We start from the raw sequence: 55364 nt of genomic DNA on the forward strand, positions 1-55364 counted from the left end.
CGGCACGCGGGAGATCGCCGCGGCGGAGTTCTTCGTCGACTACTTCACCACCGCGTTGGCGCCCGACGAGCTGCTCACCCACGTCAAGGTGCCCAAGCTGACCGACTGGGGCGCGCACTACGAGAAGTTCAACCGGGTCGCCCAGGCCTGGGCGATCGTGGCGGTCGCGGCCGCGGTGCGCGTCTCCGACGGCCGCATCACCGACGCCCGGGTCGCCCTGACCAACATGGGACCCACGCCGGTGCGGGCGCGCGGCGTGGAGGAGGCGCTGGTCGGGCAACCCGCGACGGCCGAGGCGATCACCACCGCGGCCACCCGTGCCGCGGAGGGCACCGACCCGCCGACGGACGGCAACGCCGACGTCGAGTACCGGTCACACCTGGCCCGCGTGCTCACCGAGCGCGCGGTGACGGCCGCGGTGCGCGCATGAAGCTGGAACACCGGTTCACCGTGCCCGCGCCCGCGCCGGACGTGTGGGCGGCGCTGCTCGACCCGCGGCAGGTGGCGCCCTGCATGCCGGGCGCCACCCTCACCGGGGTCGAGGGGCGGAAGTTCACCGGCACGGTCAAGGTCAAGCTCGGCCCCGTCACGCTGCTCTACAAGGGCAGCGGCGAGTTCACGTCCGTGGACGAACGGGTGCACGCGGCCGTGCTCAAGGCGTCGGGCAAGGACGCCAGGGGCAACGGCACCGCCTCCGCGACCGTGTCGGTGGCCCTGACCGCCGCGGCCGACGACGCCGCGGCAGGCGGCCCGGCCGGCACCGAGGTGTCCGTGGTCACCGACCTGGCCGTCACCGGCCGTCCCGCCCAGTTCGGCCGGGGGTTGATCGCCGAGGTCGGCGGCCGGGTGGTCGGCGAGTTCGCGGAATGCCTGGCGACGCGGCTCGCGCCGGCGGAAGCTGAGGAGGTGACTTCCACGGAGACCACCGCCAGGCCGCACCTGCGCGCCGTGCCGGACGAGCCGATCGACCTGATCGACACCGCGGGCGTGCCCGTGCTCAAGCGGGTGCTGCCGGTCGTCGCCGGGCTGCTGGCGGTGGCGCTGCTGGTGCGCGGGCTCCGCGGGCGGCACCGCTGAACGCGCGCGGCGGGCGGCCGGTCCTCGGGCTGGCCGCCTGCCTCTGCCTGCTGGTGGCGTGCACCGGGTCGCCGGTGGTGATCACCAGCTCCCGGCAGCCGGCCACCACGACCACGTCGGCGGCGCCCGAGCCGCCGTCGTTCACGTTGGCCGCGGGCGGCGACATCCTGATCCACCCGGCGTTGACCGAGCAGGCCGACGCCGACGGCGCGCGCAACTTCGTGCCGCTGCTGGAAGGCCTGCGCGAGGCGATCGCCGCCGACGTGTCGATCTGCCACCTGGAGACGCCGCTGTCCGCGCCCGGCGCACCGACCTACGGCTACCCGGCGTTCAGCGCGCCGCCCGAGGTCGCGTCGGCGTTGCGGGAGATCGGCTACGACAGCTGCTCCACCTCGTCCAACCACACCCTCGACCGGGGCGCGCCGGCGATCAGGACGACGCTGGACGTGCTGGACGCGGCCGGGCTGAAGCACACCGGCTCGTTCCGCTCGCCCGAGGAGTCCGCCACACCGCTGCTGCTGGACGTGCGCGGGGTGAAGGTCGGGCACATCGCGTTCACCTACGGGTTCAACGGCATCCCGCTGCCGCAGCCGTGGATGGCGAACCAGCTGACCACCGAGGGCGTGCTGGCGGCGGCGCGCGCGGCGAAGGCGGCCGGCGCCGAGGTCGTGGTGGCCAGCCTGCACTGGGGCAACGAGTACCAGCACGAGGCCACGCCGCAGCAGCGCGAGATGGCGCGCGCCGTGCTGGCCGACCCGGCGGTCGACCTGATCATCGGCACGCACGTGCACGCCGTGCAGCCGATCGAGCAGGTCGGCGGCAAGTGGGTCGTCTACGGCATGGGCAACGAGGTGGCCCGCCACTCCGAGCCGCGCGGCATCACCGAGGAGGGCATCGTCACCCGGTTCAAGTTCGTGAAGGGACCGTCCGGGTGGGCCGTGCAGGAGGCGTCCTACGTGCCGACCCTGGTCGAGCTCGGCCCGCCGATCCGCGTGGTCGACCTGACCCGGGTGCCCGCCAACCCCCGCCGCACCGAAGCCCTCAACCGCACCGACGGCATCGTGCGCAGCCTCGGCGCGACCATCGCGCACCCCTGAGCGATTCCTTTCCGGTCGAGCACCGGTCTGAACTCCCGACACCACTGATCGAGGAGGCAGGGCGATGGCGAGCGAGCAGTCGGCGGCGGTGCGCGCGATGTACGAGCGGTGGACGGCGGACCGGCTCAACGGGCGGCCGGGGGACCCCGAGAGCTGGGGCGACCTGACCGCCGAACCGCGCGACGTCGACTACGTCGAGACCACCGAGCCGGGCACGCCCGCGATGTGGCTGCTGCCGCACGGCGCCGCGCCCGACCGCGTGCTGCTGTGCATGCACGGCGGCGGGTTCGTGGCCGGGTCGACCTACACGCACCGCAAGCTGTACGGGCACCTGGCCAAGGCCGTGGGCGCGCGGGCGCTGCTGTTCCGGTACCCGTTCGCGCCCGAGCACACCCACCCGGCGCAGGTCGACGCGGCCACCGCCGTGCACCGGTGGCTGCTGGGGTCGTTCGCGCCGGAGCACATCGCGTTCGCCGGCGACTCGGCCGGCGGCGGCCTCACCATCACCACGCAGCTCAACGCCCGCGCGGCCGGCCTGCCGCTGCCGGCGGCGGTGATGGCGCTCTCGCCGTGGGTCGACATGGAGGTGACCGGTGAGTCGTTCCGCACCAACGCGCTGACCGACGGCTTCTTCTACCGGGACTTCGTCGACGGGCTCGCGGCCGGCTTCCTCGGGCCGGACGGCTCCCGCCGCGACCCGCTGGCCAACCCCCTGCACGCCGACCTGACCGGTCTCGCGCCGCTGTTCGTGCAGGTCGGAGCCCACGAGACGCTGCTGGACGAGGGTCGGGCGCTGGCCGAGCGGGCGAAGGAGGCAGGGGTCGACGTGCGGTTGGACGTGTTCGACGAGCAGGTGCACACGTTCCAGATGGCCGCCGGGAGGTCACCGGAGGCCGACGACGCCATCGCCCGGTTCGGTGCGTGGGCACGACCGCTGCTGGGGCTGGCGTGATCGACTTCACCTGGACCGCCGAGCCGTTCCGGCAGGAGCTGCTGGCGCACTGCTACCGGATGCTCGGGTCGCGGCACGACGCCGAGGACCTCGTGCAGGAGACGTACCTGCGGGCGTGGCGGTCGTTCGACCGCTTCGAGGGACGCTCGTCGGTGCGCGTGTGGCTGTACCGGATCGCCACCAACGCCTGCCTGAACGCCCTGGAGGGCCGCCGTCGCCGCGCCCTGCCGTCCACGCCGCTGGACCCCGAACTGCCGGGCGAGGCGTGGCTGGAGCCGATGCCCGACGCGCTGGTCACCGCGGAGTCCGCGGACCCGGCGTCCGTGGTCGCCTCCCGCCACGACCTGCGCCTGGCGTTGATCGCGGGCCTGCAACACCTGCCGCCGCGGCAGCGGGCCGTGCTGATCCTGCGCGAGGTGCTGGACATCCCGGCCGCCGAGGTCGCGCACATGCTCGACACCACGGTGGCGTCGGTGAAGAGCGCCCTGCAACGCGCGCGAGCCCGCCTGGCCGAGGTCGCGCCGACCGCGGACGACGTGGTCGAGCCGACCTCACCGCAGGCGCGAGCGCTGCTGTCGGAGTACATCGCGGGGTTCGAGAACTCGGACCTCGCCGCGCTGGAACGGGCGTTGCGCGCCGACGCGGCCCTGGAGGTGGCCGGCTCACCGACGTGGTTCGACGGCCGCGAGACGTGCCTGGCGTTCCTGGCCACCGTCATCGGCTCACCGGGGGACTGGCGGATGACACCCATCGTCGCCAACAACCAACCGGCCGTCCTCGCCCACCACTACGGCGCTCCGTTCGGCGTGGCCGTGCTGACCGCGACCACCACCGGCGTCTCGCGCCTGACCGTGTTCCCCGAGCCGTGACGCTCCGGAACCGTTGTGGCAGAAGAAAAGCCGCTTGTCACCCACACAGTTGTTACCGGCCGGGAACGACATCCGGGGCCGGACGGACGCGTTCCGGCTGTGCTGCACTCGAAGGGTGAACACCCAGGCGGCCACCACGACGAACGTCGTGACGCCCGCAGCGAAGGGAGGCCCCGATGTCCGTTCACATCCTGGCCCGGCCGGTCGCCGCACCGGCGGACCTGGAGCAGCTCGGCACCCTGGTGGCGGAGCCGGAGTCCGCGGTGGCGGACCCGCCGCTGCCCGTGCCGCCCGCCTCACTCGTCCTGCTCGTGGTCCTCTCGCCGTCGACGCCGAAGGAGCCCGGGAAGTAGGCCCGCCCGCCCGGACGACATGTCGGTGGGAAGGAGGATCCGTGGACGTGTCGTCCTGTGCGCGTGACGCCGCGGACCTGGCCGGTCGGGTGCTCGCCGCCCTGCGGGGAAGCGGTGGTGTCGGCCTGGCCGACTTCCTCGACTCGTGCGCCGACCCGACCGCGGCCCTGGGCGCGGTCCTGGGCGCGGTCCGGCTGGTGGGCGCGGACGTCCTCCTGCCGCACGTGGTGCTGGACAGCCCGCTGGCCGCCCGTGACGCCGAGGTGGTCGTCCCGTCCTTCGACGCCTTCCCGCCGGTCACCGAGCCGGTCTCGGCGCGACAGCGGGTGATGGCCTGGCACGACTGGTCCACCGCCCGGCTGCCGGCCCGCCTCACCGGCGAACCGCCGGTCACCACGCCGGCCGACCCGGACGCCGTGCTCGGCCCGGCGCGGGAGTGGTCGCGCTGGTCGGTCGCGGTGGCCCAGCTGTCGTCGGCGGCGCACCCCGGCGCGACCGGCCCGGTGGTGGACGCGGTCACGGCGCAGCCGTTGGCGCTGTGCCGCGGCACCGTCCGGACCGTGCTGCGCCGCGACTTCGGCACCGCGAGCCGCCTGGCCCGCTGGGTGGCCTTCGCGCACGCCACCGGCGTCCGGCTGCCGCTCGACCCGGTGCCGCTGGTCGAGCACGTCGGCGCGCGGGTCGGCGCGGAACCCCGCCGGCTGCTGGACCTGGCCGTGGCCCGCCATCTGGTGGGTGTGGCGTGAACACCGTGGTCCGCCTGGCCCACGACGTCACCGCGGGAGCCCTGGGCTGGTTGCACGCCCATCGTGAGCTGGGCGGGTTCGAGGACGACGCCACCGCCGACCTGTCCGACCCGGACAGCGCGTACAAGCCGTTGGTCGAGTCGGCGCTGGCAGCGTCGCTGGTGTTGCGCGAGGGCGTGGCCGGCACGGCGGAGTTGAGCGCGGCGCGGGACCTGCTGGACTTCTCCTGGCGGCAGTTGCGCGGGGGCGACCTGCTCTACGAGCGCCAACTGCGGCACGCCGTGTTCACCGACCCGCTGGAGACCTACGCGCCCTTCTGCCGCGGCGGCTTGCGCCACGAGGCGCTGGAGCAGCTCATCGACCAGTGCTCGGCGGCGGACGCGCTGACCGAGGTGCTGCCCAACCGGCGGCTCGCCGTGGCCAACGCCCACCGCGTCGTGGGCGTCCGCCGGGACGACGACCGCCGGCCATGCTCCGGCAGACGTGGCTGGGCCGCACACCGCAGCCGTGGGCGCTGGACTGGATGACGGCCTACTGCCTGACCCACACCGCCTTCCACGCCACCGACTGGGCCGCGGCGCCGGCGGAGCTGCCACCCGACGTGGCCGAGTACCTGGGGAACTGGTTGCCCGCGTGGGCGGACGTGTGGGCGGACGTGTGGGCGGAGGCCGGCCAGTGGGACCTGCTCGGTGAGCTGCTGATCGTGGGCGCCTGCCTGCCCGAGCCGTGGTGCGACCGGGCGGCGTGGGAGCCGTTCGCGCAGGCCCAGCACGCCGACGGGCTCGTGCCCCGCGACGCCGATCCCGTCGCCGACGACCCGTGGCAGCGCTTCCACGACCACCAGCACACCGCCGTGGTGGCCACCACGGCGGGACGCTGGCCGTGTCCCGACTGCTCGGCTCGTAGCAGAGCAGCCCTCTCGATCTTCAGAGCAATCGTGGAGAAGCGCGGGCCCTCCGTTTGCTGAAGCCTGCGGGTGAGTCCGAAGCGGTAGGGGAGAGACGTGCCCGCAGCGGCGGTGGTTCCGCCGGAGGAAAACCGGTACGGGGGTGCCGGGAAACCGCGCTGTGGTTCGGGCCGACATCGCGCGAAAGGACGGCTCTGCCCCGGATCTCCGCCTCGGTCCGCGAAATCCACTCCCGGTTGAGCTGTGCGGCGTCGTGGACGCCGGCCGGGTTCCTCTGAGACGGAGCTGATGACGGATGACGGACCTGACGAACGGCGCCCCGACCAGACGCACGATCCTGAAGCAGATCACGGTCGGCGCCGCGGTGGTCGGCTGGAGCGCCGCGAGCGGGTCGTGGGCGCCCGCCGGCGCCGACACCGCCGGGGTGGCCGCGCTGCCCCGGCTGGACGGCACGATCACGATCGCGCCGGAGGTGCTGGCCAAGTTCGGCAAGGACTGGGGCAACCTGAAGTCCGGCGCGCCCAAGGCCGTGCTGCGCCCCGGTTCCGTGCGCGACATCGTCGCGATGGTCCGGTACGCGCGGGCCAACAAGTTGAAGATAGCCATGAACGGCCACGGGGGCAGCGGCCCCGCGGCCGACCACGAGTCGCACTCGAACTACGGCCAGGCCCTGGTGCCGGGCGGTATCGCGATCGACTCGAAGGGACTGTCCACGATCCACAGCATCGGCACGACCAGCGCGTGGGTCGACGCCGGCGTGACGTGGGCGCAGCTGGTCGACGCGACGCTGGCCAGGGGCAGGACACCCGCGGCGCACACCGGCTACCAGCACCTGTCGGTCGGCGGCACGGCCAGCATCGGCGGCATCGGCGGCATGGTGCAGAAGCAGGGCCTGCAGATCGACACGATCACCGAGATCGAGATCGTCACCGGCGAGGGCTACGTGGTCCGCGCCTCGGCCACCGAGCGGCCCGACCTGTTCAACGCCGCGCTCGGCGGCGGCGGCCAGGTCGGCATCATCACCAAGGCCAGGGTGAAGCTGGTGCCGGCGCCCGCGCGGGTGGCCGTGTTCACCCTGGTCTACCAGGACCTGGCGACCTTCGTGGCCGACAGCGAGATGCTCATGCGCGACGGCCGGTTCGACGCCCAGGACAGCGGTCCGCGGCTCAAGGCCGACGGCACCGGGTGGTACTACCGCATCGACGGCGTGGCCTTCTACAACCCCGGCAGCCCGCCGGACCGGGCCGCGCTGCTCGCCGGGCTGCACGACGACCAGGCGTCGCGGGAGTTCGGCGACCTGCCGTTCCGCGACTGGTCGTTCCGCCTCGACGCGTTCGAGGTGTCGGCGAAGGAGGGCGGGTTCTGGTACCAGCCGCACCCGTGGCTGTCGCTGCTGATCCCCGGCTCGAAGATCGTCGAGTTCGCCCGGACGGTGCTCGGCCAGACCACCGCCGCCGACATGGGCATCGGGTTCTCGCTGATGTACCCGTTCTCGTCGGCGAAGCTGACCCGGCCGCTGTACAAGCTGCCGAACGAGCCGGTGGTGTACCTGTTCGACCTGCTGCGGATGCCGTTCCCGAACGACCCGAACGTGCCCTCGATGATGGCCCAGAACCGGAGGATCTACGACCTCGCCGTTTCCCTGGGCGGCAAGCGCTACATCATGGGCGCCATCCCGGGCATGACCGTGGAGGACTGGCGCCGCCACTTCGGCTCCGACTGGGACCGCCTGGTCGCGGCCAAGCGCCGCTACGACCCGGACAACGTGCTCACGCCCGGCCAGGGCTTCTTCGGCTAGGTCGCGCTCAGCGCCTTGAGCCGGACAGCTCCAGCACACCCCGGACCCGGTCGAGACGGGCGAGCCACCGGCTCGTCGTCGCCTCGTCGGCGGCGAAGTCGGCGAACCGACCGGGTACCGGGGCGTGCGCGAGCACGGGGAGCCTGCCGTCCACCGGGCGCAGGGAGTCGGCGGCCACGTCGCCGTCCAGCAGCGGCAGGGTGCCCAGCCCGCACGCGAAGTCCAGCTCGGGCAACGCGCCCGCCAACGCCAGCCCCGCGGCCATCCCGACGGACGTCTCCACCGCCGAGGACACCACGCACGGCAACCCGCACGCCTGCGCCACCGCCAACGCCCGCCGCACACCGCCCAGCGGCGCGACCTTGATCACCGCCACGTCCGCGGCGCCGGCCACGGCCACCTTCATCGGGTCCTCGGCCCGCCGGATCGACTCGTCCGCCGCGATCCGCACGTCGACCCGCCGCCGCACCGCCGCCAGCTCCTCGATCGACGGGCACGGCTGCTCCACGTACTCCAACCCGCCCGCCGCCCGCTCCAGCTCGCGGATCGCCTTGACCGCCGTGTCGACGTCCCACGCCATGTTCGCGTCGACCCGGATCGCCCCGGACGGCCCCAACGCGTCCCGCACCGCCTCGACCCGCGCCAGGTCGTCGGCCGCCGGCGTGCCCGGGTCGGCCACCTTCACCTTCGCCGTGGCGCAGCCGGACCGGGCGACGATGTCGTGCGCGCGTTCCGGCGACACCACGGGCACCGTGCAGTTGACCGGGATCGTGTCCCGGACCGGCGCGGGCCAACCCTGCTCGGCGGCCTCCAGCGCGCACGCCAACCAGGGCGCGCACTCGTCGTCGGAGTAGTCGAGGAACGCGCAGAACTCGCCCCACCCGGCGGGCCCTTCCAGCAGCACGCCCTCGCGCACCGTGATGCCGCGGAACCGGTTGCGCATCGGGATCGAGTAGACCAGCACCGGACGAGCTTAGAGCGGGTCCAGCGCGGCGACCCGGCGCAGTGCGGCGCCCGTGAACTCCGGGTCCAGCTCCTCCACGACGATCCGCAACGCCGACTCGAACTGGTCGAGCCGGCGATCCAGTTCGGCCAGCTCACGGGCCGGCTCGGCGATCGCGGCGGCCAGGCCCGGGCGGTTCTCGGTCCGCGTCAACGCCTCCCGCATGGGCTGGCTGTGCCGCAACGCCAGCAACGCCCGCCACAGCAGCCGTTCCACCTGCGCGACCCGCCGTGCGTCGAGGTCGCGCACGGCGTCGAAGTGCGCGCACAACCGCCCGGCGCGCCGCCGCTGCACGGGATCGGTGAACTGCCCGCCGTGCACGACGTCACGCTCGCCGGCCGCCGCCACCACGTCCCACTCCGCCAACCGCACCGGCAGCACCGCGATCAGCACCACCACCAGCAGCGGGACGCAGGCCAGGCCGGCCGACCACCACGGCGTCGGCGCCAGCACCGCCAACGCCGCCGCCAGGACCGCGGCCACCACCGCGACCGGCCGCAGCCGCTCCCGCCTGGCCCGCCCCACGGCGGCGCGCCGGACCGCGCCCACGTCGAACTCCGGACGCCACAGCCACCAGCGGGATAACGGCACCACCCGGTTCATGTCCACCCGATCGTCGACAACCGCAGAGGCCGCCAACCTATCGGCGCCCACCGACAGCCGCGCTCACCGACAGCCGCGCTCACCGACAGCCGCGCTCACCGACAGCCGCGCTCACCGACAGCCGCGCTCACCGACAGCACCCACCGATAGCAGCACCCACCCGCAGACGCGCCCGCCGGCAGCCGCGCCCATCCACAGACGCGTCCGCCGGCAGCGCACGGCGAGCGGCTCAGCCGACGTCGGGCAGCTTCGGGCCGAGCAGGTCGTCGGCGTCCACGATCTTGTACGCGTAACCCTGCTCCGCGAGGAAGCGCTGCCGGTGCGCCGCGTAGTCGGTGTCCAACGTGTCCCGCGACACGACCGAGTAGAAGTGCGCCTGCCGCCCGTCGCCCTTGGGCCGCAACAGCCTGCCCAGCCGCTGCGCCTCCTCCTGCCGCGACCCGAACGTGCCCGACACCTGCACGGCCACCGACGCCTCGGGCAGGTCGATGGAGAAGTTCGCCACCTTCGACACCACCAGCGTGCGCAGCTCACCGCGCCGGAACCGGTCGAACAGCTCCTCGCGCTCCCTGTTCTTCGTCGAACCCTGGATGATCGGCGCGTCCAGCGCCTCGCCCAGCGACTCCAGCTGGTCCAGGTACGCCCCGATCACCAACGTCGGCTCGTCCGGGTGCCGGTCCAGGATCGCCTTCACCACCGGCAGCTTCGTCCGCGCCGTGGAGCACAGCTTGTACCGCTCCTCCGGCTCGGCGGTCGCGTACTCCAGCCGCTCGTTGTCGGTCAGCGTCACCCGCACCTCGGTGCACTCGGCCGGCGCGATCCAGCCCTGCGCCTCGATGTCGCGCCACGGCACGTCGTACCGCTTCGGCCCGATCAGCGAGAACACGTCGCCCTCCTGGCCGTCCTCGCGCACCAGCGTGGCGGTCAGGCCGAGCCGACGCCGCGACTGCAGGTCCGCGGTCATCCGGAACACCGGCGCGGGCAGCAGGTGCACCTCGTCGTAGACGATCAGGCCCCAGTCGCGCGAGTCGAACAGCTCCAGGTGCTTGTACTCGCCCTTCGACTTGCGGGTGATCACCTGGTAGGTCGCGATCGTGACCGGCCTGATCTCCTTGCGCTCGCCGGAGTACTCGCCGATCTCGTCCTCGGTCAACGTGGTCCGCGCGACGAGCTCCCGCTTCCACTGCCTGCCCGCCACGGTGTTCGTGACCAGGATCAACGTGGTCGCGCCCGCCTCGGCCATCGCCGCCGCGCCGACCAGCGTCTTGCCCGCGCCGCACGGCAGCACCACCACGCCCGAGCCGCCCGCCCAGAACGCCCGCGCGGCCAGCCGCTGGTAGTCGCGCAGCTGCCAGCCGTCCTCGACCAGGTCGATCGGGTGCGCCTCGCCGTCGACGTACCCGGCCAGGTCCTCCGCCGGCCACCCGATCTTGAGCAGCATCTGCTTGAGCCGACCGCGCTCGCTCGGGTGCACGACCACGGTGTCGTCGTCGATCCGCGCGCCCATCATCGGCTTGATCTTCTTGTGCCGGAGGACCTCCTCCAGCACCGCGCGGTCCAGCGAGTTCAGCACCAGGCCGTGCACCGGGTGGTTGGCCAGCTGGAGCCGGCCGAACCGGCCCATCGTGTCCACCACGTCCACCAGCAGCGGCTGCGGCACGGGGTAGCGGGAGAACCGGACCAGCGCGTCGACCACCTGCTCGGCGTCGTGGCCCGCGGCACGCGCGTTCCACAGCGCCAGCGGCGTGATCCGGTAGGTGTGGACGTGCTCGGGGGCGCGTTCGAGCTCGGCGAACGGCGCGATGGCGGTGCGCGCGTCGTCCGACAGCGGGTGCTCGACCTCCAGCAGCAGGGTCTTGTCCGACTGGACGATCAAAGGGCCGTCGGTCACGGGTGCGCGCTCCTGTCGCTTGGTGTCCTTCAAGTGTGCACACCGCGGGCAAATCGGTCGCGGACGGTGCGCGGCGGCACACGCAACGCTTACGGACTCGGTTCGGTAAAGCCGCGTACGCCGGTGTTGCGCAGTCGATAGCGTCCCTGCGCCCCACCACGCGACCCTACGCGCGGACGTACAGGGGCTCCCCGGATGAAGAAGGTCCATGATGAGCACGGACATGCCCGCGTCCGCACCGCAGTACCAGAACGGCCCGCAGTACCAGGGTGCCCCGCAGTACCAGAACGCCCCGCAGCCCCAGCAGGTTCCGCCGGCGCCGAAGAAGAAGAGCGTGGTGGTGCGCATCCTCACCGCGATCGTCGGCATCGCGGTGGCGGGCGTCGTGATCTACGGCATCAACTACTTCACCAGTGACGCGGCCCAGTCCAAGGCCGGCGAGTGCGCCAGCCTGACCGGCACCACCACCAAGCCCGACTTCAAGACCGTCGACTGCGGCTCGACCGAGGCGAACTACACCATCGGCAAGGTGCTCGGCTCCACCAGCGAGTCCTGCGGCGGCTACTACGACGAGTACACCGAGACCGCCCGCCGCGGCCCGGACACGAAGGTCTGCCTGGTGCCCAACATGGTCGAGGGCAGCTGCTACGAGCTCGAAGGCAACCAGATGGGCTACCCGGTCGTGGACTGCGGCAAGTCCGGCGCCTTCAAGCTGGTCAAGCAGGTGAAGGGCAGCGAGGACGAGAGCGCCTGCACCGACGGTGCGCCGCTGACCTTCCCCGAGCCGAAGATGACCCTCTGCTTCGCGCCGGGCGAGAACGCCTGATCGGCCTCGCGGGTGCGCGTGGCGCTACCTTGCCCTGGCGCTACATTCCCAGGGCGGTCACGCGCACCCGTCCAGCGAGGATGATCATGAGCAACGAGCCGAGTCGACCCGGGGACGAGGCGCCGACCGGCGCCGCAGGCGATCCCGCCCGCCCCGTCGTGCCGCCCGCCGACGCCGACCGCATCGCGGCGGCCCGGGACGCCGCCGCGTCCGCCGGTGACCAGGACCTCTCCGCGCCGGCGTCGTCCGGCCTCGGCTCCGGCGCCACCGAGCCCGACGCCACCCCCGACCCCGGCGCGGGCGCCCGGGACCAACCGGTCGCGGGCAACGAGCCCACCACGCCCGCCGGCCCCACCGCCGTGCCCGGCGCCCGTCCGGTGCCCGCGGACGACCCCGCCGCCGCCGAACCGGCCTCCCAGGCGCCGGCCGAGGACGGGACGACCGCCGCGAGCCGCGGGAGCAGGTCGAGCGGCCGGCTGGTCCTCATCGTCGTGCTGGTGCTGCTGCTGGTCGGCGTCGTCGTCTACGGCCTCTGGCGGCTCGCCGGCGGTCCCGGCAACGCCGAGGTCGGCGACTGCGTCAGCGTCACCGCCGAGAACGACGACCCCGACCAGAACCGCGCGCAGGTCGACACCGTCGACTGCGACGCCGACCAGGCCTCGTACAAGGTCGGCAAGGTGCTCGACGCGAGCGACGCCACCTGCCCCGAGGAAGGCCTGTACACCGAGATCGCGCCCACGGTCGGCGACGGCTACAAGCTGTGCCTGCTGCCGAACATGGTCGAGGCCGCCTGCTACAAGCCCGACGAGGGCACCGGGTTCGTCAAGACCGAGTGCGCCGGCCCGGAGACCATCAAGGTCACCAAGGTCATCCAGAACTCCACCGACCTGGAGGCCTGCCCGGACGGCGCGGGCATGGCCTACCCGGAACCGCCCGTCACGTACTGCCTGGCGCCCGCCGAGATGTGAACCCGTGCGGGTGAACCCGCTCAACCCGGCGCGCGGCCGTGCCGATGCCCTGATCCATGCGGAAGATCGGGTTGGGCGTCGGTGCGGTCGCGGTCGTGGTGGCCGGCGCGTTCGCGTTCACGCTGATCGGCGGCGGTCCCACCAGCCCCGAGCCAGGTGTCTGCGCGCACATCGAACGGGTCGACGAGGGTGCCCGGTACCGGGCGTTGGACTGCGGCTCCGAGCACGCCAACGTGCGGGTCGCCAAGGTGGTCGAGGACGGTTCGCAGTGCCCCAAGGGCGGCGCGCCGTACACCATCTTCACCCGCTCGGCCACGCTGTGCCTGATCCCCAACTTCGTCGAGGGCGCCTGCTACCAGGGCGACCGCACGGCGGGGATGCGCCGGGTCGACTGCACCACCGCCCAGGCGGTCCGCGTCGCCAGCGCCGCTCGTGAACCCGCCGAGTGCGCGAACGGCCGCAAGGTGACCTATCCCGAGCCCGCGGTCACGTTCTGCTTGGTCCCCGCCGACATGCGCTGACACCGCCGCGTCCCGGGCACTGTCGCGTTGCCCACACCCCCGCGCCCCGACACCTCCGCGCAGCCCCGGCACCTCCGCGCCGTGGAATCGCCGCGCCCCGAAATCGCTGCGCACGCCCGACGCCCGGGGGTAGGTTCCGCTCGCCGAAGTCGAGAGGAACGCCAGGTGACCACGCCCCCCAACCAGCCGCCGCAAGACCCTCCGCCGCCCCAGCAGCCGGGCTGGGGGCCGCCGTCGTCGCCGCAGGGGTTCCCGGCCCCGCCACCCGGCCAGCCCCACCCGCAGCAGCAGCCCTACCCGCAGCCCGGCTACCCCCAGCAGCCCTACCCCCAGCAGCCCGGTCAGCAGCAGCCCGGCTACCAGCAGCCCGGCGCCGTGCCGCAGGACCCCGGCTACCAGCCGATGCCCGGCCACCAGGGCCAACCGCCCCAGTACGCGCAGCCCCAGTACCAGCAGCCTGGCCTCGGTCAGCCCGGTTACCCGCAGCCCGGCTTCCCTCAGCCCGGCCTCGGTCAGCCCGGTTACCCGCAGCCCGGCTTCCAGCAGCCGGGTTTCCAGCAGCCCGGATACCCCACCGGCCAGCCCGGGTACCCGCAGCAGTTCCCACCGCCGCCGGCCAAGGGCACGTCCCGCGGCGCGAAAGCGCTGGTCGCGGTGGTCGCGCTGGGCATCGTGGGCGTCGTCATCGCGGGCATCATCGCCAACGCCACCGGCCCCTCGGGCGCCGAGGCGGGCGACTGCATCAAGGTCATCTCGGCGAGCGTCGCCGACGCCGACGTGGAGAAGGTCGAGTGCTCGTCGCCGGAAGCGGCCTTCAAGGTGGCCGCCAACCTCGACAGCAGCACCGACGCCTGCCCGGACGGCGACTACGCCGAGTACTCCGACAGTGGCGGACGGCGCAGTGACGGCTTCAAGCTGTGCCTGATGCTCAACGCCGCCGAAGGCGAGTGCTTCAAGCAGGAGGGCTCGATTGTCGCGGGCAAAACCACCAAGGTGACCTGCGATTCGAGTGCGACCTACAAGGTGGCGAAGGTCATCACGGGTCGTTCGGACGAGAACGGGTGCGAGAGCGGCGACACCGTGTCCGTTTACTCACAGCCCGCTACCACGATCTGCTTGAGCGAGCTCTGATCAAAAAAATAGGGGGCCTTCCGCAATGGGAAGGCCCCCCGAAGTCGAGTGACTTCTCGCTAACGGTGAGTCAGCGCTGACGGTGAGTCAGTTCGTGGTTCCAGGCGGCAACAACCCGCCGACGTCCAACCGCTCGGGAAGCACCTCTTCGGTGTCCATCATGTCCGCGACCCGTTGCAACCGGACCGGGTTGAGCGACAGCGGGAACGTGCCGACCGACACCAGCGCGGCGGTCTGCTGGTCCACGTCCATGTAACCGGTCAGCGCGTTCTGCACGGACAGCTTGTCGTTCGACGCCGCCTCCTGCGCGTCCCGCAGGACCTGCCGGAACAGGGCCAGCGTGCGCGGGTTGCCGTCGGCGAACTTCTTGCTCGACGCGTACCCGGACATGGGGAAGTCCTTGGTCGGGCCGACCGCGGTGTCGGTGAGGATGCGGGCGCCGGTGCCGCTCTGCGCCTGGGTGATGTACGGCTCGGTCATCCACGCCGCGTCGACCTGCTTGGCCTGCATCGCGGTCACCATCTGCTCGAACGGCATCTCGACCGGCCGGATCAGCTGCTTCTCCACGCCGGCGGTCTTGAGCACGGCCTTCGTGGTCAGCGCGCCGACGTCGCCGGTGGAGGGCACGGCGATGCGCGGGTTCTTGATCTTGCCGGGGCTGTCGTAGTTCTGGTCGAGCGTGACCAACGCCATCGTGTTCGCGCCCGCCTGGTACGCCTCGCCCTGCAGCTGGAGCTGCGTGCCCTCGGCGTAGCTGCGGAACAGCGTGACGTGCGTCGCCCAGGTCAGGTCCAGCGTGGTGTCGAGCTGCTTGACGCCCTCGGTCTCGTTGTTCAGCGGGACGAGCTGCACCTGCAGGCCCGCCTTCTCGAACAGCTTGTTGTTGAACGCGAGGCGGAGCGGTGCCACGTCCACGACGGGCAGCACACCGATGCGCAGTGTGTTGCGTTCCACTTGAGGGCGGGTGTTCCCGTCCGTTCCGGGGATCAGTCCGCACGCCGTCAAGGTCGCGGCGCACGCGAACAACGCTGCCGCACGTCGCAGAACACGCGCTGGGGTAGGCATGGCACCTCTCGCCGGGATGACCTCGAGAGCGGGGTCTTTTTGATCAACGAATTTTTCGACGCAGTTGTCGATGCGGGGGATGGTAACCACCCAGAGGTATGAAACGACAGCCCTGCTCCGATACGGTGAGTGCTTCCGGAGTCTTCCCCGGGGCTGGTGTCGAGCACTACGCTCCCCGCCTGGTGGCACAGGTCGTCGCAGACCGTCGTGTCCCTGCGCGGGGTGGGGTGACTAGCCGGCACCACTGCTCCTGTGCTGCAATTCGGCCCGATTTCGTGTCCATGCTTCGGTCCGCGGGGGAGAGGCCGGGGAACACTGCTGCCGGAAGAGGAAGCCCAGGGTGGCCCGTCGAGAGAGAGGTCCCAGCCAGTCAGGCGTGGGGATTCCACCGCGCTCCGAAAGGCCCGGAACGGGTGACGGATTGGCTGCGCTGAGTGATGGAACTGTGACCGAGTCAACGGGGCCGACCAAGGCCGGATCGACCGCGACCGGACGGGTCCAGCAGACCCGCACGGCCGGCTGGCGGCTGCGCAACTGGCGGCTGCCCACCAAGCTGACCGCCGTCCTGCTGATCCCCACCATCGCCGCGGTCGCCCTCGGCGGCCTGCGGGTCAACTCGGACCTGGCCGAAGCGGCCGACCTCAACCGCCTGGCGAACCAGATCCAGCTGGAGTCGGCGGTCGCCGACCTGGTGCAGCAGTTGCAGCGCGAGCGCGACCTGAGCGCGAGCCACGTGGCGTCCGGCAAGCAGCTCGACCGCGTGGTGCTGGACCGCCAGCTGCGCCGCGTCGAGGACACCGTGCAGGCGCTCAACGCCAAGATCGCCGACCTCAGCGCCGACCTGGACGACGAGGTGGTCACCCGGTTCCGCCGGGCGTCCAGCCAGCTCGACCGGCTCAACAGCCTGCGCAACGCGGTCCGCGAGACGCAGTACCCGTCCGACGCGGTGATGCGCACCTACTCCGAGTCGGTGGAGAGCCTCCTCGACCTCGGTGAGCAGGCCATCGCCGGCATCAACGAGCCCGAGCTGGTGCGGCTGCACCTGGCCACCAACGCGATCGCCCGCATCAAGGAGCAGGAGTCGCGCAAGCGCGGCATCATGCTCGACGTCTTCCAGGGCGGCGGCTTCGGACCGGGCCAGGAGCGCCAGCTGCTGGCCGCGAACGCCGAGCTGGACGCGGCCCGCAACGACTTCCGCAAGTCCGCGACCGCCGACCAGTCCAAGATCTACGACGACACCGTCACCGGCCTGATCGTCGACACCGCGAACGACATGCAGGAGACGGCGCTGAACCTGGCCGCGGCCGGTGCGCCGCTGACCTCGTTGCGCCCGGAGAAGTGGGACATCGCGTCCACGCTGACGGTGAACCTCACCCGTGACGTGGAGAACCTGCTGCTGGAGCAGCTGCAGAACCGGACCGACGAGCTGACCGGCGTGGCCCGTGCCGCCGCGTTCCGCGACTCCGGCATCGTGCTGGGCGCGTTGCTGCTGGCCATGCTGATGGCGCTGTTCGTGGCCCGCTCGATCCTCAACCCGCTGCGCACGCTGCGCCGCGCCGCCCTGGAGGTCGCCGACCGCGGCCTGCCCGAGGCGGTCAACCGGATCCTCGCCGACCCGAACCCGCAGGAAGCGGCCAAGACCGCCATCGCGCCGGTGCCGATCACCACGCGTGAAGAGGTCGGCCAGGTGGCGCGGGCGTTCGACGCGGTGCACGGCGAGGCCGTGCGGCTGGCCGCCGAGCAGGCGCTGCTGCGCGACAACGTCAACTCGATGTTCGTCAACCTGTCCCGCCGCTCGCAGGCCCTGGTCGAGCGCCAGCTGAACCTGATCGACCGGCTGGAGCAGGACGAGCAGGACCCCGACCAGCTGGCCAGCCTGTTCGAGCTCGACCACCTCGCCACCCGGATGCGGCGCAACAGCGAGAACCTGCTGGTGCTGTCCGGCACGGACCTGTCCCGGCGGCTGACCCGCCCGGTCCCGGCCGCCGAGGTGCTCGGCGCCGCGGTGTCCGAGGTCGAGCAGTACGCCCGCGTGCAGGTCGGCCAGACCCCGGAGCTCACCGTCCAGGGCCGCGCGGTCAACGACCTCGTGCACCTGATCGCGGAGCTGCTGGACAACGCGACCGCGTTCTCGGACCCGGTGACCAAGGTCACCGTGCGCACCGCCCGCACCCGCAAGGGCGAGCTGGCGATCGAGATCCAGGACCGCGGCGTCGGCATGGGCGAGCAGGAGATCAACGACGCCAACCAGCGGTTGGCCGACCCGCCGGACGTGGACGTCGCGGTGTCCCGCCGGATGGGCCTGTACGTGGTCGCGCGGCTGGCCAAGCGGCACGACATCAAGGTGCGGCTGCGGTCGAACGAGGACATCGAGGGCGGCACCACCGCGCTCGTGCTGGTGCCCGACACGCTGGTCGCCTCGCCCGGCTCGATGGGGTCCCCGACGGGCGGCGAGCCCGCCACCGCGTTCGGTGACTCCGGGTTCGGCGACTCGGGCTTCGGTGACTCCGGGTTCGGCGACTCCGGCTTCGGTGACTCGGGCTTCGGGACGACGGCGCAGCGGGCGTCCGGCATCGCCGGCGCGTTCGGCACCGGCACCATGTCCCGCCTGGAAGAGGACACCGGCTTCCCGAGCATGCCCCGCATCGAGGACGAGCCGGCGTTCCCGGTGAGCTTCGTGCAGGGCCAGGGCGAGCAGGACCCGGCCAGGGTGCCCGCGTTCGGCGAGACGCCGACGTTCGGGCAGCCGCCCGCGGAGACGCCCGCCGAGGTGTCGCAGCCGTGGATGCGGGCCGAGGACGAGCGCGACGTCGAGCGCGAGCCGGAGGGCTCGTTCGGCGAGCCGACCCTGTTCACCGCCTACGAGGACCGCCCCGAGCACGACAACGACCACGAGCACGGCTTCGAGACGACCCAGTTCGCGCCCGCGCTCGACAACGGCTTCGTCGTCGACCCGGAGCCGGAGCCCGCGCACCGCAACGGCTCGGTCACGCACACCGCGTCCGCGGCCAGGGAGGTCGATCGCGACTTGGACGCCCCGACCGAGCGGCTGCCGATCTACGAGGCGGTCCTCTCGCAGTGGTTCCAGGCCGTGGGCAGCGAGACGTCGGCGGCGACCGCCCAGGCGGTGCCGCCCGCGCCGGAGCCCGTCGCGTCCGCGCCGGCGGAGTCCGTGCCGGTGGAGCGCGGGTTGCCGACCCGCAGGCCGCGCCCGATCCCGCCGATCGCGCCCACCACGTCCGACGACCCGCTGCCGCAGCGCGGGCTGCTCGACTCGGGCCCGAACGCCCTGCCCAAGCGCGAGCCTGAGGGTGTTTCGCTGCCCCAGCGGGGCGAGGCGACGTCCACGCGCGCCGAGGGCACTAGTCTGACCGAGGGCGGGCTGCCCAAGCGGCAGCCCGGTTCGCCCAACAACCTGCCCAAGCGCGCCGCGGAGGTGCCCCGCGTGACCGAGCCCGAACCGGTCGCCGAACCCGAGCAGGCCGAGCCCGCCGAGTCGGTGTGGGAGTCACCCGCCGACGCCGGGTGGCAGGCGGCACAGGCCTTGCTCAGCAAGGAACCAGAGACCACGACACAGGCGGGGTTGCCCAAGCGGGTGCCCAAGGCTCAGCTTGTGCCGGGATCCGCCGCACCGAAGCCGACGGCGACGGAGCGGCAACCGCAGCGGCCCCCGCTGCCACCACGATCGGCTGACGCGATCCGTGGACGCATGTCGAGTCTTCAGCAGGGCGTCCGTCGAGGGCGACACGCTTTGATCGACGCTTACGCTGGTGACATGTCGAGCCGGCAAGACGAGGAGCAGGAGTGACGACCGCAGCTCAGCCAGGCAGCTTTGGTTGGCTTATCACCGACTTCGTGCGCCGGGTTCCCGGTGTGGCACATTCCGTGGTCGTGTCGGCGGACGGGCTGCTGCTCGCCGGCTCCCAGGGCCTGCCCCGCGACCGCGCCGAACAGCTTTCCGCAGTGGCATCCGGGCTCGTCAGCCTCACGGCGGGCGCGGCGCGGTGCTTCGAGGCGGGCACGGTCAACCAGACCGTGGTCGAGATGGAGCGGGGATACCTGTTCCTGATGTCGATCAGCGACGGGTCGTGCCTCGCGGTGCTCGCGGCCCCGAACTGCGACATCGGCCTCGTCGCGTACGAGATGACGCTCCTGGTCGAGCGCGTGGGCCAGCAGCTCACCCCGGAGCTGCGCGCGCAGCTCCAGGGCGTGGTTCGGCGGTAGATCCTCATGAGATCGTGGGGGTGAAGGTAAATGGCTGAACGATCTGGCGCCGGCGGTCGACGCTTCGGTAGGAACTTCAACTACCAGGAGTGGGCGGTCGGGGGCTTCCAATTCGCTGAGCCGGATGCCGACCCCGCACAGGACGAGGAAGCCGAGGACGCACCCAACTCGTGGCCGGGCCGCCGGGCGGAACAGGCGCCGGGACCGCGGGTCGAAGGCACAGGGCAGGGGCAAGGCGATATGTCTCAGCGTGAGGTTGACGACTCGTCGTACGACTACGACGACGTTCCCAACCGGTTCGACATCGACGGGTACGGCAGCGGCCTGTTCGGAGGTCCGGGCGCCGATCTCTTCGGTAGCCACGGGCTGCCCGACAGCGTGCCGGAGCAGGTGCCCTACACGACCGGCCCGCAGCCGGTCGTGCGGCGCGAGGAGAACCCCGCGGCCGAGTCGGGTTCACTGGTCCGCCCGTACACCCGGACCGGCGGACGTACTCGACCCGACTACGACCTCGCGATCGAGGCACTGATCTCCACCAGCGAGAAGGGCATGGACCGCGACGCGGCGGTGCTCCCCGAGCACCGTTCGATCTGCGGGTTGTGCACCGACACCAGGTCGGTGGCCGAAGTCGCCGCTCACCTCCGACTCCCGCTGGGCGTGGCCCGGGTGTTGATCGGCGACATGGCGAGCATGGGTTTGGTTTTGATTCACCAGGGTGGCTTGGTCGTGGGGGACCGGCCGTCCATTGATTTCCTTGAGAGGGTGCTCAGTGGGCTTCGCAGGCTCTAGCCCCAACGCGGCCGAAGGCGCCAAGAAGCCGACGACCTCCGCGAAGATCGTGGTGGCCGGTGGCTTCGGCGTGGGCAAGACGACGTTCGTCGGTTCCGTGTCGGAGATCGTTCCGCTGACCACCGAAGCGGTCATGACCGAGGCGAGCGCCGGGGTCGACGACCTCTCGGCGACGCCGAACAAGGTCACCACGACGGTGGCCATGGACTTCGGCCGGGTGTCGCTGGACCAGGACCTGATCCTGTACCTGTTCGGCACCCCGGGTCAGCACAGGTTCTGGTTCATGTGGGACGACCTGGTGCGCGGCGCCATCGGCGCGATCGTGCTGGTCGACACCCGGCGGTTGGCGGACGCGTTCGCCTCGATCGACTTCTTCGACGACCGGCAGCTGCCGTACGTGGTCGGGGTCAACTGCTTCGACGGCCTGCTGCACCACCGCATCGAGGACGTTCGCGAGGCGCTCACGATCGACCAGTCCGTGCCGATAGTGACTTGCGACGCGCGCAACCGGCAGTCGACCAAGCAGACGCTCATCACGCTGGTCGAGCACGCCATGCGCCAATGGATGTCGGTCCGCGCGGGCTGATCGACCTCCCGGTCGACCGGTACGTGCGCTGACGCGACGGCTTTCGCGCCGAAGGGCGGTCTCCTCGTAGGAGGCCGCCCTTCGGCGTGCGGTCGATCAAGCCGTGGCCGTGCTCCGGTCGTCACTGCGGTCGACCTCGTTGGTCGACACCGTCACGTCGTGGTCGTCGAAATCGGCCACCACCCGCAGGTGCCCGCCCAGTGCGGCGACGTACCGGTGCAGCGTCTCGACCACCAACTGGTCGACCTCGCCACGTTCCAACTGGCTCACCCGCGGCTGGCTGATGCCCATCCGTGCGGCGACCTGGCTCTGTGAGAGCCCTCGCTGCTCACGAAGTCGGGCCAGGCGAAACCCGAGGATGAAGGCCTGCGTGCGGGTGCGCGCGTCTTCCCGGGCCTGTGCCACGTCGCGGCCTGCTTCGACGTCATGGCGAGCCTTGTCCGCCTTGACGTCCTTCCACGAACGAGTCATCGGTCAGTCCCTCCTCGTGTGCATGCCCAGCCCGGCGAGGTGCTCGTCGAACCGTCGGTCGGCCACCGGGACGTTGCGCTCGTACCAGCCCTGCCAGTCGCCCGACTTGTCTCCTGCGACCAGGAGGATCGCCTGCCTCTGCGGATCGAATGCGAAAAGGATCCGCACCTCGCTCGACCCAGCCGATGCGGGCCTGAGTTCTTTCATGTGGTGGTGGCGTGAACCCCGGATCCGGTCGACCAGCGGCCGACCCAGTCGAGGCCCTTCCCGGGCGAGGTAGTCGATCGCTTCCTCCACCAAGTCGGCGCTCTGCGGATCCTCCCTGCACAGTTGCGAGAACCACACGTCGACGTCTGTGTTGCGTGATCGTGTCGGGCGCGGGTGGATATCGGATGTTGCCGACGGCTTTCGCGCCAAAGGCGGTCTCCTCGTAGGAGGCCGCCTTCGGCGTGCCCGAGCGGGCGGGGTTGACCCGGCCGTTCGACGCCCGCGTGTGGTGCGGTGCGGCGGTGGGGCGCCGCGCCTTGACCGTAAGGCGTGACAGGGGCACCGATCAGGTGATCAACGGTGCGGACGGGTGGTCACTCGCCGTCGCCTTCGACCAGGGCGGCGGAGGTGATGCGGTGCAGGGGGAAGCGGCGGACCTCGCCGTAGCTGACGTCGACGCCCTCCAGCACGCCGCCGCCCACGACCTGGGGCGTGATCACGCGGCGGGCGGCGGTGCCGTGGCCGTCCACGAAGTCGACCAGGACGCTGCGGCCCTCCCGCGCGGCCCGTTGCAGCAGCGCCAGCGTCGCCGACGGCCCCGCGCCCAGGTGACCCGGCACGGACACCCGCGCACCACCGGTGGTCGTCGCCGCCCGGTCGCCCGCCCGGACCAGCCGCACCAGCTCGCCCAGCTGCTCGTCCGACGGCGTGCTCGACTGCGCCGGCCTGCGCCGCCCCTTGCCCGCGATCCGCCGGCCACCGGCACGCAGGTCGAGCACGTGGCCGTCCGGCCCCTCGGCGGCGGGCGCGAACCCGGCCGCGCGCAGCCCGTCCAGCACCTCCGCCAGCGGCAGCGGGCTGACCAGCACGGTCGGCGCGATCTTGCGCAGACCCAGCCGCTCCGCCGCCGCGTGCACCATCACCTCGGTGATCAGCACCGGGTCGTCGCAGCGCAGGAACGACCCGGCCGCACCACCGCGCAGCCGGCCGTGCCTGCGCGCCGCGTCGTCGATCAGGTAGGTCAACGACTGGGGCACCGGCGTGCGCGACCGTGCCCTGAACAGCTCGTGCAGGTCGGCGGCACTGCGACCGGCGTCGAACGCGCGCCGCACCGAGCCCTCGCGCACCCGGTAGACCGTGGCGCTGCCCGCCGACTCGACGTCGGCCACCAGCGCGATCTCGTCGGCCAGCTCGGGGTCGAGCCGACCGGGGGCGACGACGGTCAGGTCGGCCTGCACCAGCACGTGGTCGACCGGCGCGGGCAACGCGTCGCCGAGCCGCTTCGCCGCCGCGCCCGGCCCCTCGGTGAGCAGCGTGCGGCCCTGGGCGGTGATCGCGTTGTGCGCGAGGACGCCGACCTGCGTGCCCTCCACCACGGTCCAGCGCACCAGCTCGTCCCGCAGCCGCCCGCCACGCCGGGGCGCCCGCCACGCCAGCACGGCGGCCAGCTCGTCCGGGTCGGTCACGGCGGTGCCCGGCTCCAGCGCGGCCAGGGCTTCGAGGATGCGCTTGCGGTCACGGGGCGCGCCCGGCCGGTTCAGCTCGGGCGCGAGCGGGTTGAGCAACCGGTCGCCGCGAAGTTGGATTTGGCTGCCGCGCTGCCCGATCAGACCGGGCAACCGGGGCAGGTCCAGCCACGCCTGGGCCAGCGTCGCCCACCGGTGCTCGGGCGCGGCGAGCAGCCACGCGTCGGTCTGCGTGGTCGGCACCCACTCGGGTTCGACGCCCTCGGTGTCGGCGACCAGGCCCGCGTTCACCACCAGCTCCACCAGCAGCGCGGCCCGGCGCTCGTCCACGTCGAGGTCCTTGGCGAGCTTGCGCAGCTCGCGCACGCCGACACCACCCGACCGCAGCACCGCGGGCGGCTCCTCCGACCAGCTCTTGAGCAGCGCTTCCACGTGCCGGGACAGCTCCAGCGCCTCACCGCCGCCGGTGTGGTCGACGTCGGAGGGGTCGCGGCGGAACGTGGTCAGCGGCGGTTCGGCGGTCTGGATCGCGCCGAGCGGCCGGTCACCCCGGACCTTCAGGCCGATCTCGCGGGGCAGCTCGACGGTCTGCGCGTCCCGCCGCACCAGCAGGCCGCGGGCCAGCAGCTGCTGGATCGGCGTCTTGGCGTTGGCCAGCGAGACGACGTGCGCGGCGTCCTTGGTCTGCCCGACCGGCGGGCCCGCGGCGAGGGTCTGCAGGACGCGGTGCTCGTCGGGGCCCAGCTCGGACAGGTCGGCGTCGGCCAGCCGCGGCACCGAGCGGCCCAAACCGCAGGGGAACGGGTTGACGGCGTCCCTGGTGGCGGGCGGGGTGCTGATCGCGTGGTCGCCGCCCCACAGCAGCGCGCGGGCGCGCAGCGCGTCGAGGGACGGGCCGACGTCGGTCGGGCCGAACAGCCGCTGTACGGCGGTCCGGCTGACCGGGGCGAGGTCGGCGTCCAGCACGAGCAGCGCTTCCAGCGCGGTCAACGTCAGCGTGTCGAGGTCTTCGCAGGCCCGCGCCACGGAGGCCCGCGACCCGATGCGGGTCGCGAGCACGGTCGTATCGGCCGGTGGGGGCGTGGCCAGGTCCGGCCGGGCGCGCAGCAGTGCCACGAGCGCGGTGTCGTCCTGCGCCCGCAGCCACTCGGCGAGGGTCGTGCCGGACATCCTCACCACGGTATATGCCGACCCCCGGCACCGGGCTGACCAGCCCCCGAAACCCCCGTCGCCCTCACTCGTGGGCGGAGGTGGTCGGCTCGGCCGGCCAGGCGTCGCGTCGGGCCAGGTGCAGGACCAGCGCGGCGATGTTCCAGGCGTCGTCCTCGCCCCGGTGGTGCCTGCCCTCCAGCGGCAGCCCGGCGACGGCCAGCGCCTGCGCCATGCCCGGCCGCTTGCGCAGGCCGTGCGCGCCCGTGAAGACGAGCTTCGCGTTCCAGTGCCGCCGCCCGAACGGGTAGCGCACGCCGGCCGCCCGGCACTGCCGGGTGAACTGCTTGCGGTCGTAGTCGCCCCAGCTCGCCCACGGCCGCGTGCCCGCCTCGTGCTCGACCGCCAGCAGCCGGCACGCCTCGGCGAAGTCCACCCCGGTGTCCACCTCGGCCTGCGTCAACCCCGTCAGCTCCGTGCAGAACGGGCTGACCGACGACCGCCGCGGCCGGACCAGGACCCGGTGCCTGCCGACCCGCTCGCCCGCGGCCAGGTCGACCGAGGTGAGCCCGATCTCGATGATCTCGCTCACCTGACCGGGCGGCGGGTTGCCCTCCCAGCAGGTCGCCTCGACGTCGACCACGTTCACCAGTTCCACCCGCACGAGGGTAGGGATCACGTCGTGACCTGGCTCTCGGTTTTCGCCGCCGGGCACCCCGAGCCGCCACCAGCGCCGATGAGGCACACTTGTCCCGACGAAGGCACCACCGAGGAGGAACCGTGGCCAAGGCCCGCCCCGAGCGCATCGACCCGCACTGGCCGGAGCCGCCGGCCGACGGCAAGTACGCGGTGTCCGAGCTGGCCAGCGACGTGCAGGGCGCGTTGTCCCCGTTCGGCACGGTCACCTTCCCGCTGCCGGTCGAGGAGCTGGGCTACCACCACCCCGTGACCGAGATCAACCGCTAGGCCGGATGCGCGCGACCGTCGAGTCGCGCGCGTTCCGTATTCCCGCGCGGACTAGGCTCGACCCCCTCTTGAGCTGTGCTGTTCTGGGAGGTTCGATGCCGGTCCCCGGCCCTGGGTACTCGATCACCGTTCGGCTGGAGGCCCCGCCGTCGGCGTCGGCCGCCGGCGACCTGACCTCGGCCGTGGGTCGAGCCGGTGGCGTGATCACCGCGTTCGACGTGGTCGAGTCGCACACCGACCGGGTGATCATCGACCTCACCTGCAACGCGCTGTCGGCCAACCACGCCAAGGACATCACCGACACCCTGGAGTTGCTGCCCGGGATCGTGGTCCGCAAGGTGTCCGACCGGACGTTCCTGGTCCACCTCGGCGGCAAGATCGAGATCGCGTCCAAGGTGCCGCTGCGCAACCGCGACGACCTCTCCCGCGCCTACACCCCCGGCGTCGCCCGGGTCTGCATGGCCATCGCGGAGAACCCGGACGACGCCCGCCGGCTCACCATCAAGCGCAACACGGTCGCCGTGGTCACCGACGGCTCCGCCGTGCTCGGCCTGGGCAACATCGGCCCCGCCGCCGCCCTGCCGGTGATGGAGGGCAAGGCCGCGCTGTTCAAGAAGTTCGCGGGCGTCGACGCCTGGCCGGTCTGCCTGGACACCCAGGACACCGAGGAGATCATCCGCGCGGTCGAGCTGATCGCGCCGGTCTACGGCGGCATCAACCTGGAGGACATCGCCGCGCCGCGCTGCTTCGAGATCGAGGCGCGGCTGCGGGAGAAGCTCGACATCCCGGTGTTCCACGACGACCAGCACGGCACCGCGATCGTCGTGGTCGGCGCGCTGCGCAACGCCCTGCGCGTGGTCGGCAAGAAGATCTCCGACTGCAAGCTCGTGGTGTGCGGCGTGGGCGCGGCGGGCAGCGCGATCATCCGGCTGCTGCTCAAGCAGGAGCCCGGTGACGTGGTCGCGGTCGACGTCGACGGCATCGTGCACCGCGACCGGCCGGGGTTGGACGACAACCTGAGGTCCATCGCGGCGGCCACCAACAAGGAGAACGTCAGCGGCAGGCTGCACGACGCGCTGGTCGGCGCGGACGTCTTCATCGGCGTGTCCGCGCCGAACCTGTTCGGCGCCGAGCAGGTCGCCACGATGAACCCCGACGCGATCGTGTTCGCCCTGGCCAACCCGGACCCGGAGATCGACCCGATGGAGGCGCAGAAGCACGCCGCCGTGGTGGCCACCGGGCGCAGCGACTTCCCGAACCAGATCAACAACGTGCTGGCGTTCCCGGGCGTGTTCCGGGGGCTGCTCGACGCGCACGCCCGCACGATCACCGACTCGATGCTGATCGCCGCCGCCAACGCGATCGCGGACGTGGTGGACGGCGAACGGCTCAACGCGTCGTTCATCGTGCCGAGCGTCTTCGACACCTCGGTCGCGCCCGCCGTCGCGGAAGCCGTGCGCAAGGCGGCCACCGAGAACGCCTGACCCCGGATCCCCCTAGCATCGGTGCATGAGCAACCAGTTCACCCACTTGGACGCCGCCGGTGCGGCGCGGATGGTCGACGTGTCCGAGAAGGAGCCGACCGCGCGCACGGCCGTGGCGTCCGGGGTGTTGCGCACGACGGACGAGGTGGTGGCGCTGCTGGGCAGCGACGGCCTGCCCAAGGGTGACGCGCTGGCCACCGCCAGGATCGCCGGGATCATGGCGGCCAAGCGGACCTGGGAGCTGGTGCCGCTGTGCCACCCGATCTCGCTGTCGGGGGTCAAGGTGGACCTGGCGCTGGGCGAGGCCGAGGTGCGCATCACCGCGACCGTCCGCACCACGGACCGCACGGGCGTGGAGATGGAGGCGTTGACGGCCGTGTCGGTGGCCGGGCTGACGCTGCACGACATGGTGAAGGCGGTCGACCCGGCGGCGACGCTGGACGCGGTGCGGGTCGAGCGCAAGGAAGGCGGCAAGACCGGCCTGTGGGAGCGCCCGTGACGGCGGCACGCAGGACCGCGCGGGTGATCACGGCGTCGAACCGGGCGTCCGCGGGCGTGTACGCCGACCGCGGCGGGCCCGTCGTCGTGCAGTGGCTGCGCGAGCGGTCCTACGACGTGCCCGACCCGGTGGTGGTGCCCGACGGCGAGCCGGTGGCCGAAGCGCTGCGGGCGGCCGTGGCGGACGGCGTCGCGGTCGTCATCACGACCGGCGGCACGGGCATCAGCCCCACCGACCGCACCCCCGAGGCGACCCGGTCGGTGCTCGACTTCGAGGTGCCGGGTGTGGCCGACGCCATCCGCGTGTCAGGCTGGCCACGCGTGCCGACGGCCCTGCTGTCGCGCGGGGTGGTGGGCGTCGCCGGCCGCACGCTCGTGGTGAACCTGCCCGGCTCGACCGGTGGGGTGCGCGACGGGCTGGACGTGCTCGCGACCGTGCTGGAGCACGCCGTCGACCAGGTGTCCGGAGGTGACCACGCATGACCGAGGTCCTGCGCGCGACCGTCAGCGATCAGCCGCTGTCGGTGGACGAGCACGCCAAGCTCGTGGAGCACGCGGCGGCGGGCGCGGTGGTGACGTTCGCCGGGGTGGTGCGCGACCACGACCACGGGCGTTCGGTGCGCGAACTGGAGTACGTCGGGCACCCGACGGCCGTGGCGGTGGTGGCCGAGGTGGTGGCGGACGTGGTGAGCCGGTTCGACGGCGTGCGCGCCGTCGCCGTGTCCCACCGGGTCGGTCCGCTGGCGATCGGTGACGTGGCGCTGGCCTGCGCCGTGTCCGCCGAGCACCGGGGTGAGGCGTTCGCGGTGTGCTCGGAGCTCGTCGACGAGGTGAAGCGGCGGCTGCCGGTGTGGAAGCGGCAGGTCTTCACCGACGGCACCGACGAGTGGGTCAACATGCCGTGAAGCCGGGACGGCTGCGGGTGGCTGGGGAGCCCCCGGACGGCTGCGGGTGGCTGGGGAGCCCGGACGGCTGCGAGGGGAGGCCCGGCCGGCCGTCGGGGACGGGCCCGGACGACCAGACCCCCTGAAACGGGTTGGGGACCTCGGCCCACCGAGGGGGGTGGTCCGAGGTCCCTTCGCCATCGTGAGCCGGCTCGCGCCGGCTCACGGGGGTCACTTGGTGGCGATCTTGTGACCCGGCAGGATCAAGTCGGCGTTCGGGATGAACTGCTTGTTGAGCTCGTGGAGCTTGGCCCAACCACCCTCGACCTTCAGCTCCTCCGCGATCTTCGACAGGCTGTCGCCCGCCTTGACCTCGTAGTCGCCGTTCGGGTTGGAGGACGGCAGCGCCACGGTCACCGGGGCGGGCGCCTGCTGGACCGGCGCGGACTGCTGGACCGGCGCGGTCTGCTTCGGGGCGGCCTGCTGCACGGGGGCCGGCTTGGCCTTCGCGGGCGCGGGGGCGCCGCCGAGGCCCTTGGGGCCGCACACGGGCCAGGCGTTGATGCCCTGGGTCTGCATCACGTTCTCGGCCACGCGGATCTGCTCCTCGCGGGAAGCCTGGTGGGGCATGCCGGAACCACCGTGGGCGGTCCACGTGGACGGCAGGAACTGCAAGCCGCCGTAGTAGCCGTTGCCGGTGTTGATGCTCCAGTTGCCGCCACTCTCACACGCGGCGACCGTGTCCCAGTTGACGCCGGAACCCTGCGCGTTCGCGGTGCCGGCGGCCATGGCCAGCGGAGCGCCCACGATGACGCCGGCGACGGCGACCTTCGCGATGCTCCGGGCGGTGGAACTGGTGGTCGGACGGTGCTTGCCTCGGTAAGAAGCCATTTCCCTCTCTGGCCACCCGCACCTGCACGACCGGCTCGGGTTCGGGCCCGGTACGCCGCTCGGCTTGATCCCTGTCCGGTGGTTGTCTCTCGCTCGGGGGGTGTTCCGGGACACCGTTGGACAGGTTCGGTGCGAGGCGTCCCGGTCTAGCTCTGATTGGTCGGGGCCAACCGAGAAGCGACGGTACGTAACCGGGGGCGTCGCGCCAAATGATCGAGCATGTGATGCACGTCACTGTAACGCGGGAGGGTGACACCCCGAGCGGTGCGTTTAGCCTGTTCAGGGCACCGTTATCGGTCTGTTTCCGTTCCGAGATTCACCGAGATCAATCACCGTGAGTGAGGTCTAGCTCACGTGTTAATCCGCAAGAGTGGAGAAGGATCATCCGCCCGCGAAGGGTGGCAACACGTCCAGTTGTGATCCGGACAACACGGGCGTGTCATGATCACGAACGGCCACACCATCGAGGAGGAAGCTGCACGCGGACAGCACGCGGGCCAACTTCTCACCGTGTCGGTGGCGCACCGCGTCGATCGCGACCTCCACCGTGGCCGCCTCGCCGGACAGCTCGAAGCTCTCGTCGGACACCCCCGCCGCGGCACGCGCGCCCGCGAAGTACCTCACCGTCAGCCGCAACTCACCCTCCGATCGCGCTCATGGGCCGGTCCGGCTGGCTGAAACCGGCGTCGTTGATGCCGTGCCCGGCCGCCTTGGCCCACGAGTTGCCCCGCCACGCCCGCGCGACGTCCTCGTCCGACGCGCCACCGCGCAGCAACGCCCTCAGGTCCGTCTCCGACTGGCTGAACAGGCAGTTGCGCACCTGGCCGTCCGCGGTGAGCCTGGTCCGGTCGCACGCCGCGCAGAACGGCCGCGTCACCGACGCGATCACGCCCACCACGGCCGGGCCGCCGTCCACCAGCCACCGCTCGGCCGGCGCGCCGCCGCGCTCGCCCGGCTCGGGCGTGAGCGTGAACTCGGCGCGCAGGGCGGCCAGGATCTCCTCGGCGGTCACCATGTCGTCGCGGTTCCAGCCGTGCTGCGGGTCCAGCGGCATCTGCTCGATGAACCGCAGCTGGTAGCCGTGGTCCAGGCAGTGGCGCAGCAGCGGCACGGCCTCGTCCTCGTTCACGCCGCGCATCAGCACCGTGTTCACCTTGACCGGCGTCAACCCCGCATCGCGCGCCGCGGCCAGGCCCTCGAACACGTCCGACAGCCGGTTCCGCCTGGTCAGCGCGAGGAACCGGGCAGGGTCGAGGGTGTCGAGCGACACGTTCACCCGGTCGAGGCCCGCGGCCACGAGCCCGGCGGCGCGCCGCGCCAAGGTCAACCCGTTCGTGGTCATCGAGATGCGCGGCCTGGGGTCGAGCGCCGCGGTCGCCGCGATCACCTCGTCCAGCCCGGGCCGCAGCAGCGGCTCCCCGCCGGTGAACCGGATGTCGGTCACGCCGAGGCGGGTCACCGCGATGCCGATGAGCCGGGTGAGCTCCTGGTCGGACAGCAGGTCCGGCTTCGGCAGCCAGTCCAGGCCCTCGGCGGGCATGCAGTAGGTGCAGCGCAGGTTGCAGCGGTCCGTCAAGGACACGCGCAGGTCGTTGGCGACCCGGCCGAACCGGTCCACCAGCAGCGGTGAGTCCGGCCGCTCGGTGGTGTCCGGGTTGCCGCGCACGACGGGTAGCCCCAACTCGACAGCTGTCACCCCTACCAGGGTAATCGGCCGACACTTGTGGGTGCTGTCGGAAACGGGTGGCGGCGGCCCGTGAGCTGGACGACGGTGCCTGACACGTTGGGCGGAACGCTAAATTGCCTGTCATGACCAGTGAGCACGAGGTGCCCGCCGACGTGCTGGAGCGGTTCAGCGCCTACGCGCGGGAGACCACCGCGCTCACCGTCCTGTTCCACACCAGGGTGGCCGAGCAGATGGGCCTGTCGCCCACCGACGAGAAGTGCCTCGACCTGGCCATGCGCGCGGAGGGCCCGATCACCGCGGGTCGGATCGCCGAGCTGTCCGGGCTCTCCACCGGCGCGGTGACCGGCGTGATCGACCGGCTGGAGCGCGCCGGGTACGTGCGGCGGGTCCGCGACCCGCACGACCGGCGCAAGGTGCTGGTCGAGGTGACCCTGCCGGACGAGGACAAGCTCGCCGGCCTGTTCAGCGGTGCCCAGGAGACGCTGCGCGAGGTGCTGGGGCGGTTCACCCCGCAGGAGCGGGACGTGCTGGAGAGGTACAACCAGGCGTTGATCGAGACGTTCCGCCGGCGCGTGATCGAGGCCTGAGCCGGCAGCATGTCGCCCATGGCCGCTCAGTGGAACTACCTGATGGACATGGACGGCGTGCTCGTGCACGAGGAGCACCCGATCCCGGGGTCGAGCGAGTTCGTCGCCGAGCTGACCGCGAACGACATCCCGTTCATGGTGCTCACGAACAACTCCATCTACACCCAGCGCGACCTGCGGGCCCGCCTGTCCCGCACGGGCCTGGAGGTGCCGGAGGCCGCGATCTGGACGTCCGCGCTGGCCACCGCGAAGTTCCTCGACTCGCAGCGGCCGGGCGGTTCGGCGTACGTGATCGGGGAGGCCGGCCTGACCACGGCGCTGCACGAGATCGGGTACGTGCTGACCGACCGCGACCCGGACTACGTGGTGCTCGGCGAGACCCGCACCTACAGCTTCACCGCGATCACCAAGGCGATCCGGCTGGTGGAGGAGGGCGCGAAGTTCATCGCGACCAACCCGGACGCCACCGGCCCGTCCCGCGAGGGCTCGCTGCCGGCCACCGGTTCGATCGCCGCCCTGATCGAGCGGGCCTCCGGGCGCGCTCCCTACTACGTGGGCAAGCCCAACCCGTTGATGATGCGGTCGGCGCTGCGCGCGTTGGGTGCGCACTCCGAGCACACGCTGATGATCGGGGACCGGATGGACACCGACGTGCGGTCCGGCCTGGAGGCCGGGTTGCGCACGATCCTGGTGCTCACCGGCATCTCGGCGGAGTCGACGGCCGAGCTGTACCCGTACCGGCCGACGCGGGTGGTCAAGTCGATCGCGGACCTGGTCGGCAACTCGGCCAACCCGTTCCCCGACGAGGTGCCCGACCAGGGCTGACCTGCGGCGACCTGGGCTGAGCTGCATTGGCCTGGGCTGACCTGCGCTGAGCGGCGCTGACCTGGGCTGAGAGCTGCGTTGACCTGCGCTGACCTGCCGAGTCGCTGGGATTGTCGGTGGGCGGGGATAGCGTGCCCGGCCATGGGAATCGATCACGTGGCGGTCGTCGAGGAGTACAGCGAGGCGTTCACCGAGGCGGTGGGGGGCAACCTGGGCGCGCCGGTGCCCAGCTGCCCGGGCTGGACGGTGGACGACCTGGTGGCGCACCTGGCCGAGGTGCAGGCGTGGTGGACCGCGGTCGTGCTGGCGAAGGGCGCGTACCCGGACGAGGAGGCGGCGCGGCGGGCCGCCGACACCGGGCCGGACCGGGTCGAGGGCTGGCGGGAGATCAGCGCCCGCTACGCCGCCGTGCAGCGCGAGTACCTGCGTGCCGCGGGGCCGGACGCGCCGGTGTGGGTGTGGTGGAACGACCAGGAGCGGGACACGGCGGCGGCCCTGGCGTCCCGGCAGGCCCACGAGGCGGTCGTGCACTGCTGGGACGCGCAGCGGGCCGCGGGCGCGGTGAAGTCGATCCCGGCCGAGTTGGCGGCGGACGGGGTCGAGGAGTTCCTGGAGCGCTTCCTGCACGGTGCGGCGTGGGAGGGCGGTCCGGCGGTGCTGGAGCTGGCGGCGACCGACACCGGCGCACGGTGGTGGTTGGGCACGGACGGGACGGTGAAGCCCCGGCGGCTGCCGGAGGCGGAGGGGACGGCGGATGCGCGGGTGACGGGGACGGCGGATGCGCGGGTGACGGGGACGGCGGATGCGCGGGTGACGGGGACGGCCGAGCAGTTGTACCTGCTGCTGTGGCGGCGACTGGACCTGGCCGAGGTGACCGTGACGGGTGATGACGCCGCGGTTGTCGCACTGCTGGGTTGGCCGAACCTGAACTGACCGTCGGCGCGCGAGCAGTGGGTCGGCAGGGCGGCGGGCCGCCCTGTCTCACCCTTGCGGGGGAGCTGCGGCCGAAGCGACCGGGCGGTGGCTGATCGACTTTTGCGCACCACACCCCCGCGTCGCTTATCGTCGCAGGTGTGGAAAGACCGCTCTTCGTGGTTGGCGACGTGCACGGGCACCTCGCCGAGCTGACCCGCGCCCTGCACGCCTCGGGCCTGGTCGACGCCGACGGTGACTGGTCCGGCGGTGACGCGGAGCTGTGGTTCCTCGGCGACTTCGTCGACCGCGGCCCCGACGGCGTCGGGGTGATCGAGTTCGTGATGCGGCTGGGCGAGCAGAGCGGCGGCCAGGTCGACGCCCTCATCGGCAACCACGAGGTGCTGCTCCTGGGCATGCACCGGTTCGGCGACCGCAACGTGCCCGGCGCGCCGACACCGCGCAGCTTCGCCCGCAGCTGGCTGCTCAACGGCGGCCTGCGCAGCGACCAGGACCGCCTCACCGACGCCCACATCGAGTGGCTGACCACCCGCCCGGCGCTCACCGAGGTCGACGGCCACCTGCTGATGCACTCCGACACGCTCGCCTACCTGGAGTGGGGCACCACGATCGACGCGGTCAACCAGGCGGTCCGCGAGGTGCTCCACGGCGACGACCTGGAGCACTGGTGGGAGTGCTGGCGCAAGATGACGACCCGTTACGCCTTCCGCGGCCCGGACGGCGCGGCGGTGGCGGACGAGCTGCTCGACGTGCTCGGCGGCCACGAGGTGGTGCACGGGCACAGCGTCATCGCCGACCAGCTCGGCGTGGCGCCGGAGGAGATCGACGGCCCGCTGCGGTACGCCGACGGCAAGGTGCTGGCGATCGACGCCGGCTTGTACAGCGGCGGCCCGTGCCTGGTCGTCCAACTGGTTGCGGACCATTCGGAGTAGGCGCAGCATGGCTTCACCCGCAAGGAGGAACGCCATGCTCACAGCCACCCGGACCACGACGATCCTGCCCGTGTCCGACCCGGACCGGGCCTCGCACTTCTACGCCGACATGCTGGGCCTGACCCCGCTCGGCGGCAGTGACGACGGCACCCGCCTGTTCGAGCTCGGGCGCGGCGACGCGCTGGGCCTGATGCCCGCCGAGGAGGGCGCGCAGTCCGGTCACACCGTGCTCAGCTTCGAGGTCGACGACCTCGGCGCCGAGATGGGTGAACTCGAACGGCGGGGCATCCGGTTCGAGGACTACGACCTGCCCGACCTGAAGACGGTCGACCACGTGGCCGTGTTCGGCACGGAGAAGGCGGCTTGGTTCCACGACAGCGAGGGGAACGTGCTCTGCCTGCACGAGGTGACCGGCTGACCTGAGGAGTCGACGGGTCAGGGGAGCGCCACGATCTCCTTGCCCAGCGGCATCAGGGACACCGGGACCATCTTGAAGTTCGCCACGCCCAGCGGGATGCCGATGATGGTCACGCACAGCAGCACGCCGGTGACGACGTGGCCGATGGCCAGCCAGATCCCCGCGACGATGATCCACACGACGTTGCCCAGCAGCGACGGAGCGCCGGCTCCCGGCCGGTCCACGACCGTGCGCCCGAACGGCCACAGCGCGTAGTTCGCGATGCGGAACGACGCCAGCCCCCACGGGATGGTGATGATCAGCACGCAGCAGATCACGCCGGCGACCACGTACGCGACGGCCAGCCAGAAGCCGCTCAGGACCAGCCAGATCAGGTTCAGGATGAGCCTCACGAGGCCATCTTGCCCGATTAAGCTGCCGTCCCGTGTCGAACAAACTCCGTTGGGGTGTCGTGGCGACCGGCGGCATCGCCGACGTCGTCACCGGCGACCTCCGCCTGCTGCCCGATGTCGAGGTGCTCGCGGTGTCGTCGCGCGCGCTGCCCAAGGCCGAGGACTTCGCGGCAAAGCACGGGATCCCGCGTGCCTACGGCGACTACGCCGACCTGCTGGCCGACCCGGACGTGGACGTCGTCTACGTGGCGACGCCGCACGTCCAGCACCACGCGGTGACGCGTGCGGCGTTGGAGGCGGGCAAGCACGTGCTGTGCGAGAAGCCCGCGACGCTGACGCTGCCGGACCTGCAGGACGTGGTGGACCTCGCGCGCGAGCGCGGGCTGTTCTTCATGGAGGCCATCTGGACCCGGTTCAACCCGCTCATCGTGCTGATGTCCGAGCTGATCGGCGAGGGCGCGATCGGGGAGGTCCGGTCGGTTCGGGCCGACTTCGGCTTCACCCTGGAGCACGACCCCGCGCACCGGCTGTGGAACAAGGCGCTGGGCGGCGGGTCGCTGTTCGACCTGGGCATCTACCCGGTGTCGTTCGCGCACCTGGTGCTGGGCGAGCCGGAGACGGTCCAGGCGCACGGCCGGATGGTCGACGGCGTGGACGCCGAGGTCGGCATGCTGCTCGGCTACCCGGGCGGCGCGCACGCGCTGCTGGGGTCGTCGCTGGTCAGCCCGCTGAAGTCGGGGGCGGTCGTGTACGGCACGAGTGGCCTGGTGGAGCTGCCGGAGGCGTTGTTCAACCCGAGCCAGATCGTGGTGAACGGGGTGGAGCACCGGCACGAGCAGGAGGGCGCCGGGTACGTGCCGCAGTTGCGCGAGGTGGTGAAGCGGGTGCTGGCGGGTGAGACGGAGAGCCCGTCGATGCGGCACGAGGAGTCGTTGGCGATCCTGCGCACGCTGCTCAGGGCGGCGGAGGAGGTCGGGTTGACCTACGAGGACGTCAAGCCCTAGTGGGGGGTCAGGGGTGAGGGGTCCGGGGTGGTTGGGGCCTGGTTCCTGAGCAGCGCTTCCGTCACGTGCACCACGGCGTCGACGCGGCGGTTGCCCGGCGTGAGCAGGTGGCTCAACGCCACCCGCACGATCGTGTCCGCGATCAGGTGCACGCGCGCGTCGGGCAGCGCGGGCCAGTGCCTGCGGATGTGCTGGGCGAACACCGAGGTGGCCAGCGTGAGCACCGGTTTCCCCCTGGTGGTCAGCAGCGGGAGCATGTCCTCGGCGTTCGCCCCGTCGAGGACGGATTTCGCGAGGGCGTCCCGGGCGGCCAGGTCGAACGCGAACGTGATGCCCTGCCGCAGACCGTCCAGGGGATCGGGCGTGCCGACCAGCCGTTCGCGGATGCCGTGCACGAACTCGGCCGTCTTGTGCAGCGCCACGGCCTGCACGAGCCGTTCCTTGTTGCCGAACTCGTTGTACACGGTCTGTCTGCTGACGCCCGCCTTGGCGGCCACCTCCGCCATGCGCAGGCCCCGTGAGCCGTGCGCCGCGATCAGCTCCGCAGCCTCGTCGAGCAGCGCCCGGGTGAGTTCCGTCACGGCGCAAAGCTTGGCACAGCGCATAGGGTGCGATCCGTGCCGCTGACCGTGGGCTTCGACCTGGACATGACGTTGATCGACCCCAGGCCCGGCATGGCGGCGGTGATGGACGCGGTGGCGGCGGAGAGCGGCTACCCGCTGGACGGCGCGCACTTCGCGGCCAACCTCGGCCCGCCCCTGGACATGATCTACCGCGACTTCGGCGTGCCGGAGGCCGACATCCCGGTGTTGATCGCCCGGTTCCGCGCGCTGTACCCGGACGTGGTCATCCCCGCCACGGTCGCCCTGCCGGGTGCGGCGCAAGCGCTTGCGGTGGTGCGTGAGCTGGGCGGGACGACGATCGTGGTCACCGGCAAGTACCGGGCCAACGCGGCGCTGCACCTGGCCGCGTTCGACTGGGAGGTCGACCACCTGTTCGGCGAGCTGTGGTCGACAGGCAAGGCGGAGGCGCTGAAGGCGCACGACGCGGCGGTGTACGTCGGCGACCACGTGGGTGACGTGCGTGGGGCCAAGGCGGCCGGCGCGGTGTCGGTCGCCGTGGTGAGCGGGCCGTGCGACGCCGAGGAGTTGGCGGCCGAGGGCGCGGACGTGGTGCTGCCGGACCTGACGGAGTTCCCGGGGTGGTTGCGGGCGAACGCGGAGCGGCTCAGCGGCGGGGCCGGGCGTCCCTGACGGCGCCGAACACGCCCAGCGCGAGACCGGCGGGCGCGAGCAGCCAGCCCGCGGCGAACACCCAGGCGGGCAGGCCGCGTTCACCGACGATGAACATCGCGACGATGGCGGCGACGCCCAGCGCGAACAACGCCACGGCTGACGGCATCAGCAGCGAGGGCTTCGAGGGCTTCGGTGCCTTCGAGGGCTTCGAGGGCTTCGAGGCCTTCCGGGTGGACATGAGGTGAAGCGTAGTCGCGCGATCGGAGGTGCCCCCGCTGTGGTGTTCTGGATAGTCTGGTGGGACGCGCCCTGGGCACGCCCCGGGCGCGTTCGTCGTGTGAACGCTTAAGGATTGGTGAGAACGGTGCCGACCGGCAAGGTCAAGTGGTACGACTCGGAGAAGGGCTTCGGCTTCGTCACACAGGACGGTGGCGAAGACGTATACGTGCGGAAATCCGCGCTGCCTCCGGGTGTCGAGGGCTTGAAGGCCGGTCAGCGGATCGAGTTCGGGATGGCCGAGGGCAGGCGCGGTCCACAGGCGCTGTCGGTTCGGCTGATCGACCCGGCGCCCTCGGTGGCGGAGGCGCGCCGCCGGCCCGCGGAGGAGCTGCACGGCCTGATCGAGGACATGATCAAGTTGTTGGAGCTGAAGGTGCAGCCCGACCTGCGGCGGGGGCGGTACCCGGATCGGAAGAACACGAAGTTGATCGCTGAGGTGGTTCGGGCGGTGGCGCGGGAGCTCGATCCGTAGGTCCGTCGGTCTGGGGGGTGGGGTGTCTGCTCCCAGGGCCGGCTCGATTTGACATGGGGCCCTTACGGGCACCCCAGGCAGGCCAAAGCCGGGCAGGCACGGCGGGGAAAAGCGTCCCGCCCTGCCTGCCCGGCTTCGTCCAGCCTAAGGCACCCGAACCCATGTCAAATCGGGCCTCGGTGGGGGTGTGCCGGGGCCGTTGTGGTCGGCTGTGGAGCGGGGCCTCGGTGGGTGTGCTGGGGCCGTGGTGGTCGGCCGGCGGCCTCGGTGGTAAGCGTGGATTAGGGGGTTCGGTCGTCGATGGAGAGGATCCAGGTGCCGCGGGCGACGAAGTCGAAGGCGCCGGTGGTGCTGGCTTCGATTCGGGCGCCGTATTGCTGGACCTCGACGCTTTCCAGTTGGTCGTCGGGGTTGGGCAGCACGAGGGTGTAGGCGTACTTCGGGTCGCGTTCGGTGAAGAGTTTGCTGCGCAGCGGCTCTTGTGGTTGGCCCTGGGCGTTGCGGTAGGTGAACTTGACCGACCAGGCGGTGTCGGCCAGGTCGCCGGGCACGGAGATCTGGACCGGGTAGCCCGGGCGCACGCGCAGGACGCCGACCGCGTCGGGGTCGACGTCGCAGTTCTCCGACCGCAGGTCGCAGTACTGGGACGGGCGGACGTTGATCGCCTCGCCGTCGGCGTAGAACGTCACCTCGGGGTCGGTGGGTGCCGCCGCGCAACCGGTCAGGACCAGCAGCGACAGCAGGATCGGGAGTCGGCGCACGGCGGTCGAGCCTACGTGCCGGGCCTGGGCACGACGGCCGCGGGCCGCAGTGGGCGGTCGCCGCCCAGGCCCGGGATGAGCGTGGCGCCGCGCCTGGTCTGGACGGTCTGCGCCAGACCGATCGCCAGCAGGACGGCCAGGACGGTGAAGCCGATCCAGTACTCGGTGGGCAGCAGGACGCCGAGCGCGCCGCCGAAGACCCAGCCGAGTTGGAGGATGGTCTCCGAGCGGCCGAAGGCGGAGGCCCTCGACTCGTCCGGGACGTCGTCCTGGATGACCGCGTCCAGGGAGACCTTGGCCAGTGAGCTGGCGGTCGCGCCGATGAGGCCGACGGCCGCGGCGGTGATCAGGCCGGGGAGGACGGCGGCCAGGACGACCGTGGTCAGCGCCGCGACCAGGCAGCCGATGACGACCTGGTCGGGTGCGCCGAAGTGCAGTCGTGCGCCCACGGCGTTGCCCAGGAAGCTGCCGATGCCCGCGGCGGCGGCGATGACGCCCAGCAGGAGCACCTGCATCAAGGCGTCGCCCTCGGTCTGGGCTCGTACGACGAAGGCGGCGAAGAGCATGAGGAAGCCGGTGAGCATGCGGATCGCGCCGTTGCCCCACAGGGCGACCACGACCGTGCGGCCCAGCGGTTGTCGCTTGGGCTTCTGCGGCTTGGCCCGCAGCGAGGTGGGCACCTCGCCTTCAGTGACCTCGACCCAGCTCGGGATGCGCAGGCAGTAGAAGGCGTTGGCCAGGCACAGCGCGGCGGTGAACCAGAGGGCGCCCGGTGAGCCGAAGAGGTTGGCGAAGCCCGTCGCCACCGCGCCGAACACGCCGCCGGCGGCCAGGCCGAAGATGGTCATGCGGGCGTTGGTCTTCGACAGGGTGATCTCGCGCGGGAGGACGCGGGGGGTTATCGCGGCCTTGAGGACCGTGAAGGACTTCGACAGCACCATGCTGCCCAGGGCGGCCGGGTAGAGGCCCCAGTTGTCGAAGTTCAGCGCCATCGCGATGGACAGGAAGACCCGGAGCACGCAGGACGCCGCCAGCGCGATCCGCCTGCCGTGCTGGATGCGGTCCAGGGCCGGGCCGATGACGGGGGCGACCAGGGCGAACGGCGCGACGGTGATCAACAGGTAGAGCGCGACCTTGCCGCGGCTCTCACCCGACGCGGCGGAGAAGAAGAGGGTGTTGGCCAGGGCCACCGCCATGGCGGCGTCGGCGGCGTAGTTGAGCATCACCGCGTAGGTCAGCGACGACAGGCCGGACTGCTTGGCGCCGTCGGCGTGGGCGGCCCGGCGGAACGTGGCCAGCGCCTTGCCGCTGAGCTGCTTGGTGCGGAACCACGCGACGCGGGTGACGGTGAGCTTCCTCGGCAGCGTCGGCTCGGTCGGCGCGTCGCTGTCCGGGGGCGGGGTGAACTGGGCGGACTCGCGTGGCGGCGGGCCCGGCGTCGGGTAGGGCCGGGTGCGCGGCTTGTACTCGTCGTCTTCCCACGGGTACCGCCGCGGCTGGTCGTCCGGCCGAGGGGGTGTCACCCTTCAATCCTGCCTCACCCGGTGCGGGCTGTCTCACACATTGCCGCCGGTGAGCACGGTGGCGATCGTCTCGCCCGGCACGTCGGCGACGGCGATCGCGGCCAGGCCGATCGCGCCCGCCGGTTCGAGGACCAGGCCCAGCGTGGTCCGGGCCAGCGACATCGCGTCTCGGATGGCGTCGTCGGGCACGAGGAGCATGTCGTCGACGAGGGCGCGCAGCCGCGGGACGGCGGCGGGCACGGGCACCCGGACGGCGATCCCGTCGGCGATGGTGTCCGTCGGCGTGTCGGCCGGCGGCCGGCCGGCCCACGCGCGGGCGACGGCCGGGGCGCCCTCCGCGCAGACGCCGACGACCCGGGTGTGCGGTGAGTGCTCCTTGAGCCAGCGGGCCATGCCGGTGATCAGGGCGCCGTCACCGACGGGGATGACGACGGCGTCGATGGGGGTGCCGGCACGGAGGAGTTCGACGGCGATGCTGCCCGCGCCCTCGGTGATGGCGACGTCGCGGCCGTCCTCGACGAAGATCGCGCCGACGCGCTGGGCGTGGTCGCGGGCGGCGTCCTTGGCGCCGGTGAAGTCGACCGGGACCTCGGTGACGGACGCGCCGAGCGCCTTCATCCTGCGGACCTTGTCGCGCACGGCGGAGGAGGACACGAACACCTCGACCGGGAAGCCGCGGGTGCGGCCGACGTAGGCCACGGCCTGGCCGAAGTTGCCGGCTGACGCGCACACGACCGGACGCCCCGGCGGCAGGGACGTGCCCATGAAGTCCGCGCCGCGGCCCTTGAAGCTGCGCAGCGGGTTGACGGTCTCGACCTTGATCAGCACGCGGCGGTCCAGCGCGGCGCAGAGCTGCTCGTCCACGTACTGCGGGGTGCCGCGGAACACGGGGTCGATGGTCTCGGCGGCACGGGCGATGTTGTCGAGGTCGATGTCCACGTGCGAGACGGTAAATCACCCGGTGGTGAACCGGACCCGGAAGATCGTCGGCCAGTTCTTGCCGGTGACCAGGAACTCGTCGGTGCCCGGCACGGCCGCGATGCCGTTGAGCACGTCACCGGCCGGCACGTCCGGCGGTCGCAGGCCGCTCAGGTCGACGGTGGCGGTGACCTGGCCGTTCGCCGGGTCGATGCGCACCACCTCGTCGGTCTGCCACACGTTGGCCCACACCTGGCCGCCGACGCACTCCAGCTCGTTGAGGCGGGTGACCGGCTGCCCGTCCCGGCGGACGGCGACCGTCCCGGTCTCGGCGAACGAGGTGGGGTCGCGGAACGCGAGCTCGTCGCTGCCGTCGCTCATCACCAGCCGGCCGCCGTCGCGGCACAGGCCCCAGCCCTCACCCTCGTAGGTGACGCGCCTCACTTCTTCGAGCGTGTTCCGGTCCCGCTCGATGGCCACGCCGTCCTGCCAGGTGATCTGCCAGATCCGGTCGTCGACCACGGTGATGCCCTCGCCGAAGAGCGGTTCGGGCAGGTCGACGCGCTGCTCCACCTCGCCGGTGCCGGGGTCGATCCGGCGCAGCGACGACTGGCCTGCCAGGCCCGTGCCCTCGTAGAGGACGCCGTCGGCCAGCTCCAACCCCTGGGTGAACGCGCCGGGGTCGTGGGGCAGCGTGCCCAGCACCTCGACCCCGGTCGGCGTGCCCGTTGGACCGCTCGGCGGGGTGGTGCACGCCGCCGACAGGACCAACACCGTCGCCATCAGGAGCCACCGCACGTCCGAAAGGGTGGCACGTGTGCACGGCGCTGCGAAGACGTGCGGCACAATTCACCTGTGACCGCCACGCCGACCCGCCAGCCCGTTCCAGCGCTCGCCGACCCAGCGGCAGTCCGGCTCGCCCGAGCCGCCGCACAAGATGAGGCGGGCGCGGAACGCGTCGGCGACCACGTGGGCGCGGTGGCCGAGGACGAGGTGTCGGCCACCCACCTGTTCGAGGCCGAGCACGCGGGCTACCGCGGCTGGAACTGGGCCGTCACGGTGGCGTTCGCCGGGCCCGGCACGCCGCTGTCGGTGAGCGAGGTCGTGCTGCTGCCCGGCGACGACGCGCTGGTCGCGCCCGAGTGGGTGCCGTGGCACGAGCGGGTCCGCGCGGGCGACCTCGGTGTCGGCGACCTGCTGCCCACGCCCGAGGACGACCCGCGCCTGGCGCCCGGCTACGTCGGCTCGGACGACCCGGCGGTCGAGGACGTCGCCCTGGAGGTCGGGCTCGGCCGCGTGCGGGTGCTGTCCCGCGAGGGCGTGCTCGACGCCGCCCAGCGCTGGCACACCGGTGACTTCGGGCCACGCAGCGAGATGGCCCGCAGCGCGCCCGCCACCTGCGGCACGTGCGGGTTCTACACGCGGATCACCGGTTCGCTCGGCGCCGCCTTCGGGGTGTGCGCGAACGAGCTGACGCCGGCCGACGGTCACGTGGTGCACGTGGAGTACGGGTGCGGCGGGCACTCCGAGGTCGAGGTCGAGGGCGGTCCGCTGGTGCCGGTCGCCGAGGTCGTGTACGACGACGCGGTGCTGGACGTGGAGGTCAACCCCGCTGCCGACGAGAGCGGGAAGTGAGCGCGGACCCGTTCGGCACCGAGGCGCTGCGCGAGTCGGTGCTGGCGGCGTGGCGCGGCTCGCCGACGCGGTTCCGGGAGGACGCCAACGCCGAGGAGGACCTGCGGCTCGGAGGGTACCGGGACCGGCTGCTGGTGGAGCTCGCGCAGAACGCGTCCGACGCCGCCCGCGGCACGCCCGGCGTGCTGCGGCTGTCCGTCGTGGACGGCGAGTTGCGCGCCGCGAACACCGGAGCGCCGCTGGACGCGGCGGGTGTGGCGGCGCTGGCGTCGTTGCGGGCGTCGTCGAAGGCCTCGGACACGGTCGGCCAGTTCGGCGTGGGTTTCGCCGCCGTGCTGGCGGTGAGCGACGAGCCGCGGGTGGTGTCGAGGTCCGGTTCGGTGGCGTTCTCGGCCGCCCGCACGCGCGAGGCGGTGCCGTCGCTGGCGTCCGCGCGCGGCGGTGACGTGCCGGTGCTGCGGTTGGTGTGGCCGTCGGACGAGGCGGACCTGCCGGACGGGTTCGACACCGAGGTGCGGCTGCCGTTGAAGGCCGTCGGCGGAGCCGATGATCGGGCAGAGGTCGGTGGTTCCCTGCTCGCGGAGTTCGCGTTGCAGGTGCCGGACCTGCTGCTGGCGTTGCCGGGGTTGCGGCGGGTCGAGGTCGGGGCGGACGCCTGGGAGCGGTCCGAGGCCGACGGTGTGGTGGTGCTGACCGGGTCCGGTGGGGCGCAGCGGTGGCTGGTGCACCGGGTCGGTGGCGAGTTGCCCGCGTCGCTGGTCACGGGCGTGGAGTCGCGGCCGCAGTGGTCGGTGTGCTGGGCGTGGCCGATGGACGAGCCGCTGTCCGGTGACGTGCTGCACGCGCCGACGCCGACGGACGAGAAGCTGTCGCTGCCCGCGCGGCTGATCGCGACGCTGCCGGTGGAGCCGTCCCGGCGGCGGGTGCTGGCGGGCGCGGCGGCGACGTTCGTGCTGGACCGGGCCGCCTCGGCGTACCCGGAGCTGGTGGCGAAGCTGCCGGCGGTCGAGCGGACGTCGTTGGTGCCGCTGCCCGGGTTCCCCCTGTCCGAAGTGGACGATCGACTGCGGACCGGTGTGCTGGCGGCGTTGAGGACCGCCTCGTGGTTGCCGTTGGCGGACGGCGAGTGGGCCGCGCCGTCGGCCGCGAAGGTGCTGGACCTGGCGTCGTTCGAGCTGGTCGAGCTGCTGGAGGACGTGATCCCCGGGCTGCTCGACTACGAGCTGACGTTGCCGCCGCACGCGAAGGCGTTGGCGGCGCTGGAAGTGCCGCGGCTCGGTGTGTCCGAAGTGGTCACTGCGCTGGCCGGGGTCGGCGGCGACCCGTCGTGGTGGCACCAGGTGTACGACGCGCTGTCGCCGGTCGCGGACGTCGACTCGACCGCGCGCGAGGCCATGGGAAGCCTGCCCGTGCCGCTGGTGGACGGCCGCCTGGTGAGCAGCCCGCGCGGGGTGCTGGTGGGCACGGACTCCGAGCTGTTCTCGGTGTCCGGGCTGCGGATCGCGCACCCCGAGGCGGCGCACCCGCTGCTGCTGCGGCTGGGCGCCACCGAGGCGGGCCCGGCGGAGCTGCTGGACTCCGACGCGGTGCGCGAGGCCGTGCACCGCAGCCTGGACGACCCCGCGCTGGACGGGCCGGAGCTGGTGCGGACGGTGCTGCGGCTGGTGTCGCGGGCCGGTGGGCGGCCGTGGCTGTCGGAGCTGGCGCTGCCGTCGGTGGACGGCGAGTGGCGGCGCGCGGACGAGCTCGTGCTGCCGGACTCGGCGCTGCTGGAGGTGCTGGAGTCCGACGCGCCGTTCGGCGTGCTGGACGCGTCGGTGGCGGCGGAGTGGCCGCGGTCGGTGCTGACGGACGTCGGCGTGATCGACGGGTTCACCGTGGTCGAGGACGACTCGCCCACCGAGCCCGACCACGACCTGGCCGACGAGGGCTACTGGTGGGACGCGTTCGACGTGCCGCCCACGCGGGTGCTCGGCATCCGCGACCTGGACCTGGTGGCGCGCGACAAGTGGCCGCGGGCGCTGGCGATGATGGCCGCCGACCCGGTGGCGTGGCGCGCGGTGAGCGAGCCGGACGGCTACACGAGCTGGTGGCTGGCCCGGTACGCGACGATCGACGGCGTGCCGCTCGGGTCGTGGCGGCTGCCCGACGCCGAGGGGCTGGAGGGCCTGTACGACGTGGTGCCGTCGATCGACCTGCCGCCGCACGTGCTGGCCGCCGCGGGCGTGCGCACGTCGTTGAGCGTGGTGGACTCCGACGACGTGACCGACCTGATCGCCCGGCTGGGCGACCCGGCGCGCAAGCTGTCCGACGCCCTGGTGCTGCGCGTGCACGCGATGCTGGCCGAGGTGGCGGACTCGGTGAGCGTCGAGCCGCCGGACCGGGTGCGCGTGCTGACCGGCGCGGCCGAGTCGGCCGACGACGTGCTGGTGCCGGACCTGCCGTGGCTGCTCGGCGTGCTGCCGCCCGACCAGGTGCTGGCCTCGGCCGGTTCGGCGGCCGAGCTGGCCGAGCTCCTGGCCCTGCCGCTGGCGTCGGAAGAGGTGTCCGGGACGGTCGTCGGCGAGGGCGACGAGGTGATCTGGTCGGAGCTGGGCGCGGTGCGGCTGGCGTGCGACCTGCTCGGCGTGGAGCTGCCGGGCGGTTCGCTGATCGTGCACGACGACCTGGTGGTGGCCGCCGAGGGCGCCGAGCACCCGGTGTCGTGGTGGGTGGACGACACGGTCCTGCACGCCGCCGACACACCCGAGGGGCTGGCGCGCGCCCTGGCGTGGACGACGGGCCGTTGGGACGACCGGCACACGTTCGCGGCGTTGATCGCCGACCCGACGCCGTCGGTGCTGCTCGGCTAGTCGCGCGTCCCCGCGGCTAGTCGCTCAGACCCCGGCCCCCTTGGGCGGTCCGGCTGCCCCGGCGGGCGGCGGAGCGCTGCCAGGCGAAGATGCCGTAGCCGATGAACCCCAGCAGGCCGCCGGACAGGCACGTCCACGCCAGGACCCCGAAGCCGTCCCCGAACAGCAGCGCGCCGGCCAGCGCCAGCCACCACAGCGCCGTCCCGGCCACGATCGCGGGCACGGGGTCGGCCAGCTTCGGCGGTAGCGGCGGCGGGGGCGGGAGGGGTGCTGCGTCCGGTTGGGCCACGTCGGGCAGGCTACTCGCCCGAAACACGAGTAGGGCACGCTCTGCCTGCTCAAGCACACCGCCGACCGAGGAGATGAGATGGCCACCGCCGAGACACCCGCCGCCGAGACGCCGCCGGGCGGGCCGGCCCGTTCCAAGCTGGACGGGTTCTTCAAGATCTCCGAACGCGGCTCGTCGGTCGGGCGGGAGGTGCGCGGCGGGCTCGTCACGTTCGTGACGATGGCCTACATCGTCGTGCTGAACCCGCTGATCCTGGGCAGCTTCGCGGCCGACGACCCGGGCGCCAAGGTCGACGTGCTGGGCAACATCCTCACCATCCCGCAGGTGGCGGCGGTGACGGCGCTGGTCGCGGGCGTGATGACGATCCTGTTCGGACTCGTCGCGAACTACCCGTTCGCGCTGGCCACGGGCCTGGGCATCAACTCGTTCGTGGCCGTCACGATCGTGCCGCAGATGTCGTGGCCCGAGGCGATGGGCCTGGTCGTGGTCAACGGCCTGGTGGTGCTGCTGCTGGTCGTCACGGGCGTCCGCACGGCCGTGTTCAACGCGGTGCCTGCGGAGCTGAAGGCGGCCATCGCGGTCGGCATCGGCCTGTTCATCTGCTTCATCGGCCTGGTCGACGCCGGGTTCGTGCGCCGGCTGCCGGACGCCGCGGGCACCACCGTCCCGGTCGGACTCGGCATCAACGGCTCCATCGCGTCGTGGCCGACGTTCGTGTTCGTGGTCGGCCTGGTGGTCACCGGCATCCTGGTCGCGCGCAAGGTCAAGGGCGCGATCCTGATCGGCGTGCTGGCGGCGACCGTGCTGTCCATCGTGATCGAGGCGATCGTCAAGGCGGGCCCGTCGAAGGGCACCAACCCGGCCGGGTGGAACCTCGGCTACCCCGGGCTGCCGGAGCAGGTGTTCGGCCTGCCCGACCTCTCCCTGCTGGGTGACGTGTCGTTCGGCGCGTGGACGCGGGTGCCCGCGCTGACCGCGGCGCTGCTGGTGTTCACGCTGGTGCTCACGGACTTCTTCGACACCGTTGGCACGATGACCGGCCTGGGCAAGGAGGCCGGTGTCATCGGCAAGGACGGTCAGCTGCCCGGGGTGTCGAAGGCCCTGTTCGTGGACGGTGTCGGCGCGGTCGCGGGCGGTGCGGCGTCCTCGTCGTCCAACACCGTCTACATCGAGTCGGCGTCCGGCATCGCGGAGGGCGCGCGGACGGGGCTGGCCAACATCGTCACCGGGCTGCTGTTCCTGGCCGCCATGTTCCTCACCCCGCTGTACGCCGTGGTGCCCATCGAGGCGGCCGCGCCAGCGCTGGTGATCGTCGGCGCGCTGATGATCATGCAGATCAAGGAGATCGACTTCACCGACTTCTCCGTCGGTCTGCCCGCGTTCCTCACGATCGTGATCATGCCGTTCACCTACTCGATCGCGAACGGCATCGGCGCGGGCTTCGTCAGCTACGTGGTGCTGCGCGCGCTCACCGGTCGGGCGCGCAGCGTGCACCCGCTCATGTGGATCGTGGCGGCGGCGTTCGTCGTCTACTTCGCGATCGGCCCCATCCAGGCAGCCCTCGCCGGCTGAATGGGCAAGTTCACACGATGGGCGCAGAGATCGTGAGGTATGCTAACTACGTGGCGGAGTACGAGGCTGAAGCAGGACTGGCGAGTCGGTTGCGACTGGCCGTGGTCCGGCTCAACCGCAGGCTCCGCGCGCAGCGGGTGAACTCCGCGATCTCGCTCACCCAGGTGTCCGCGCTGTCCACGTTGCACAAGTGCGGGCCCCTCACGCCGGGCGAGCTGGCCGCCAAGGAAGGCGTCCAGCCACCGTCGATGACCAGGGTGATAGCCGCCCTGGAGGAGTACGGGTTCGCCACGCGCCGTCCGCACCCCACCGACGGCCGGCAGGCCATCGTGGAGCTGAGCGAGACGGGTCTGAACTACATCAACGAAGAGGTGTCCGCCCGCGAGGCCTGGCTGGACAAGCGGCTGGCCGAGCTGACACCCGAGGAACGGGGCGTGCTCTCGCGCGCCGCCGAGATCATCGACAGGATGGCGGGGCAGTAACGAAGTGCCGGCGTACGCGGGTGGGGCAGAGACGGACCAGGTCGAACGCAACCCAGCCGCACCCCCGCCGCGCCGGCGCACGTTCGGATCGCTCCGCGTGCGCAACTACCGCCTCTACGCCTCCGGTCAGGTCGTCTCCCTGGTCGGGCTGTGGATGCAGCGCGTCGCCCAGGACTGGCTGGTGCTGGAGCTGTCCGACGGCTCACCGGTCGCGCTGGGCATCGCCGCCGCGCTCCAGTTCGCGCCCACGTTGTTCCTGTCGCTGTGGGCGGGCGTGCTCGCCGACCGGATGGACAAGCGCAAGCTGCTGCTGGTGCTGGAGACCGGTCTCGGGCTCTGCGCGCTGACCCTGGGCCTGCTCGACGTCACCGGCGTGGTGCAGCTGTGGCACGTCTACCTGCTGTGCCTCCTGCTGGGTGCGGTGTCGGCGGTGGAGACGCCGGTGCGGCAGAGCTTCGTGGTCGAGATGGTGGGCCGCGACCAGCTCACCAACGCGGTGGCGTTGAACGCCATGACGTTCAACCTGGCCCGCATGGTCGGCCCGGCCGTGGCCGGGGTGATGATCATCTTCGTGGGCACCGGCTGGGTGTTCCTGATCAACGCGGTCAGCTTCCTCGGTGTGCTGGCCGGGCTGCTGCTGATGCGTGCCGCCGAGCTGCACCGCGGCGACCCCGTGCCGCGGGAGAAGGGGCAGCTGCGGGAAGGCCTGCGGTACGTGCGCAAGCGCCCCGACCTGGTGATCCTGCTGTGCCTGGTGTTCTTCATCAGCACGTTCGGGCTGAACTTCTACGTCACGTTGGCCGTGCTCGCGCGCAACACCTTCGGCGGTGACGCCTCCGCGTACGGCCTGCTGTCCACGTTGCTCGCGGTCGGCACGCTGGCCGGCGCGACGCTGGCCGCACGGCGCAGCGCCCGCGGCAAGCCGCGGCTGAGGCTGCTGATCCTGGGCGCGCTGGCGTTCGGCGTGCTGGAGGTCGTGGTCGGGCTGATGCCCACGATGTGGCTGACCGGCGCCGCGCTGATCCCCGTCGGCATCGCCATGATGACGTTCACCACGACCGCCAACGCGACCGTGCAGCTGGGCGTGCCGCCCGCGATGCGCGGCCGGGTCATGGGCCTGTACATGCTGGTCTTCCTGGGCGGCAACCCGGTGGGCGGCCCGGTGATGGGGTGGCTGGCCGAGCACTTCACCGCGCGTGCGCCGCTGGTCGTCGGCGGGGTGGTGTCGATCCTGGCGGCCGTGGTCGGCGGGCTCGTGCTGGCCCGGCGCGGCGGGCTCCGGCTGCCGGCGCACCGCCTCGGCCTGCGCCGCCGCGCCCGCGTCTGACGCCCGGGAACCCCCGGCGGCCGGCCGGGCGGCACGTCAAGATGTCCGGGTGGTCATCGCGACGGACTGGGTCCGGCTGCTCGTCGTCTGCCTGATCTTCACCGCGGTCGCGGGCGCGGTGGTGTGGTGGGCACGGCTGGCCTCGCCGAAACCGGTGGTCCGGGCGGCCGTGCGGGCGACCGCGCAGCTGGCCGCGGTGTCGGCGGTGATCACGGTGGTGCTCGCGTCGCTGCCGCTGACCGCGGCGTTCCTGGTGCTGATGGCGGGCGTGGCCACGGGCACGTCGGCGGCGCGCACGAAGACCGGCAGGCGCGGGGTGTGGGTGGCCGCGGCGATCCTCGGCGGGACCGTGCCCGCGATCGCCGGCCTGGTGGCGAGTGGCCTCGTGCCGTTGCGCGGCATCGCGCTGGTGCCGGTCGGCGGCATCCTCATCGGCGGCGCGATGACCGCGACCACGTTGTCCGTGCGACGGGCGCTCGACACGCTGCGGGACCGGCACGGCGAGTACGAGGCGGCGCTGGCGCTCGGGTTCACCGAGCCGGTCGCGGTGCGCGAGTTGGTGCGCACGCCTGCCGCCGAGGCCCTGATCCCCGCGCTCGACCAGACCCGCACGGTCGGCCTGGTCACGCTGCCCGGCGCGTTCGTCGGGATGCTGCTGGGCGGCGCGCCGGTGTGGCAGGCGGGCGCGTTGCAGCTCGTCGTGCTGCTGGGGTTGCTGGCGGTGGAGGCGGTGGCGATCGCGGTGGTCGTGGAACTCGTCGCGAGGGGTCTGGTGCGCAGGACTGGTGCCACGGGCGAGCTTAGGCTAACCTAAGTCGCGTCGCTTCGTGGTGGGAGCGGCAGTCAGTTCGGGAACAGACGAGGCCCCGCCTCCCGGTCGTACCGCCGGGTGGCGGGGCCTGGTCGTCTCCGGACACCGGGGGAAACTCACGTGCCGAGCGCGGGTCGACGTGCCACGATCGGATGGTGTTGACAGCCAGGAACGTGACGCTGTCGTTCGGTCCGCGGACCGTGCTCTCGGAGGTCGACCTCGATGTTCCCGCAGGTGAGCGCATAGGCCTGCTCGCGCCGAACGGCGTGGGCAAGTCCACCCTGCTGCGCGTGCTGGCCGGTGAGCTGACCCCCGACTCGGGCACCGTCACCGCCTCCGGCGTGGTCGCGCACCTGACCCAGGAGACCGAGGTCCGGCCCGGCGAGTCGCTGCGTGACCACCTCGCCCGCCGCACGGGCGTGGCGTCGGCCGAGCGCGCGTTCGAGGCCGCCACGCGGGCCTTGAGCGAAGGCGAACCGGGTGCCGACGACGCCTACGCGCGGGCGTTCGACGTGTGGACCGCGTCCGGCGCGGCCGACTTCGCCGAGCGCGCCGACGAGGTGTGCGAACGGCTCGGCCTGCCCGCGACGCTGCTCGACGAGCGCGGGTCGGGCGAGCTGTCCGGCGGGCAGGCGGCGCGGCTGCGGCTCGCGGCCGTGCTGCTGACCACGGCCGACGTGCTGCTGCTCGACGAGCCGACCAACGACCTCGACCTGGCCGGGTTGGACGTCCTGGAGTCGCACGTGCTGCGCAGCCGGGCCGGGATGGTCCTGGTCAGCCACGACCGCGAGTTCCTGGCCCGCACCACGACCGCGATCGCCGAACTGGACGAGTTCAGCCACGGCGTGACCGTGTTCGGCGGCGGGTGGGACGCCTACGTGCAGGAGCAGGCCCGTGCCCGGCAGCGGGCGCGGGAGGAGTACGAGGCGTACGCGGCCAAGCGCGACTCGTTGACGCAGCGGTCCCGGCAGACCCGCGAGTGGTCGCGGCAGGGCTTGCGGCGCAACGCGAAGTCCGACGAGAGCGACAAGTTCGTCAAGTTCTTCGCCAAGCAGGGCGCGGAGAACCTCACCGCGAAGGCGTCCGCCGTGGACCGCGCGCTGGACCGGCTGGAGGAGGTCGAGGAGCCGCGCGAGCCGTGGGAGCTGCGGTTGACGCTGCCCAGCGCCGGGCGGGGCAGCCAGGTCGCGTTCGCCCTGCGCGGCGCGGTGGTCAGCCGGGGCGAGGTCACGCTCGGCCCGATCGACCTCACCATCGGCGCGGGGGAGCGCTGGCGCATCGCCGGGCCCAACGGGTCGGGCAAGTCGACGTTGCTCGGCGCGCTGCTCGGCCGGCTGCCGCTCGACTCGGGTGACCGGGGTCAGGGGCCCGCTGTCGTGGTGGGCGAGGTCGACCAGGTGCGGGCCGACTTCGCGGTGGACGAGCCGGTGCTGGACGTGGTGACCGCGCTGACCGGGCTGCCGGTGGTGGAGGCGCGGACGTTGCTGGCGAAGTTCCGGGTGGGCGCCGACGCCGTGCTGCGGCCGGCCCGTTCGCTGTCGCCCGGCGAGCGGACCAGGGCCGGGTTGGCCGTGCTGCAGGCCAGGGGCACCACGTGCCTGGTGCTGGACGAGCCGACCAACCACCTCGACGTGGCGGCCATCGAACAACTCGAACAGGCGTTGGAGGGGTACGAGGGCACCCTCCTGCTCGTCACCCACGACCGCCGTTTGGCCGCGGCAGTGGGGGTTGACCACACCTTGGACGTGCGGACCCTGGCAAGATAGGCGCATGGGCACCGAGGAGGACTGGCCGGTCGAGCAGACGTGGTCACTGCGCAACACGCATTGGCACGCTTATGTGGAGCACACGTCCCTCGACCACGCCTCCCCGCGCCAGGAGCGCCTGGAGCGCACGCCGGAAGAGGTCTTGACCACACCGACCGAGGTCGCCGCGTGGTTGGAGGTCAACCTGCGCAGCGCGACGAAGCCGGAGGAGGCCGGGAAGAAGCGCACGAAGGACGAGCGCGACTTCTCGGACTCGAACCGGGTGCACACGTCGCTGGCGTCGGCGGGCGAGAGCATCTACACGGGCGTGAAGGGCATGCTGACCCTGGCCGTGGAGGCGGTGACGCCCGACGAGTGCCGCAGCTCCCACGACGGCGCCGACGTCGCACCCCTGAAAGCCGGCCGCCGCCGCTGACCGGCACCCCGGCACGCGGCAGCGCGCCCGAGGCCTGAACCGCGGCGCAGCCGCAAACGCACCAGCCGAACGACCGAGGCCTGAGCCGCAGCGCAGCCGCACGCGCACCGGCCGCACGACCTGCCCGCCGTGCCCCGACGCGCGGCGGACAGGTCGTCGGTCGTGGGCTACCCGCCCACGGGCCAGGTGTGCACCGGCTCGCCCGCGTGCGACAGCTCGACGTACCGCCCGAGCATGGCGCTCAGCGCGGTGTCCCGGTCCGCGCCCCGCTCCTCCAGCAGCGCCACCGTCTCGCGCTGCCACTGCGACCCCGTGCGCCGCGCCAGGCACCTCGCCTCGATCACGCCGAGGTACCGCTCGCGCGCCTCGTCGGACACGCCGCACGCGCGCAGCCCCTCGTGCGCCAGCGGCAGGAGGCGGCGCAGGACCAGCTCGTCCGGCGGCACCCAGCCGATGCCCGGCCAGTACAGCTGCGCGCCCATCCCGTGCCGCGAACCGGCGTACAGGTTCTCCTCCGCCGCGTGGAACGACATCTGTGTCCACAACGGACGCTCCAGCGTGGTCAGTGCCCGTTGCGCGCCGTAGAAGAACGCGGCGTTGGCCATGGTGTCCAGCACCGTCGGCCCGGCCGGCAGCACGCGGTTCTCCACGCGCAGGTGCGGCACGCCGTCGACCACGTCGTACACCGGCCGGTTCCACCGCCACACGGTCCCGTTGTGCAACCGCAACTCCGTCAACGACGGCGTGCCGCCCGACCCGAGCACGTCCAACGGGTCCTCGTCGCCGGTCTCCGGCAGCAACGCCGGGAAGTACCGCACGTTCTCCTCGAACAGGTCGAAGATCGACGTGATCCACCGCTCGCCGAACCACACCCGCGGCCGGACGCCCTGGTTCTTCAGCTCCTGCGACCGGGTGTCCGTGGCCTGGAGGAACAGCGGTATCCGGGTCTCGTGCCACAGCGCCCGCCCGAGCAGGAACGGCGAGTTCGCCGCGATCGCCACCTGCACCCCGGCCAACGCCTGCGCCGCGTTCCAGTGCGCCGCGAAGTCGTCCGGCGCGACCTGGAGGTGCAGCTGCACGGACGTGCAAGCCGCCTCCGGCATGATCGACTCGGCGTAGCTGGACAACCGCTCGCCCGCCCGCCCCGGCAGCGGGGAACCCTCCATCGACAGCACGACCGCCTCGCCGCGCGCCGCGAGGATCTGGTCGTTCAACGTCGTGTACCGCGGCTGCTGCGACAGCCACCGCCGGTCGAAGTGCTCGTGCCGCAACGTCGGCAGCACCCCGATCATCACGATCGACGTGCCCGCGTCGTGCGCCTTGACGTCGGCCGACGCCAGCGTGGAGACCAGCTCCCTCTCCAGGTCCAACGTCTCGTCGCCGGCCAGCTCGCGCGGCGGGACGTTGACCTCCAGGTTGTGCTGGCCCAGTTCCAGCGTGAACGACGGGTCGTCGATCTTCTCCAGCACCTCGGAGTTGGCCATCGCGGGCCGGCAGGCCCCGTCGACCAGGTTCAGCTCGATCTCCAGCCCCATCTGCTGCCTCGGGAAGGAGAAGCTGTCCTCCACCAGCATGGTTCCCAGCGCGTCCATGCACCGCTGCATGCGCTCGCGATAGCGCCGGCGGTCCTCTCTGGTGAACGTCCGACTGGACACATCCGTACCCATGCCGCCTCCCAATCGGTAGGGCTGCTCCGGCGGGCTTAGCGGAGGCCAACCGTGACACAGCAAGCACTTGCCCGCCAGCGCCCAAATCGGTGCTCTCTGTCACATGCTGGTAACAATCAGCGAGAACTCGCTGGTGGCGGGCTTGCGCTCGCGCGCCTCCATCTGCGAGGACCGTTCACCTGTGTGGAGGTGGGACACTGCTGGGGTGATCGAGATCGACGACCCGGCGGACCCCCGGCTGGACGACTTCCGGGACCTGTCGACGGCCGACCGCCGACCGGACCGCCCCGGCGGGCGCGGGCTGGTCATCGCCGAGGGCGTGGTGGTCGTCGAACGACTCCTGGCCTCGCCCTACCCGGTGCGCGGGCTGCTCGGCGTGCGCCGCCGGGTGGAGGCCCTCGGCGACCTGCCGGCACCCGCGTACGTCACGTCCGCCGAGGTCATGGCCGAGGTGGTCGGGTTCCACCTCAACCGGGGCGTGCTGGCCGCCGCGGACCGGGCGCCGCAGCCGGACGTGGCCGACCTCGTCGCGTCGGCACGGCGGCTGGCCGTGCTCGAAGGCGTCGGCGACCACGAGAACCTGGGTTCGTTGTTCCGCAACGCCGCCGCGCTCGGCATCGACGGCGTGCTGCTCGGCCCGGGGTGCAGCGACCCGCTGTACCGGCGCAGCGTCCGCGTCTCGATGGGCCACGTGCTGCGCGTGCCGTTCGCGTCGGTGCCGGACCTCGCCGAGGGCTTCGACCTGCTGCGGCGCAACGGCTTCACGGTCGCCGCCCTCACCCCGCGTGCCGACTCGCGGAACCTGGCGGACGCCGGCCTGCGCGGCCGCAAGGTCGCCGTGCTGCTCGGGTCGGAGGGCCCGGGTCTGACCGACGAGGCCATCGCGGCGGCCGACCTGGCCGTCCGGATACCCATGGCGGAGGGCGTCGACTCCCTGAACGTGGCGACGGCGGGCGCGATCGCCTTCTACGCGATCGCCTGAACGCGCTACGTTTCACCCCGAGCAGAGGAGGACGTAGGTGGAACTGCGGGTCCAGGACGGTCGGGCCGTGCTCGCGGGCCGCGACGACGCGGGCGAGCGGGAAGTCGATCCGCACACCCTCCCGCTCGGCGCCGGTCTCGCCGACGCGCTGCACGAGTGGGCGAAGGTGGCCGACGCG

The 55364-nt window shown here is 72.3% G+C and carries 61 protein-coding genes (2 of these 61 running past the window's edge); 41 read left to right on the forward strand and 20 right to left on the reverse strand.

The window, feature by feature from the left end:
* The 10 genes from AB0K14_RS03725 to AB0K14_RS03770 form a co-directional block, all read left to right on the forward strand.
* Positions 1–430, forward strand: partial view of a xanthine dehydrogenase family protein subunit M gene (locus AB0K14_RS03725; RefSeq protein WP_360462401.1) — the 3' portion only. It extends 425 nt beyond the left edge of the window; 430 of the gene's 855 nt are visible here — the last part of the coding sequence; its start codon lies beyond the left edge, outside the window; its stop codon occupies positions 428–430.
* Entirely contained in the window at positions 427–1077 is a 651-nt protein-coding gene (locus AB0K14_RS03730; protein ID WP_360462398.1) for an SRPBCC family protein, read from the forward strand. The genes AB0K14_RS03725 and AB0K14_RS03730 overlap by 4 nt, the downstream gene beginning before the upstream one ends.
* 77 nt (positions 1078–1154) lie before the next feature.
* Positions 1155–2174: a CapA family protein gene (locus tag AB0K14_RS03735; protein ID WP_360462395.1), complete on the forward strand. Its 1020-nt coding sequence runs from the start codon at positions 1155–1157 to the stop codon at positions 2172–2174.
* Positions 2175–2238: 64 nt separating this feature from the next.
* The gene (locus AB0K14_RS03740; RefSeq protein ID WP_360462392.1) at positions 2239–3126 is read left to right on the forward strand and encodes an alpha/beta hydrolase; all 888 of its coding nucleotides are present in this window, start codon (positions 2239–2241) and stop codon (positions 3124–3126) included.
* Positions 3123–3995, forward strand: coding sequence for an RNA polymerase subunit sigma-70 (locus AB0K14_RS03745; protein WP_360462389.1), 873 nt, complete (start codon positions 3123–3125; stop codon positions 3993–3995). Before AB0K14_RS03740 ends, AB0K14_RS03745 begins: the two co-directional genes overlap by 4 nt.
* Positions 3996–4171: 176 nt before the next feature.
* Complete coding sequence (locus AB0K14_RS03750; RefSeq protein WP_360462387.1) at positions 4172–4348, forward strand: hypothetical protein; 177 nt, start codon at positions 4172–4174, stop codon at positions 4346–4348.
* A 41-nt stretch (positions 4349–4389) separates the two neighbouring features.
* The gene (locus tag AB0K14_RS03755; RefSeq protein ID WP_360462384.1) at positions 4390–5094 is read left to right on the forward strand and encodes a hypothetical protein; all 705 of its coding nucleotides are present in this window, start codon (positions 4390–4392) and stop codon (positions 5092–5094) included.
* Positions 5091–5621 (forward strand): hypothetical protein, encoded by a 531-nt coding sequence (locus tag AB0K14_RS03760; protein WP_360462381.1) that lies wholly within the window; start codon positions 5091–5093, stop codon positions 5619–5621. The genes AB0K14_RS03755 and AB0K14_RS03760 overlap by 4 nt, the downstream gene beginning before the upstream one ends.
* Positions 5564–6061: a hypothetical protein gene (locus AB0K14_RS03765; RefSeq protein ID WP_360462379.1), complete on the forward strand. Its 498-nt coding sequence runs from the start codon at positions 5564–5566 to the stop codon at positions 6059–6061. Before AB0K14_RS03760 ends, AB0K14_RS03765 begins: the two co-directional genes overlap by 58 nt.
* A gap of 235 nt (positions 6062–6296) precedes the next feature.
* The gene (locus AB0K14_RS03770; protein WP_360462377.1) at positions 6297–7799 is read left to right on the forward strand and encodes an FAD-binding protein; all 1503 of its coding nucleotides are present in this window, start codon (positions 6297–6299) and stop codon (positions 7797–7799) included.
* A 7-nt stretch (positions 7800–7806) separates the two neighbouring features.
* On the opposite strand, the gene AB0K14_RS03775 is transcribed toward AB0K14_RS03770, so the two are convergent.
* The 3 genes from AB0K14_RS03775 to AB0K14_RS03785 form a co-directional block, all read right to left on the reverse strand.
* On the reverse strand, positions 7807–8763 hold the full coding sequence (locus AB0K14_RS03775; RefSeq protein WP_360462374.1) for an o-succinylbenzoate synthase: 957 nt from the start codon (positions 8761–8763) through the stop codon (positions 7807–7809).
* A gap of 9 nt (positions 8764–8772) precedes the next feature.
* The gene (locus AB0K14_RS03780) at positions 8773–9405 is read right to left on the reverse strand and encodes a hypothetical protein (RefSeq protein ID WP_360462371.1); all 633 of its coding nucleotides are present in this window, start codon (positions 9403–9405) and stop codon (positions 8773–8775) included.
* Between the two features lie 229 nt (positions 9406–9634).
* Positions 9635–11296 (reverse strand): DNA repair helicase XPB, encoded by a 1662-nt coding sequence (locus tag AB0K14_RS03785; protein WP_360462368.1) that lies wholly within the window; start codon positions 11294–11296, stop codon positions 9635–9637.
* Positions 11297–11504: 208 nt separating this feature from the next.
* On the opposite strand from AB0K14_RS03785, the gene AB0K14_RS03790 reads away from it, so the two are divergent.
* The 4 genes from AB0K14_RS03790 (at position 11505) to AB0K14_RS03805 (ending at position 14742) form a co-directional block, all read left to right on the forward strand.
* Positions 11505–12122: a hypothetical protein gene (locus AB0K14_RS03790; protein WP_360462366.1), complete on the forward strand. Its 618-nt coding sequence runs from the start codon at positions 11505–11507 to the stop codon at positions 12120–12122.
* A gap of 86 nt (positions 12123–12208) precedes the next feature.
* Complete coding sequence (locus AB0K14_RS03795; RefSeq protein ID WP_360462363.1) at positions 12209–13090, forward strand: hypothetical protein; 882 nt, start codon at positions 12209–12211, stop codon at positions 13088–13090.
* A gap of 56 nt (positions 13091–13146) precedes the next feature.
* Positions 13147–13611, forward strand: coding sequence for a hypothetical protein (locus AB0K14_RS03800; protein WP_360462360.1), 465 nt, complete (start codon positions 13147–13149; stop codon positions 13609–13611).
* 165 nt (positions 13612–13776) lie between these two features.
* A complete protein-coding gene (locus AB0K14_RS03805; protein WP_360462357.1) occupies positions 13777–14742 on the forward strand; it encodes a hypothetical protein in 966 nt (321 codons plus the stop codon).
* Positions 14743–14829: 87 nt separating this feature from the next.
* Here AB0K14_RS03805 and AB0K14_RS03810 read toward each other — a convergent pair whose 3' ends face one another.
* Positions 14830–15696 (reverse strand): ABC transporter substrate-binding protein, encoded by an 867-nt coding sequence (locus AB0K14_RS03810; RefSeq protein WP_360462354.1) that lies wholly within the window; start codon positions 15694–15696, stop codon positions 14830–14832.
* Between the two features lie 556 nt (positions 15697–16252).
* Here AB0K14_RS03810 and AB0K14_RS03815 point away from each other — a divergent pair.
* From AB0K14_RS03815 to AB0K14_RS03830, 4 genes are read left to right on the forward strand one after another with little or no spacing between them, the layout of a single operon-like run.
* Positions 16253–19615: a nitrate- and nitrite sensing domain-containing protein gene (locus AB0K14_RS03815; RefSeq protein ID WP_360462351.1), complete on the forward strand. Its 3363-nt coding sequence runs from the start codon at positions 16253–16255 to the stop codon at positions 19613–19615.
* On the forward strand, positions 19612–20031 hold the full coding sequence (locus AB0K14_RS03820; RefSeq protein ID WP_033442969.1) for a roadblock/LC7 domain-containing protein: 420 nt from the start codon (positions 19612–19614) through the stop codon (positions 20029–20031). The genes AB0K14_RS03815 and AB0K14_RS03820 overlap by 4 nt, the downstream gene beginning before the upstream one ends.
* A gap of 30 nt (positions 20032–20061) precedes the next feature.
* On the forward strand, positions 20062–20820 hold the full coding sequence (locus AB0K14_RS03825) for a DUF742 domain-containing protein (RefSeq protein ID WP_360462348.1): 759 nt from the start codon (positions 20062–20064) through the stop codon (positions 20818–20820).
* The gene (locus AB0K14_RS03830) at positions 20801–21406 is read left to right on the forward strand and encodes an ATP/GTP-binding protein (protein ID WP_106617122.1); all 606 of its coding nucleotides are present in this window, start codon (positions 20801–20803) and stop codon (positions 21404–21406) included. The genes AB0K14_RS03825 and AB0K14_RS03830 overlap by 20 nt, the downstream gene beginning before the upstream one ends.
* 96 nt (positions 21407–21502) lie before the next feature.
* On the opposite strand, the gene AB0K14_RS03835 is transcribed toward AB0K14_RS03830, so the two are convergent.
* The 4 genes from AB0K14_RS03835 to AB0K14_RS03850 all read right to left on the reverse strand — a co-directional run bounded on the left by AB0K14_RS03835 (position 21503) and on the right by AB0K14_RS03850 (position 25378).
* Positions 21503–21877: an XRE family transcriptional regulator gene (locus AB0K14_RS03835; RefSeq protein ID WP_360462344.1), complete on the reverse strand. Its 375-nt coding sequence runs from the start codon at positions 21875–21877 to the stop codon at positions 21503–21505.
* Between the two features lie 3 nt (positions 21878–21880).
* Positions 21881–22294, reverse strand: a complete 414-nt coding sequence (locus AB0K14_RS03840) for a type II toxin-antitoxin system RelE/ParE family toxin (RefSeq protein ID WP_360462342.1) — start codon at positions 22292–22294, stop codon at positions 21881–21883.
* A 164-nt stretch (positions 22295–22458) separates the two neighbouring features.
* Positions 22459–24720, reverse strand: coding sequence for a helicase-associated domain-containing protein (locus tag AB0K14_RS03845; RefSeq protein WP_360462339.1), 2262 nt, complete (start codon positions 24718–24720; stop codon positions 22459–22461).
* A gap of 64 nt (positions 24721–24784) precedes the next feature.
* A complete protein-coding gene (locus AB0K14_RS03850) occupies positions 24785–25378 on the reverse strand; it encodes a 3'-5' exonuclease (protein WP_360462336.1) in 594 nt (197 codons plus the stop codon).
* A gap of 101 nt (positions 25379–25479) precedes the next feature.
* Here AB0K14_RS03850 and AB0K14_RS03855 point away from each other — a divergent pair, with 101 nt between their 5' ends.
* The 5 genes from AB0K14_RS03855 to AB0K14_RS03875 all read left to right on the forward strand — a co-directional run bounded on the left by AB0K14_RS03855 (position 25480) and on the right by AB0K14_RS03875 (position 28552).
* Entirely contained in the window at positions 25480–25665 is a 186-nt protein-coding gene (locus AB0K14_RS03855) for a hypothetical protein (protein ID WP_360462333.1), read from the forward strand.
* Between the two features lie 95 nt (positions 25666–25760).
* Entirely contained in the window at positions 25761–27149 is a 1389-nt protein-coding gene (locus AB0K14_RS03860; protein WP_360462330.1) for an NAD-dependent malic enzyme, read from the forward strand.
* 25 nt (positions 27150–27174) lie between these two features.
* Positions 27175–27648 (forward strand): cyclic pyranopterin monophosphate synthase MoaC, encoded by a 474-nt coding sequence (gene moaC, locus AB0K14_RS03865; protein ID WP_360462327.1) that lies wholly within the window; start codon positions 27175–27177, stop codon positions 27646–27648.
* On the forward strand, positions 27645–28130 hold the full coding sequence (locus AB0K14_RS03870) for a MogA/MoaB family molybdenum cofactor biosynthesis protein (protein WP_360462325.1): 486 nt from the start codon (positions 27645–27647) through the stop codon (positions 28128–28130). The genes moaC and AB0K14_RS03870 overlap by 4 nt, the downstream gene beginning before the upstream one ends.
* A complete protein-coding gene (locus AB0K14_RS03875; protein WP_360462323.1) occupies positions 28127–28552 on the forward strand; it encodes a molybdenum cofactor biosynthesis protein MoaE in 426 nt (141 codons plus the stop codon). Before AB0K14_RS03870 ends, AB0K14_RS03875 begins: the two co-directional genes overlap by 4 nt.
* Before the next feature lie 210 nt (positions 28553–28762).
* Here AB0K14_RS03875 and AB0K14_RS03880 read toward each other — a convergent pair whose 3' ends face one another.
* The 3 genes from AB0K14_RS03880 to moaA form a co-directional block, all read right to left on the reverse strand.
* On the reverse strand, positions 28763–29422 hold the full coding sequence (locus AB0K14_RS03880) for a transglycosylase family protein (RefSeq protein WP_360462320.1): 660 nt from the start codon (positions 29420–29422) through the stop codon (positions 28763–28765).
* 381 nt (positions 29423–29803) lie between these two features.
* Complete coding sequence (locus tag AB0K14_RS03885) at positions 29804–30058, reverse strand: MoaD/ThiS family protein (RefSeq protein ID WP_360462318.1); 255 nt, start codon at positions 30056–30058, stop codon at positions 29804–29806.
* Between the two features lies 1 nt (position 30059).
* Positions 30060–31118, reverse strand: coding sequence for a GTP 3',8-cyclase MoaA (gene moaA / locus AB0K14_RS03890; protein ID WP_360462316.1), 1059 nt, complete (start codon positions 31116–31118; stop codon positions 30060–30062).
* 113 nt (positions 31119–31231) lie between these two features.
* Here moaA and AB0K14_RS03895 point away from each other — a divergent pair, with 113 nt between their 5' ends.
* The 5 genes from AB0K14_RS03895 (at position 31232) to AB0K14_RS03915 (ending at position 34804) form a co-directional block, all read left to right on the forward strand.
* The gene (locus AB0K14_RS03895; RefSeq protein ID WP_360462313.1) at positions 31232–31696 is read left to right on the forward strand and encodes a MarR family transcriptional regulator; all 465 of its coding nucleotides are present in this window, start codon (positions 31232–31234) and stop codon (positions 31694–31696) included.
* A gap of 18 nt (positions 31697–31714) precedes the next feature.
* A complete protein-coding gene (locus AB0K14_RS03900; RefSeq protein ID WP_360462310.1) occupies positions 31715–32521 on the forward strand; it encodes an HAD-IIA family hydrolase in 807 nt (268 codons plus the stop codon).
* Between the two features lie 141 nt (positions 32522–32662).
* A complete protein-coding gene (locus AB0K14_RS03905; protein ID WP_360462307.1) occupies positions 32663–33454 on the forward strand; it encodes a maleylpyruvate isomerase family mycothiol-dependent enzyme in 792 nt (263 codons plus the stop codon).
* 140 nt (positions 33455–33594) lie between these two features.
* A complete protein-coding gene (locus AB0K14_RS03910) occupies positions 33595–34386 on the forward strand; it encodes a metallophosphoesterase (protein WP_360462305.1) in 792 nt (263 codons plus the stop codon).
* 34 nt (positions 34387–34420) lie between these two features.
* Positions 34421–34804 (forward strand): VOC family protein, encoded by a 384-nt coding sequence (locus AB0K14_RS03915; RefSeq protein WP_360462302.1) that lies wholly within the window; start codon positions 34421–34423, stop codon positions 34802–34804.
* Positions 34805–34821: 17 nt separating this feature from the next.
* On the opposite strand, the gene AB0K14_RS03920 is transcribed toward AB0K14_RS03915, so the two are convergent.
* Positions 34822–35196, reverse strand: a complete 375-nt coding sequence (locus tag AB0K14_RS03920; protein WP_360462299.1) for a YccF domain-containing protein — start codon at positions 35194–35196, stop codon at positions 34822–34824.
* Between the two features lie 32 nt (positions 35197–35228).
* Between AB0K14_RS03920 and AB0K14_RS03925 the strand changes: the two genes are divergently transcribed.
* Positions 35229–36200, forward strand: a complete 972-nt coding sequence (locus AB0K14_RS03925; RefSeq protein ID WP_360462296.1) for a Gfo/Idh/MocA family oxidoreductase — start codon at positions 35229–35231, stop codon at positions 36198–36200.
* On the opposite strand, the gene AB0K14_RS03930 is transcribed toward AB0K14_RS03925, so the two are convergent.
* Positions 36197–36781: a TetR family transcriptional regulator gene (locus AB0K14_RS03930; RefSeq protein WP_360462293.1), complete on the reverse strand. Its 585-nt coding sequence runs from the start codon at positions 36779–36781 to the stop codon at positions 36197–36199. The genes AB0K14_RS03925 and AB0K14_RS03930 overlap by 4 nt on opposite strands.
* Before the next feature lie 36 nt (positions 36782–36817).
* Here AB0K14_RS03930 and AB0K14_RS03935 point away from each other — a divergent pair, with 36 nt between their 5' ends.
* Positions 36818–37453, forward strand: coding sequence for an HAD hydrolase-like protein (locus AB0K14_RS03935; protein WP_360462291.1), 636 nt, complete (start codon positions 36818–36820; stop codon positions 37451–37453).
* Here AB0K14_RS03935 and AB0K14_RS03940 read toward each other — a convergent pair.
* Positions 37428–37673 carry a hypothetical protein gene (locus AB0K14_RS03940; protein ID WP_360462288.1) on the reverse strand — a complete coding sequence of 82 codons (246 nt, stop codon included), beginning with the start codon at positions 37671–37673 and terminating at the stop codon, positions 37428–37430. The two genes, AB0K14_RS03935 and AB0K14_RS03940, sit on opposite strands and share 26 nt — an antisense overlap.
* A gap of 126 nt (positions 37674–37799) precedes the next feature.
* Here AB0K14_RS03940 and AB0K14_RS03945 point away from each other — a divergent pair, with 126 nt between their 5' ends.
* Positions 37800–38186, forward strand: coding sequence for a cold-shock protein (locus AB0K14_RS03945; RefSeq protein ID WP_360462413.1), 387 nt, complete (start codon positions 37800–37802; stop codon positions 38184–38186).
* A 281-nt stretch (positions 38187–38467) separates the two neighbouring features.
* On the opposite strand, the gene AB0K14_RS03950 is transcribed toward AB0K14_RS03945, so the two are convergent.
* Genes AB0K14_RS03950 through AB0K14_RS03965 form a run of 4 tightly spaced genes read right to left on the reverse strand, consistent with a single transcriptional unit; the run spans position 38468 to position 42186 of the window.
* Positions 38468–38947 carry a DUF2771 family protein gene (locus AB0K14_RS03950; protein WP_360458284.1) on the reverse strand — a complete coding sequence of 160 codons (480 nt, stop codon included), beginning with the start codon at positions 38945–38947 and terminating at the stop codon, positions 38468–38470.
* Positions 38948–38958: 11 nt separating this feature from the next.
* Positions 38959–40470 carry an MFS transporter gene (locus AB0K14_RS03955; RefSeq protein ID WP_360458281.1) on the reverse strand — a complete coding sequence of 504 codons (1512 nt, stop codon included), beginning with the start codon at positions 40468–40470 and terminating at the stop codon, positions 38959–38961.
* Between the two features lie 33 nt (positions 40471–40503).
* Positions 40504–41409 carry a pyridoxal-phosphate dependent enzyme gene (locus AB0K14_RS03960; protein WP_360458278.1) on the reverse strand — a complete coding sequence of 302 codons (906 nt, stop codon included), beginning with the start codon at positions 41407–41409 and terminating at the stop codon, positions 40504–40506.
* 15 nt (positions 41410–41424) lie between these two features.
* Positions 41425–42186 (reverse strand): glutaminyl-peptide cyclotransferase, encoded by a 762-nt coding sequence (locus tag AB0K14_RS03965; RefSeq protein WP_360458275.1) that lies wholly within the window; start codon positions 42184–42186, stop codon positions 41425–41427.
* 57 nt (positions 42187–42243) lie between these two features.
* Here AB0K14_RS03965 and AB0K14_RS03970 point away from each other — a divergent pair, with 57 nt between their 5' ends.
* Together AB0K14_RS03970 and AB0K14_RS03975 are read left to right on the forward strand one after the other, a co-directional pair.
* Positions 42244–43023: a DUF3027 domain-containing protein gene (locus tag AB0K14_RS03970; RefSeq protein WP_360458272.1), complete on the forward strand. Its 780-nt coding sequence runs from the start codon at positions 42244–42246 to the stop codon at positions 43021–43023.
* A complete protein-coding gene (locus AB0K14_RS03975; RefSeq protein ID WP_360458269.1) occupies positions 43020–45875 on the forward strand; it encodes a hypothetical protein in 2856 nt (951 codons plus the stop codon). Before AB0K14_RS03970 ends, AB0K14_RS03975 begins: the two co-directional genes overlap by 4 nt.
* A 16-nt stretch (positions 45876–45891) precedes the next feature.
* Here the strand turns inward: AB0K14_RS03975 and AB0K14_RS03980 are convergent, their stop codons facing one another.
* Entirely contained in the window at positions 45892–46164 is a 273-nt protein-coding gene (locus tag AB0K14_RS03980) for a DUF2530 domain-containing protein (RefSeq protein ID WP_360458266.1), read from the reverse strand.
* A 78-nt stretch (positions 46165–46242) separates the two neighbouring features.
* On the opposite strand from AB0K14_RS03980, the gene AB0K14_RS03985 reads away from it, so the two are divergent.
* From AB0K14_RS03985 to AB0K14_RS04010, 6 genes are all read left to right on the forward strand, one after another.
* A complete protein-coding gene (locus AB0K14_RS03985; protein WP_360458263.1) occupies positions 46243–47736 on the forward strand; it encodes an NCS2 family permease in 1494 nt (497 codons plus the stop codon).
* Positions 47737–47753: 17 nt separating this feature from the next.
* Entirely contained in the window at positions 47754–48218 is a 465-nt protein-coding gene (locus AB0K14_RS03990; protein ID WP_360458260.1) for a MarR family transcriptional regulator, read from the forward strand.
* A 4-nt stretch (positions 48219–48222) separates the two neighbouring features.
* Complete coding sequence (locus AB0K14_RS03995) at positions 48223–49545, forward strand: MFS transporter (protein ID WP_360458257.1); 1323 nt, start codon at positions 48223–48225, stop codon at positions 49543–49545.
* 49 nt (positions 49546–49594) lie between these two features.
* Positions 49595–50359, forward strand: coding sequence for an ABC transporter permease (locus AB0K14_RS04000; RefSeq protein ID WP_360458254.1), 765 nt, complete (start codon positions 49595–49597; stop codon positions 50357–50359).
* Between the two features lie 152 nt (positions 50360–50511).
* Complete coding sequence (locus AB0K14_RS04005; RefSeq protein WP_360458251.1) at positions 50512–52122, forward strand: ABC-F family ATP-binding cassette domain-containing protein; 1611 nt, start codon at positions 50512–50514, stop codon at positions 52120–52122.
* Positions 52123–52126: 4 nt separating this feature from the next.
* Positions 52127–52537, forward strand: a complete 411-nt coding sequence (locus tag AB0K14_RS04010) for a hypothetical protein (RefSeq protein WP_360458248.1) — start codon at positions 52127–52129, stop codon at positions 52535–52537.
* A gap of 167 nt (positions 52538–52704) precedes the next feature.
* Here AB0K14_RS04010 and AB0K14_RS04015 read toward each other — a convergent pair whose 3' ends face one another.
* Positions 52705–54204: a glutamate-cysteine ligase family protein gene (locus tag AB0K14_RS04015; RefSeq protein WP_360458245.1), complete on the reverse strand. Its 1500-nt coding sequence runs from the start codon at positions 54202–54204 to the stop codon at positions 52705–52707.
* 205 nt (positions 54205–54409) lie between these two features.
* Between AB0K14_RS04015 and AB0K14_RS04020 the strand changes: the two genes are divergently transcribed.
* A complete protein-coding gene (locus AB0K14_RS04020; RefSeq protein WP_360458242.1) occupies positions 54410–55186 on the forward strand; it encodes an RNA methyltransferase in 777 nt (258 codons plus the stop codon).
* A 37-nt stretch (positions 55187–55223) separates the two neighbouring features.
* A protein-coding gene (locus AB0K14_RS04025; protein ID WP_360458239.1) for a DUF2537 domain-containing protein crosses the window boundary here: on the forward strand, positions 55224–55364 show its 5' portion. The gene runs 552 nt beyond the window's last position; only the first 141 of its 693 coding nucleotides appear in the window; its start codon is at positions 55224–55226; its stop codon lies off the right edge, out of view.

Origin of the sequence: Actinosynnema sp. NPDC050801 (assembly GCF_040673975.1) — a bacterium.
GTDB lineage: Bacteria > Actinomycetota > Actinomycetes > Mycobacteriales > Pseudonocardiaceae > Actinosynnema.

Excerpts from the sequence above, each read along its gene's own strand:
- AB0K14_RS03730 (WP_360462398.1), top strand. The coding sequence starts at position 427 with ATGAAGCTGGAACACCGGTTCACCGTGCCCGCGCCCGCGCCGGACGTG.
- AB0K14_RS03740 (WP_360462392.1), top strand. The coding sequence starts at position 2,239 with ATGGCGAGCGAGCAGTCGGCGGCGGTGCGCGCGATGTACGAGCGGTGG.
- AB0K14_RS03750 (WP_360462387.1), top strand. The coding sequence starts at position 4,172 with ATGTCCGTTCACATCCTGGCCCGGCCGGTCGCCGCACCGGCGGACCTG.
- AB0K14_RS03765 (WP_360462379.1), top strand. The coding sequence starts at position 5,564 with ATGCTCCGGCAGACGTGGCTGGGCCGCACACCGCAGCCGTGGGCGCTG.
- AB0K14_RS03770 (WP_360462377.1), top strand. The coding sequence starts at position 6,297 with ATGACGGACCTGACGAACGGCGCCCCGACCAGACGCACGATCCTGAAG.
- AB0K14_RS03780 (WP_360462371.1), bottom strand. The coding sequence starts at position 9,405 with ATGAACCGGGTGGTGCCGTTATCCCGCTGGTGGCTGTGGCGTCCGGAG.
- AB0K14_RS03790 (WP_360462366.1), top strand. The coding sequence starts at position 11,505 with ATGATGAGCACGGACATGCCCGCGTCCGCACCGCAGTACCAGAACGGC.
- AB0K14_RS03795 (WP_360462363.1), top strand. The coding sequence starts at position 12,209 with ATGAGCAACGAGCCGAGTCGACCCGGGGACGAGGCGCCGACCGGCGCC.
- AB0K14_RS03800 (WP_360462360.1), top strand. The coding sequence starts at position 13,147 with ATGCGGAAGATCGGGTTGGGCGTCGGTGCGGTCGCGGTCGTGGTGGCC.
- AB0K14_RS03825 (WP_360462348.1), top strand. The coding sequence starts at position 20,062 with ATGGCTGAACGATCTGGCGCCGGCGGTCGACGCTTCGGTAGGAACTTC.
- AB0K14_RS03835 (WP_360462344.1), bottom strand. The coding sequence starts at position 21,877 with ATGACTCGTTCGTGGAAGGACGTCAAGGCGGACAAGGCTCGCCATGAC.
- AB0K14_RS03845 (WP_360462339.1), bottom strand. The coding sequence starts at position 24,720 with ATGTCCGGCACGACCCTCGCCGAGTGGCTGCGGGCGCAGGACGACACC.
- AB0K14_RS03860 (WP_360462330.1), top strand. The coding sequence starts at position 25,761 with ATGCCGGTCCCCGGCCCTGGGTACTCGATCACCGTTCGGCTGGAGGCC.
- moaC (WP_360462327.1), top strand. The coding sequence starts at position 27,175 with ATGAGCAACCAGTTCACCCACTTGGACGCCGCCGGTGCGGCGCGGATG.
- AB0K14_RS03875 (WP_360462323.1), top strand. The coding sequence starts at position 28,127 with ATGACCGAGGTCCTGCGCGCGACCGTCAGCGATCAGCCGCTGTCGGTG.
- AB0K14_RS03880 (WP_360462320.1), bottom strand. The coding sequence starts at position 29,422 with ATGGCTTCTTACCGAGGCAAGCACCGTCCGACCACCAGTTCCACCGCC.
- AB0K14_RS03895 (WP_360462313.1), top strand. The coding sequence starts at position 31,232 with ATGACCAGTGAGCACGAGGTGCCCGCCGACGTGCTGGAGCGGTTCAGC.
- AB0K14_RS03900 (WP_360462310.1), top strand. The coding sequence starts at position 31,715 with ATGGCCGCTCAGTGGAACTACCTGATGGACATGGACGGCGTGCTCGTG.
- AB0K14_RS03905 (WP_360462307.1), top strand. The coding sequence starts at position 32,663 with ATGGGAATCGATCACGTGGCGGTCGTCGAGGAGTACAGCGAGGCGTTC.
- AB0K14_RS03915 (WP_360462302.1), top strand. The coding sequence starts at position 34,421 with ATGCTCACAGCCACCCGGACCACGACGATCCTGCCCGTGTCCGACCCG.
- AB0K14_RS03940 (WP_360462288.1), bottom strand. The coding sequence starts at position 37,673 with ATGTCCACCCGGAAGGCCTCGAAGCCCTCGAAGCCCTCGAAGGCACCG.
- AB0K14_RS03985 (WP_360458263.1), top strand. The coding sequence starts at position 46,243 with ATGGCCACCGCCGAGACACCCGCCGCCGAGACGCCGCCGGGCGGGCCG.
- AB0K14_RS03990 (WP_360458260.1), top strand. The coding sequence starts at position 47,754 with ATGGGCGCAGAGATCGTGAGGTATGCTAACTACGTGGCGGAGTACGAG.
- AB0K14_RS04010 (WP_360458248.1), top strand. The coding sequence starts at position 52,127 with ATGGGCACCGAGGAGGACTGGCCGGTCGAGCAGACGTGGTCACTGCGC.
- AB0K14_RS04015 (WP_360458245.1), bottom strand. The coding sequence starts at position 54,204 with ATGGGTACGGATGTGTCCAGTCGGACGTTCACCAGAGAGGACCGCCGG.